The organism is Pedobacter frigiditerrae, assembly GCF_004331645.1.
GTDB lineage: Bacteria > Bacteroidota > Bacteroidia > Sphingobacteriales > Sphingobacteriaceae > Pedobacter > Pedobacter frigiditerrae.
On sequence record NZ_SJSK01000002.1, the window covers coordinates 1 to 57,534 of the forward strand.

Here is a 57,534-nt window from a genome sequence, read left to right on the forward strand (position 1 = left end):
GCAGCTCAGACATACATAGACCAAACAATAACAAAACTCAAGGACAACTGTGACATTGAAAGTTTTGACTTATTTACAAGCAGAATTGAGTATTACAAAGACTTTCAGAAAGTTGCAGGAATATTAAAACAAATCAAAGCGTTCATTTCAAAAGACACGGATACAGTTTGGGCGGGCTTTGATAATGCGGACAAGTTTTTAGACGAACTAAATCAAGACATTGAAAAAATTGAAAACTATAACTTTCAAACACTTGAAAAAGTACATGTTGAGTTTTTGCCAACTTGCACATATCAAGAGCTTTCAATGTCAAACGGTTGGAGTGACAAGTATCTTGAACTATCGACAGAATTTGATAAAATATATGAACTAATGACCGAAAGAAAAACAGCACATAACAGCACCTTGCCAAAAACGGGGCAGTTGTGGTTAAAGAAACTTTTCGGCTTCGAATAAAAATTAGTAATAGCTTGAAAGGTTAGTGATATGAAAGCCCCGCCTTCGGCAAGCCCCGAAACGTTATATGCAAGCATAATGAGACACTGCACATCAATATTGACCCTAATCATTCTGACTGCATTTTTTGCTTGTTCAGACCCTCAATTTTCGGACAAGAATATTGAAGTTAAGGCTGTAAATATTACTGAGAAGCTCGACACTTTAAGTATCAGGACATTTTACGAATGGGGTTTTGGACATCGTGGTGAAGCAGATATTTTCACCAAACACTCTAACAACCCAGACAGCGGTTTTTATAGTTACAGTTGCTTTTATTTTGACAACATTGACAGTATCAAACTTTCCATAAGTCGCTTCGAGAACTTTAAAAAAGACTTTCCTTGCGACATACAAATTGACACTTCTAAATATTACAGAGTTGACTTTACTAAATTCAAAAATGCTTCCGTCCGCATTTCGGCATTTGACAATCACGGACAAGACCAAATCATTGTTGAAGGTATTCCCTCAAAGGAATTGTTTACGACCAACGACCCATTTGAAAAATTCAAGTATCTATCCGACCTTAAAGACAGTTTAGGTATTTTAGGTAATTTCTATAGACCAGACATTGGAAACTTTATTCAGTTCTATTTGTCCTCACAACATATTCTGACTTATCTACCCGACAACTCGAATTTAAACCCGAAATTTAAAGAGATATGGCTTAAAGAATTTGCGACAGGTAAGACAATAAAAAAGAATTGGAATTTTAGAAAGCTTGACAAACCAATGGACAATGGATAGAATGCCAGCCTATAACAGCAGCAACCGTATGAAACACTCGTCTACGATGAAAACAATTATTTGGAAAGGAATTTTTTATAACTCACTTGAATATTTTCAGTTATCTGAAAACAAAGACGCAATTCTTGTAAAATCGAAAATAATTGGAACTTTTAAAGACAAAACTTACTTAGTTGAATACAGTTTGAATATTGACAAAGAATGGAAAGTTTTCAACTTTGAAATAGAATTTGAAATCAATAACAGCAAGAAAAAAATCAATGGAGTGAAAAATAATAACGAATGGAAAATAAACGGAAAAACGAACACTCAATTTACCAACTTTGACTTTATAGATACTTCTCTTTCACCATTTACGAACACGCTACCAATCAAAAATCTACGTTTAAACGACAGTCAGGAAAAAGAAATCAACGTAATCTATATTGACATTTTGGAACAAATAATAGAACCCGTAAAACAGAAATACCGAAAAAATTCTGACATTAATTATCGATATGAAAATATCCCAAATGATTTTGCAGCGGACATTGATGTGGACGAATTTGGGCTTGTAATTTTTTACCCGACTTTATTTAAGCGAATGACAACCATAGACACATAACCAAATGACAGAAAATTTATGAAACATTTAAAGGATGGACAAAACGGCTGCTGCTAACAAGGGTTTTGCAATAGTGGGGCGAAACTGCAAAGTTCAACGGTATTTCTTCGATTGAACATTTGTGCAAAATTGAAGATTTGTACTTCGATTGCCCCACCATCGCAAAGCCCCGAAACGTTAGGCGTCATTCTGCGTGCATACCTAGAAATTGTATTGTTAAGTCTTAGACCCCCCACTGACACCTTTATGTCGACAATAGTTTAATTATGATAATAGAACCATTTGGAGAACTACATTTTATTGAAAGAGACAAAGTATGGTTTGGAATGGCAGACAATATTTCGCCCGAAAACAAAGTCGAACTTTCAATAGCAGCAGACAGTAAGGAAGAGGATATTTCATTCAAAATAAAATCTATTGAAGAATTTGCTTTGGACTATCCAAATATTCTTGATAAGCTATATAACATATTATTCTTAACTGAAAGCAAATTGGACTCTCCAAAAAGCATTGAGCAGTTAAAGGAAATGTATTTTTTTACAGCCGTTTCTTTAAAACCTGACAATAAAACTTGGTGGTTGACTTTAGAGCCCCATTTTCATGTGCCAAGCATCTATAATCATTTTATTCGCTATACAATGTTTGACAGAAAAATCATCTGGAGTAATCTCAATATTCACAAAGATGATTAAACGTCGCCTAACAGCGCCTTGGCAAAAGTGGCGGAAAATTCTTCTCCAACCTTGGCTAATCTTTTAGTAATTTCACTTAACCGCCACCATTCGCCAAGCCGCGGAACGTTATAGGCAATTTTAGAACGACACTTAGAATGATTGTAAAATGTAAAAATTGTTTACCAAAAGAAGGAATTGATATTCCAGATTTTGCTATTGCAGAAAAGAGCAAGTTAATGGCGTTGACAGTTCAATCACCTCTTCATTCGACAAAATACATTATTGATAATTTTAAACTTAGCCACAGGGACGCAAAATATATTGTAACTCACATTAACAAAATTTACGGGCAATGTAACCGTTGTAAATTTGACCACCTTGACGAAGAATATATGAGTTGTCCAGAATGTGGAGCATTAAATTTTAATTGGAAAACAGACAATGGAGGAGAAATTTAAATTGTGGTTAGAATTTGAAGAAGTTGACCCTAAAAATTGGAACATTGAAAACGAGTATTGTAATATTCACGTTGACTTGGAAGACGGAAGGCATTATGGAATTAACGTTTGGACATACAAGTTTTTACAAACCGCTATTGACCAAGACAAGAAAACAGGACAAAATTTAAATGGACTTTATCAAAAACCGCCTGACTTGTTTGTAAAAGAATTAACGAGAGAATGCATTGAACAAACTATTCAAGACTTGCTTGAAATTGACGACCTTGAGAAAGTTTTGAACCCAAGTATTTATGACAGCGGGAACAACAAATAGAAAAACTGGCTATAACAGGCGTTTGGCAAAAGTGTCGGTTCAGTGATCCGCAGACACAGTTGTGGTTAATCAAAGTTTGGTTCTCCGCATCAAAATTTGTGGTGAAAAGCGCCACCTTCACCAAGCGCCAAAACGTTAGGCGTAATACTGGGTGCACACCTATCCCATTGCTAAACCAAATCCTAAATAACCGAACTAAAAGTTTTAAGATTACATAAAAAAAATAACCAATGGGACTATTTACGACGGTTTTACATGTATATAAAACTGACCAACAAGATATTATTAATGCATTGACAAAGGAATTAAGTTCAAGAGGGCTTTCAAAATTCAACCAAATAGGAGAAATTAGCGATGCTATTTCCAATAATGAAAGTGGGGTTTATTATCTCATCACTGATAAACATGGAGACTGGATTACGATTATTGAATTGAATGTAAAAATTGACAATCCATTTTATCTTTATGACCTTACAAACAAGCTAAGTTCTTCTCTTAAAACATCTGCATTGTCATTTCATTTCCATGACGATGATGCATTGATTTACAATCTAGAAAATATGGGAAATTCGATAGATGGCTATAATAGTAATTATCAATATTTTCTTAATCAGCCAGCTTCTAGACAAGAAATTATTTCCCAACGACACGAACCAAAATCATTTTCATCAATACTTCCATATGGCAAAAATTCAGACTCATTAGACTCAATTTTAAATGAGGGTTATTGGGATGCATTTGACAATAATGATTTGGATGAAGAAGGTGTCCCAAACGATGATAAATATTTTATTGATGAATTGGATAGATTTGAACGAGTTGGCAAGTATTTAGAAATCTATTCATTAAATGACTATCCATTTGCAGATTGGCAAAGCAATATTAATAAACTTAAAACCAATGAATATTATATACTTCATGCAGCGATAGATAGAAAAATAAGCAAACCTTGGTGGAAGTTTTAGTAGACATAAAGGTTTTAGAAACTGCCATTAACAGCGATTTGGCGAAAGTGGCGGAGAATTCTTCTCAAACCTTTCCAATCTTTTAGTAATTTTATCAAAACCGCCACAACGCCAATGCTTCAACGTTGGTAGCAAGCTTAAAAAAACACCCCTATGCTAAAAAAACTGTTTAACAAATTATTTTCTAAAAAGGAAGAACCTACGGGAAACTATATTGTAGCAACTCTCAACGACAAAGTAATGCCGATTGACAGAGGAGATATTTACGAAGACCCATTAGACGAATTTTTGAAATTAAAATATTATGGAGAAGTAACTGGCGGCGGAACAGGTTCGGAAGAAAATGGAGAAATTGCATTCTGCGATATTGAGATTTGCTTAAACAGAGATGAGGTAGATCATGAAATAGTAAAAGAAATTATAGTAAAACTTGAAGAATTGGGAGCACCAAAAGGATCAAATTTACTCATTGAAAAAACTGGCGAGAAAATTCCATTTGGAATAAATGAAGGACTTGCAATATATTTAGACGGGGTTAATTTATCAGATGAAGTCTATAAAAATTCCGACACAGAAGCATTTGCAAACGAAATTATAAAATTAGCAAATATTAAGAGTGAAGTAATTCGACATTGGCAAGGTAATACCGAGACAGGTTTGTATTTTTATGGAGAATCATTTAACGATATTAAAAACTCAATAGCAGACTTTGTTAAAACAAGTCCAGACTGTGAAAATTGCAGAATTGTGCAAGTTGCTTAGAAAGAAAGTCTGCTACGAGCATAAGTTTGGCAAAAGTGTCGGAAAACTCTTCTACAACCTTGCTAATCTTTTAGTAATTTCACTTAACCGCCACCATTCGCCAAGCCGCGGAACGTTAGCGTCAATTTTATGACAACAGAAACTTCAAATACTGACAATAGATTTAAAGACGAAAATTATACGCTTAACAATTTTCAAAATGAAATATTTGTGGAGTGTCCAAAATGTAGTAAAAGAGCTGTTGTAAAAAAAGAAACGCCCTATTCATACTGGTCTGAAAGAGTTTTATCTTGCCCCAGTTGTCATTTTTCACAGAGAGGACGGAAAGAGACTTATCGAGTTGAACTGAAATGCAATTGTTCAAATTGTGCGGTTGAAATTAATTTGACAATTCCGAATGTGAACGAGAAAAAAGAGAAAATAGCTGTTAAATGTAAAAATTGTGGAATAACGCAAGATTATGAACCCAGAAACATTTCCCAAGAATGGTTGTTTTCAAGCAGAGGCAAAGAAACTGAAAGTTATTTTGGGCTTCCACTTTGGATAAGTTCAAATTTCAAAAATTATACTTTTTGGGCATTTAATTATGAACATTTAGAATATCTAAAATCATACATATTTGCTGAATTACGAGAAAGAAATAGTCGAACTCATTGGACAATGGTTGAAAAGCTTCCAGTTTGGATGACTTCAAGTAAAAACAGAGACAAACTTATAAAAGTAATTAAAGAACTGGAAATCAAATAAAAACTGCCTATAACAAGGGTTTTGCAATAGTGGGGCGAAACTGCAAATTTCAACAGTAGTTCTTCGGTTCAACTTTTGTACAAAATTGAAGATTTGTGCTTCGATTGCCCCACCATCGCAAAGCCCCGAAACGTTAGGTGCAATACATGGCGGTTAACGAAAATTGCCCGAACGTACCATAACCAATACTCACCTGCTAAAGTTTTTTATGGATTAAGTTTATAATCTTCATCCTGTGTTTATGAAAATGTATATTTCAATAATTTTAATTAGCATATCTTCATTAGCGATTGCACAAGAAGAAAATAATGAAAAACTTGTTTCAAAAAAATTGAAATCCCTAGTGGCGAGACAAAAGGCACTTGGAACTGATACAATTATTACCTACCAATTAAAAAGTAATGGTTCTTTTGGCGTTGTCATTCCAGAAAATGCAGATAAGAAAACTATTGATTCCTTATCCTGCGACTACAAAACTCCGACTTTCGTATTATCATTATTAAATGGAAATATAACTATCAACAAGTTAAACCCATGTTTAAATTTCAAGCCATTAAATTGACGCCATCGATTCGACCCAAATGTACGGAGAACGAACACAGATGGAAGTGGCTGAAATCCGAATGTTATAATTTGGCGGTTGAGGCAATCATTAATCGAAGCAATTTCTGAATCCTCAATAGCTGCTGTATAATTTTTAGAAGGTTGTTAAATCAATAGGCTTTCATGGTCTTCAAAGCTGCCGGTTTTCCGAACCGAGATGACAAATAATCAAGTATACTGCCAACGAGTAGCGTGGCCGCACCAATCTCAAAAAGCAGTGCATAGGAATGTTTAATGGAAAAAAGAAATGACAATAGGTATGCCGCACCCGCGTGCGTAATGGAAAATACAATCGTCATAGTGCTCCAAACCTGTTTTTGGTGCTGAGGCCCCGCTAATTCAGCGGTCCGGCCAGCAGCCAGCGAGCTGATGCCCAGCGCCAGACTACCAACGAATACGCTAGATAACGCTAAACTCCACGTTGCGGTGGATACCAGTGGCAAAATTACACCGACCGCTTTAACCAACAGACTAATGCGAATGCTTTTTGCGAATCCGATCTTATCTGCAACTATGCCAGTCAACACCGGTCCACAGGCTGCAGCTAGACCCAACAGTACCCAAAAACGTGTACCCTGCTCAATTCCCCGGTGAAGTCCCCGGCTAACAAAATCTACCCAGAAAACAGTATGAGGAACAAATCCAACCGCATTACAGGCATAGGAAAGAAGGAGAAAGATGATAGCCCCTGACCATAGCATTCCCCTGTTGGAACTTTGACGATGCGAGGGTATATGTAGGTGTTTTTCATTACTCCCCTCGGGCCAGCCTTTCCAGACCAATAAAGTTAAGATAAACGCTATAGCAGCGAAAACAAACCAGGTCATTTCCAATCCCTGACTAACTAAAAAAGGTATAAGCGTGCCGGCAAGTGCAATACCGATACCTACACCGGAAAATATAATGCCGCCTACCAAACCTTTTCGCTCGGGAGCCGTATGTTTAAATATCGTGGGCGCGGCAATGACCATGATCACACCACCTCCAAAGCCGGCCAGTAAGCGGATCATGAAATACAACGGATAGGCGAGCGGAAAGGCACAGGTGATAAAAGACACTGCAACCAGCAATAACATGGTACGGATGAGCGTAACAGACCTTACATACCTGTTAAGGAAAGTTCCCGCCATAGAGCCGATGATATATCCCGTAAGATTTCCGGCGCCAAGATAGTCTGCCTGGGCAACTGTAAACCATTTCTCATTAACCAACGTTGGGATAAGTGGCGGATATCCAAATCGTCCGATGCCATTGCTGATAAGCAAAGTGACAAAGCCTGTCAGTGCAGGTATTGCGAAACTTCTTCGCGATTTTTTTTTGATTGCTAATTCCATAATCAAAGGTAATTCCCTTAATTAAACATTAAAAACAATTAATAATGATACATTTGTATCACTATTAATGATTAATTATGCAGATAAATGACTTGTTGATTTTCAAGGCAGTCGCCGAACATGGCAGCTTCAGTAAAGCTGCGGAGGCAACACACACTGTGCAGTCCAACGTTACCGCTAGGATTAAGATGCTGGAGACGGAGTTTAATGCCACACTTTTCGCACGCACATCCCGTTCGATTCAAATGACAGATGCCGGTGCGGAATTATTAAAAACGGCCAAACAGATCTTATTGATGATCGAACAGACAAAGACTGCGATCAATGGTGGCGAACAGTTGGTCAAAGGCGTGGTTAGGATAGGCTGTATCCATACCACAGCTGCATTACGGGTTCCTGGGATATTACAGCATTTCGGTGAAACCTATCCCGATGTGGAATTCAAGTTGAAGACAGGTACCTCGGCTGCCCTGGTCAAACAAGTATTATCATGCCAATTGGACGGCGCTTTTGTAGCGGGCGATATCACCGACCCCCGCCTTTCTTCGCAGCCGATCTTAACAGAGCAACTTGGCATCGTTGCCTCCTCACTAATCACCTCTTACGAAAAACTTCAACAAAGCGGCCGGAAACTGAAGCTGATCGTTTTTAGCGATGGTTGTTCATATCGCAGACTTGCCGAGCGAATTACAAAAGACTGGCCAGTAAGTAAGATCTCTCTGATCGAGATGGATACACTGGAAGGCATATTGAACGCAGTTGAAAAGAACCTGGGCGTGACCCTACTGCCTGTTGCCCTGATCGAAAGACTTTATCAATATAAGAGCCTTAAAGTATTTAGCCTTCCCCAACATGTTTCGCAAATGGCCACCGTATTCGTAAAAAGAAACGACGTTGGGATGAGCAGTGCCTATACCAAGTTCTACGGGTCTATCACCGACGGCTACAAGGCCTGACGATAAGCCCTGCGAAAGGCAGGCTTGTTGCCTACCCTAGCGTCTCTATGATGAATAACCAATTGCTCAAATTTGCGCCATAAATCATAAGCGATAAAGCTGAAGCCCCCATTTGCCGCAAATCTTAAGCGCAGCGTGAATGTGCATTGTGAAAATCCAGTAAATAGTTGAGACTAAAAAATCATTTATATGAAATTGGCCGTTTTCATTTACAATTATTCCTTCATTTTTGCATTCAATATGGATAATCAATATCTTCAGCTGTGTTATCAATAACATAAAAATTATGCAATCTAAAGCGCTCTACGTAATTCGCTGGATATTGGTTATTCCCGTTTGTCTGGGGATAGCCATACTGCTGGAGTGGTTTTCTACAACTGTGCTCAAAACACAGTTAGACGGCGCTCTTGTAACTGGTATAAAGCGGACATTAGTAATTCTAACATCTACAATTTGCACCATACTAGCTGCTGGTTTAATCGCTCCTAGCCACAAAATTAAAGCTTCGTGTGGGATAGCTATTTTATGGATAGCGATTTTATTAATGGCGCTAGGGATTGCATTGTTTGGGGACACAGCGTATGAGATATTAGATGGCGGGGTTAGCATTACATCACTCTTCATCGGATTGGTTATAGGGGTTATCATATCTTGGCGAGTTTACTCGCAAGAGGAAGAATATTAACTAAGCTATTGTTTTATGGTCATCATATTCAAAGACTGGTCTTTAACTGTAGACCGCGAAGCTACCTTAACAACATATGCATCTGTTGCAAATGGTAGTGCAGAAGACTGTGATTGCTCAGATTGTAAAAACTACTTGGCGAATAGGGATATTGTGTTTCCGAGTATGGTTAAATCAGTTTTGAATCAGTTGGGTATCGATTACAGGAAGGAAAGTGAGGTGTGGAAGATGTATAAAGATGAGGATGGTTTGCACCTGTACAATGGGATATTCCACTATAAGGGAAGCTTTGAAGGTAAAAATTGTGAGGTATATTAAGTTTGGACTTCTTGTAAGTATTTAAACATTACTACTAACAATGTTTTTAATACCAATATTATAACTATATTAGATTATCTAAATATTAACACTATCGCAACTCATACTCAAAATAACTGGTCGAACTTCATTTCTAGTGTCTTGATAAACGTAGCTTTACCTTTGACTCCGTTTATGTTCGAATATTTTTATTCGCAGCCATGCTGTCAACTTTTTGATAGATCTATTGTTATTGCTTTTAGCGTTTATTCATTTAGTATTGCATTTGGGACAAAGTTCCGAGTCGTATCGATCATTTGTATTATGTTTGGATTCTTAGCTGGGGGAATGTATGGTTCAGTTGACAAGAACAATATAGCAGGTCCGTGGGATATTCCAGCTATATTGATGTATATTTTAATACTAGGCTCGATTATTGAACGTTATCAAAGACACATTAACGAAAATGAAGAATGTTGGTTTTATACAATTTTTACTATAAGGGGGAATATAAATGTTCAATGAAATACTCATTTATGTGTTTGCTGCTACATTAGCAGTAATCCAATTAGTTTATGTGGTCTATAATATAGTTAGACAACGTCAAGTTGAAAAAAAGTTAGAAACTATACTGATGAAAAACCAGGAACAGCTTTATAATAAGCTCAATCATCTACCTGAGTTAACAAAAGCATGGAAACCCGAAAATGCACATTCCCTTGAATCTTATGAGGAAGCTTACCTACTATATTTTCTAAAGAATAAAATCGAAACGCTTGAGAAAGACGAAAGGAGAATGATGACGAAAATATTTGAGAGAAAAAGCAATAGTGATCAAATGAGATATGCTTTTAAATTATTCTCTGAAGCTGGTCTTGCTAATTTGTTTGACAATTATAAGAATAGAAAACTCGTAGCAAAATAATTTGCTTATGGTTTAGAGTACCCACTGATTTATTTAGCGCCCGTCTGGCGAAATTATTGAGCGTAGCTTGACTTTTTCATTCAAATGCCTAAATCGAGTAGTCAAATTCTCATCAATCAGAAATATAAAGTTTTAGGAGATGCCTGTTGGTTTAAAAAATTCTCCTTGTTCTCAAAGATTCAGATAGATATCGAGACTGGGGACCTCTACTCCATCGAGGTGTGAGCAAAAAAACTATAGAATCAAAAAAGCCAATATCTCTATTGGCTTTTCTTTGTATTTGACAATCCTCCTTCGACAAGCTCAGGATGACAGACTAGTATTTGTACACGCAGTAGTATCTAGTTCGAACCAATTATTGGAAGATTTGAGGCTTGTCGCAGCATTTGAGGAGTTTAATTAGGACCCAATTGTATAGTTTTCGACCCAAATAATTTATCTTTATTAAAACAATGAAAAACTGAGGTAATAAAATGATCAAAATAGAACTCAAGCCCTTAAAAGGAATATCAATTGAGAATATTGGAGAAATAATTTTTGGGCAATCAAAATCATCGGTTGATAATATTCTAGGAAAGCCGTCTCAATATTCAGATATCAGTCGATCATTTTATGATAGTTATGAGCTTAGGATTGACTTCGATGAAATAGGTGTCAATTTTATTGAATTTATCTATGGACCATATCCCGAAAAAACAGAGCTTTCATTATACGGCATTAATCCTTTTCAAATTGGAGCAGAGAATCTCGTAGAATTGCTATCAACAAAAAACGATGGAGAAATAGATGATGAAGGTGGTTTTGGTCATTCCTGTGCATTTGTGAATCTATCAGTAGGTGTCTATAGAGATTTTACGGATGCTGAAGTTGAAGAAAGTATTAATCAAGTTAAAGCTGAAGGAAAAAATTTAGGACAATTAGATCAACTTCTGGAAGACTTGGCATTTTCCAAAAACTTCATGACAATTGGGATTGGAACAGAAAACTATTATGGTAACTAAAAAAGTCATTCAGAATTGAATGACTTTTGAATTTTTTGACAATGCCGGTAGATACTTGTCAACAATATTTGTACACCCAATAGGATTCGAACCTATGACCTACGGTTTAGAAAACCGGTGCTCTATCCAGCTGAGCTATGGATGCATAATTAAACAAAACAATAAATTACTCCGTTTAATGGTGCAAAGATATAATTTCTGAAGGATAATTATAAAATATTTTTAAAATTATCAGCCATTTAACTAGCCTAAAAAGCTATTGATATTGATTTATAGCCAATTAGGGAAGAAATTTAGCATAACTAGCGGCATAAGCGGCATTGCTTGGTGCCAGTTGGGTAGCTTGTTTATAATAATAGGCAGCATCCGTTAACAAATGGTTTTCCTCTAGCATGAATGCTTTTAAATAGGCAGTTTCTGCAGGTGTGGTGCTTATCACATTAGCCAAAACCTTGTTACGTAATTTTTGATAAGTCACAGCATTTAAAAAGATAAATACCTTTTTATTTGCACTTTGCTCACCTTTCAAGTCCCAGTAATATTTGCCTGTTTTTTTTAGTTTTAAGGCAATAGAATCGAGCTTGGCGTATTTGGCTGCCTTGCTTTTAAAAATCACATCGCCATCTTGTGCTGAGTTATAAACCTCAACTTCGGCAATTCTGCCTTGTTTCCAATAGAGTTTTAAAGGACCATTGTTATAGTAAATGGTATCTACATATAATTTCGAATAACTATTACCCCTACTTACCGCTCCATAAGTTTTCATGTAAGCCCTTGGGTCTTTATCTGGTGTGACGTGTTTATGCGCAAAAGAGTTCCAGATGTATTTAAAATAAGCCGAAGAAGCAGAGGTACTTTGTTTGGTACAAGAAGGCAGATCGTTTACTGATTTACTCATTTTGGTTTTTAACTGCACCACAGAAAAGTTAGCGCAAACCAAGGCCAATTGTGTTTGATCTGGAATAGAGATTTGATCGGTTTTATAAAGCTGGTCGCCCTTTTTAAGGATAACTGCTTTACCTAAAACTATTTTAGCTGCCTTGCCACTGTTGTAGAAAACAACATAAGCTGGGTCATCTGCAAATGAAGCCAAGCTGAAACAAAGTAAGAAGATGGGCAGGAGCTTAAAAATTTTACTAATCATGTTTGTGCGTAAAAATGGTTTGATATCCTTTTTTCTTGTGTAACCAGGTTGCAAATGCCTCGTAGAAGTACAATACATCAACCGCCAAGATAATGGCCGCCAAGGTTGCCGTCATGTTCATCTGCGTATCAAATTGATGGAAGAACAATAATCCAATATACACAAAAAACACGGCCGATATGATTTGCGCTATCTTAGCCAACAAGTGGAACCAAATGTGGTTATCTAAATAATCTTTAATGAACAGCGACATGTGTAACCAGCACAGCAAAAAAGCAATGCTCCACATTAACCAAGCTGGCATCCTGTGGATATAGTCATGATCTTGCGCCATACTGATGATATTAGCGTGTATAAAGACACCATTCATGTCTGGCAATGCTCTACCCGTATATTTCTCGTTCATCGGCGTAAAGTGTTTATCTTCCACGTCGTTTACACCATTTGAAACATAACCCAACAAAACAATCTTATTGGCAAATACACTTGGAACTGCTTTGCCTGCAATTAGATCCATTCCATCAATAATTAAGTATTTATCCGCCTTGCGTTTGTAGTTAATGATTTCTGTGGTCTGCTTACGTTTTAATAGTTCATCATAACTTTTAGCATCGGCAACTTTTAATACGGCTACAGCAAAAGCCGGCACTTGTTCTTTCTTTTCAATTGGTGTAAAGTGCCTAATTACGCCTTCCTCCTGCCCTACAAAATTGGCAAAACCTTTATTTGCACTTTGTTTGTAAAAATAGCCTCTTCCACCGGGTGCATTGATATTATAAGCGCCTATTAGTTTTTTATTGGTACTGAACTGGTTTGATAACAAACTATCTCCTACTGCATCTTTTTTGTCGTTAAACAAGATATCTACCCCTATCGCCTTTGGGCGCTGTGCATCAACCGCTGCGATCATGGCTGCAATGTCTTGCCTATTACCTTGACCCACATTAACGATTACGATATTGGTATCTGTTGGGGTGTTTTCATTTTTATGCATTTTGGCATAGGCCAAGTCATTATAATCAAAATCGCTCAGTGCCAAATGAATAGGATCTAAGAAATGGGTATTGATTGGGATAAAAGAGAAAAAGCCCATCACTATAAATACGGCAATGGTGGCAAATAAGGTGTCTCTTTTAAAAAGGTATTTAAACATGTTGTTTTAATTTGAAGGCTATTAAAATAGATTGTGCCGTAAGATAGGGTTTTAAGCTTTTATGGGTAAATTTTAAAGCTAAAATACTTAATAATAAGCCTGCAAAAATACCTAGAAGTGGGTATTTTTTTTGGGGGAAATAGGCTGTAGTTTTAGCTAAACTTTAAAGAAACAAAAAAATGAAAACAAAAAACTTATTTGTATGCGCAATGATCGCATTTATGGCCGTAGCATTCTCATCAACCAGTGCGTTTGCTCAAAAAACAGTAGAAGTTAAGTCTACTGCAGCTGTTAAATCTAGAGGTGCAAACCCTAAAATTAAAGTAGATGCGCAAGCTTCTGATGCTAAACCAGTAGTTAAATCTCGTGGTGCTGCTTGTTCAGTTAAGTTTGACAACTACACTGGACTTTACGTAAAAGTTTATGTTGATGGTTATTACAAAGGTACTGTAAGTCCTTGGAGTGCAGGAACAGTTACTGTTGGTGATGGTTATACTACTATTTACTGCGTAAGTGCGGGTGGTACTAGAGAGTGGAATGCGAGTGGAGATTGTAGAACATCATATGTTTACACGTTGAAATAAACGAGTTCGCTCTCAAATAAAGAAGTCTCATCCTAATGGTTGGGACTTTTTTATGCCTAATTAATTGCCTAAATATCATCTTTAAAAATGCACGATCATGAAAAATAACTTACGAATTGCACTAATTGTTATAATGCTGTTTGTAACAGGTAATGTTTTTGCTCAGCAAACAAAAAAAGTTGAACTTAAATCTGTAGCAGCAGTAAAAACTAGGGGAGCAAATCCAAAAATTAAAGTGGAGATGCCTACCGCTGATGTGCTCGCAACAAAAGCCAGGGGTGGCTGTAAAATCATATTTGATAATTATACCGGTCTCTACATTAAGGTTTATGTTGATGGCTACTATAAAGGCACAATTAGCCCTTGGGGTAATGGTACAGTTACCACTACTGATGGGTACACCAGCGTTTATCTAGTAAGTGCTGGAGGTACCAGGGAATGGAATGCCAGTGGCGATTGTAGGACTGTTTGGAATTATACGTTGAAGTAATTTTAAAAAAACTTATTCCTTGGTGGATGGCTCACCAACCAAGGATGGAACCTATCCTAGCAAGCGCATTACTTATTCCTTGGTTGGTGGCTCACCAACCAATAACTACACTAAAGTTTAATTAAATTACTAATGGTTGGTGAGCCACCAACCAGGGATGCATTCCAGTTTGCCTAGCAAACACATTAGGATTGCCTTCCGATAGCTATCGGAACGAGCTGGCAATGACGCCGGGTTTAATCTGCGAATCTGCCGGCTAAACCTAAAGCACAGTACTTAAAGATTAGCCGATCCGACTGGATGCATTACGATTGCCAGTCAAGCTGGCAATGACGCCGGGTTTAATCTGCGAATCTGCGGGCTTATACTTTAAAGCGAAATACGTAAAGATTTGCCGATCCGGCTGGATGCATTACGATTGCCAGTCACTTGTCCCGAATTTACTTCGGGAAGCTGGCAATGACGCCAGGTTTGATCTGCGAATCTGCGGGCCAAAAATAACTTTCCTGCAAGCCAGACCCTGAAATTAATTCAGGGTGACGGAACGTATTACAAAGAATTCCTCAGGTTCAAATAGAACGGAACTTCTATCTTATCGGTCTTATTCTCTAGTATTAAGTTTGCAGCTTGTTCGCCTAATTGCTTAAAATCGGTTGAAATGGTGGTTACTCCATCTAATATGATGCGTTTTAAAGGTGTTTCATTGTAAGAAATCACTCCTACATCCTTCCCTATCTTTAATTGCAATGCAATTAACCTTTCTATTAAAATAACCAAATCATCCTCCATTAGGTTAATGTAAACCTCGCCCACATTAATTTCTTCTTCCTTAATGTTATGTATCACCTTGTGGTTAAAGGCATATTGCTGGCAAAACCTATAAAAACCTGTTAAGATTTCTTTAGGGAAATAACTGTCTTTAGGGAAGATGATTTTTAAGGTATGATAATTTGATAATTTACTTAAAGCTTGTTCTAAGGCTGCATAAATGTCTTGAGAGAAGTTTTCATATACTGCACCATATTCTCCAGTTACCCCAGGTAATAACTTATCAAGGATAATTAATTTTTCTTTTGGGATGGTATTAATGATATCTGGCGCATTCTCGCCCCCCTCGTTAAAGTGAGGGATAATCACAAAATGAGAATAGTCGTTCTTTTTACTAATCAGCAGCTTTTTAAACAGGGCGAAGTCGTTATTGTAGATGTAAAAATCGATCACAGCTTGGTCGCCAATCGCTTTTACAAATGAATCGTATATGATTTTTTTGTGTGTAGAAAGCTTATTGAACAACAAACAAATCTTTAGTGTTCTGGCAAAATCTGTATTGATGATAAAATACCCCTTGCCTGGAACAGATTCTACCACACCTAACTTACGCAAGTGCCTATAGCCTTTTTCTGCCGTATCCCTAGAAATTTCTAATTGGAAACTTAGCTCGTTGATAGAAGGTAAAAGACTGTTTTTCTTTAACTTTCCACTCGCTATGGCAGATAAGATGGCGTTGGTTAACTGCTTATATTTAGGTGTCGATGAATACTCATCGACACTGATATGTGCTATTAAATCTTCTGGTTTCAAAGTATTTTATATTTTCCCTAAGGTAAGGAAATTTAAATTGTTGAACCACAAAAGGGACAAAAGTTAACAAAAGCAGCTTTTGTTCCTTTTGTAGTTTATTCTTTTAACTATTCGGCTATTAAAACTGATTACAAGGTTCTTTGTATGGCCGAATAGTATTTCAATTGAATGATATCTGTTGGCACTGGGTTGGTATTCCAAACATCGTTAATGGCTAATGCCGTACCAATTGCCGTAGCTTGCGAAACAGATGATGCATAAACTTCTATATGAGGGAACGCAATTGACAATAAGTGCATATAAATTGCATTTTTACCAAAACCACCATCTACAAAAATCCTTTTCACCCCTTCATTTAGAATTAACTTTAAGGAATAGGTTTGCTGTTTTACCAAGTCGAAAATCAATTGGTGATAAGCTTCTTCTGCTGTTTTAAATAGACTTAGATCTCTACTTGCAAATGCAGAAACTGCCATGAATTCTGTTTGTGGGTTGGCATTTTCAAGCACCTTGGTACTTAACTTCAAGAACAAGCCTGGGTTAAATTTCAGGTGCTTGAAAAGATAAGCGGCCCTATCATAATGCTCAGCAATTCTTTTTAGCTGTTGTTCATGCTCGTTTCCAGCAAAAATCCTTGATGCTTTTACAGCCTTACCTTTAAAGTGCATGTAACACAAACAATCTTTTTTCAATTGTTCGGCAGTTAATGGCTCTTGATTAAAAGGATTTAAAGCGATGCACCAGGTTCCGGTAGAAAGCAATACAAATGGCGTATTAAAATTAGCTAAATAAGGGATTAAGGCTGCAGAACTATCATGAAGCCCTACACCTACATTAAACTTCTCCCCTTTGTATTCGCTTACCGAACTTGAATCACCAGGCGTAAATTCTCCAAACTTTTCTACCAAACCTTCATCAATTACCCATTGGTGATATTGGTTTTTGGTGAAATCCCACAAATGAGTGTGGCAACCAATACTGGTAATATCAGCCACTGCTTTATTGGTAATTAAATAACTTAAATACTGTGGTAGGTGAAGAGCGTATTTTATCTTACTGTATAATTCTGGTCTTTCTTTCTTTATTCTATATAACTGTAATCCAGAATTTAAACTACCCAAAACTGGGGAAGCGGTTTCTAGGGAAACCTTTTCTTCGCCACCATATTTAGCATAAAATTCTTTCTGCAAATCTTCTGGATAGGCTTTTAAGTAATTGTAAAGTGGCGTTAATGGTTCTCCATTTTCATCTAAGTAAACAAAACTTGCACCATAAGTAGAGAAATTAATCGCCTTAATTTCAAACTCATTCATTTGCATCACTTGGGCCAAAGAATCGTGAACAGAGGAGATGAGGCTATCCAAGTTTTCACAAGGTTCTCCATCTTCATCTTCTGTTTCTATAAAACGAGCCGCTCTTTCGAAAACAATGTTATACTCTTCATCAATCAGGAATAACTTTTTATTGGTTTTTCCTACGTCGAATATTGCTATTACGGGTTTAGACATGTTATTTCTCTTATAAACCAGTAGCTACGGTGTTTTGTCCGCGTTGCTGGATTAACGTTTTTCTACAAGCTAAACTACGATATAAATTTAATGGAGACAAGGCAGCGCCTGCTCTTAATCTTGCTTCAGCCACTAATGCTCTTAAATCACTACGGAAAGTATGTTGTAAAATCTCCTGGCAAGCTACTACATCATTGTTTTGTTGTGCAGCTACCAATGCTTTTCTATCTACCAATAAAGCTTGTGCATAAGCAATCATGATGGCCTCAATTGATTGTAATAAATCTTCTAAAGGGTCTTTCACATTGTGAGATGCATCTATCATCCAGCCTAAGCCAGTTGCGTGATCCATACCTTTTGCATCCATACCTTCAACCAATTCGTTAAATATCAAGAACAATTGATAAGGTTTGATACTTCCAGTGGTTAAATCGTCATCACCATATTTAGAATCGTTAAAGTGGAAACCACCTAACTTACCTTCCATTAATAATAAAGAAACAATTTGCTCGATGTTTGCATTTGGCAAGTGGTGACCTAAATCTACCAAGGTATAAGCTTTATCGCCTAGTTTGTTAGCGTATAATAACGACTGACCCCAATCTCCAACAGTTGTTGAATAGAAATTAGGCTCATAGGCTTTATATTCTACAAACATTTTCCAATCTGATGGTAATGCTGCATAAATCTCTTGCAAGCTGCTTAAAGTATTTTCAAAAGCTTGTCTGAAGTTTAATTGACCAGGAAAACAAGAACCATCTGCTAACCAAACGGTTAAAGATTCTGATCCTAGGGCTACGCCTTGTTTAATTACTTCGATATTATGTTCGATAGCTTGCTTGCGAACCGCTTTATCTACGTGTTGCAAAGAGCCAAATTTATAACTTACTGGAGAACCTGGTTGGTCTTGAAATGTATTTGAGTTTACGGCATCGAACTTTAATCCGTAACCAGCTGCCAGACTTTTAATCTGATCAGGGTTTTGAGGAATATCCCATGGGATGTGCAAAGAAATAGCACCACTTGAGTTATTTAAAGCGTGTAATAAACCTACATCTTCAATCTTCTGCTCCAAGTTTGTTGGTTCGCCACCACCTGTTGCAAAACGTCCGAAACGTGTACCTCCAGTTCCTAAAGCCCAACTTGGGATAGCAATTTGGAAATCCACTAGTTTTTTAATGATGGCTTCAATATCAATATGTGACCACTCGCTCTTTAAGTTGTTAAATCTCTGTTGGTGAGTGCTTGAAAGAGAGTCGTTGTGTTGTGCTATTTGATTTTTCTCAATATTCATGAGTACGGTTTGGTTAAAATTAAAAATACGTCATGCTGAATTTATTTCAGCATCTTCTTTGCAGGGAAGACCCTGAAATAAATTCAGGGTGACGAAATTAGAGTATTATCTAGCGAATGCCATGGCTACGCCACCATCAACATTTAGCATGTTTCCGGTAGATTTGCTTAGCAAGCCACCTACAAATGCAAAACAAGCATTTGCAATATCTTCTGGTAATATAATTTGGTTTAACAAGGTACGTTTTGCATAATAAGCAGGCAATTCTGCAACGGTAATTCCGTATGCTTTTGCTCTACCTTCTGCCCAGCCACCTGCCCAAATATTACTATCGCTAATTACAGCATCAGGGTTTACCACATTTACACGGATATTATCTGCACCTAATTCTGCTGCATTTAATCTGCTTAAATGTAACTGAGCCGCTTTTGCACTGCCATAACCTGCATTATTTGGTCCACTTACCAAAGCATTTTTACTGACGATGTTAATGATGTCTCCACCAATATCTTGTTTTTTCATTGTTGCAGTAGCCGCTTGAGTAACAAAGAACTGCCCTTTTACCAATACATCATACAATAAATCCCAATCTTTTTCGCCGTGATCTGCAATTGATTTAGAGATTGATAAGCCTGCGTTATTGATTACAATGTCAATTCCACCGAAAGCTAAAGCTGCCGAATCAAAAGCGGTATGGATATCATCAGCACTAGTTACGTTTAAAACTGCTGTGCTGTAAGCATCTTTACCATATAATTTTAAGAACTCTGCTCCTGCTTCTTCCAATCGCTCTGCGTTCATGTCATTTAAAATAACAACACCACCTTCTGCAACGAATTTTTTAGCAATTGCTTTTCCAATTCCACCTGCACTACCCGTAATCAAGGCAATTTTACCTGTTAACGGTTTTGGCTTAGGCATACGTTGTAATTTCGCTTCTTCTAACAACCAGTATTCGATGTTAAATGCTTCTTGGTGTGGCAATGAGGTGTATTCTGAAATGGCTTCAGCACCCTTCATTACGTTAATGGCATTGGTATAGAATTCTGCCGCTACCCTTGCGGTTTGTTTATCTTTAGAGAAAGTAAACATACCAATACCGGGATATAAAATTACAACTGGGTTGGTATCGCGAATTGCAGGACTATTTGGGTGTTTACAAGTCTCGTAATAATCGGTATACATTTGTCTGTATGCCTCAAAAGCTGGTGTTAAACTTGCTTTTAAAGCAGCAACATCAGATAAATCAGCATCGCTAGCTAAATCTAAAACCAAGGGACTTATCTTAGTACGCAAGAAGTGATCTGGGCAACTGGTACCCATTGGTGCTAAGCGACTTAAATCATTTGAGTTAATAAATTCCAACACTCTAGCATCATCAGTAAAATGACCAATCATGTGTTGTTTTGAAGAACATAAACCACGTAAAACTGGCGCTAAAGCAGCTGCTTGTTTTTTACGTAAATCTTCAGTAGCACTTTCTATTTTTTGTCCGCCGAAAACTGGACCTTTTTTACCGTAATTTTCATTTAGGTATTCAGAGCAAATCTCAATTACATCTAAAGTATTGATGTAACTTTCATAAGCTGTATCGCCCCAAGTGAACAAACCATGAGAACCTAGCATGATACCTCTAATGCCTGGGTTTTCATCTAAACATTTCTTAAGCGATAAACCTAATTCAAATCCTGGTTTTTTCCATTCAACCCAACCAATTGTTCCGTTGAAAAGCTTTTCTGTAATTGCCTTGCCGTCTTTAGCAGCTGCAATTGCAATAGCAGCATCTGGATGTAAATGGTCTATATGCGCAAAAGGTAAAAACCCGTGTAGTGGTGTATCGATTGATGGTGCTTTAGAACTTAAATCGAAAATGCAGTGGTTAAATAACTCAACCATTTCATCTTCATGTTCTACACCACGATAAATATTTTTAAGACTTCTTAATCTATCAACGTAAAGTGCCGCTAAGCCACTTTTTTTCAAAGTACCTAAATCGCCACCAGAACCCTTAACCCACATTACTTCGGTTTCTAAACCTGTTAATGGGTCTTTTTCTTGCAACTTGCAAGAAGTATTACCACCACCGTAATTGGTTAAGCGTAAATCTGCACCTAATAAATTAGAACGATAAATTAATAAGGCCACCTCATCACCTGCTAGTTTTGCAGCCTCTTCATCATCCCATAAATAACTTACGTATTTATAACTCTTTGTATCGATTGACATTTTATATAATTTTTATTTTTTTAAACCTTAATTGAATTTCCGTAACCTACAATTAATACAGATAGGATAATTGTGGCTATACCTACTATAATTGTAATTAATGTACCTTTTGACACACCTTTCCATTCTTTTAAAATTAGCCCCCAAGCGTTTGCAATTAAAATGATAAAGGCCATGTGCAAAATCCAAGAACTTGCACCGTTACCCATTTTGCTTTCGCCCATGCCATAAAAGAAGAATTGTAAGAACCAAGTTGTTCCGGCTAATGCCGAAAAGATATAATTTTTTAACAGTGGAGTTTTTGCATTGGTATAATCTCCAAAAGTTTTATTTCTAGCATTTAAAATCATACACCAAATAAAGTTGGTAGTTAAACCACCCCAAAGGATAACGATATAAGTAACATTATTCGAATAAAGGAAATTAGTAGTTTCAGTAGGATTAGCCGCTTTCCATACTGTATTTACTGCATCAGAAATTGGCTTGCCAGCTTCGATACCAAAATTGAAACAAGCACTTAATACGCCTGAAACAATACCTACAAATAAACCTAATCCGAATTTGTATTCTGTTTTAACCTCTAAGCCATGAGGATCGGTAACAGCGGTCTTTAACTGTTTTTCTTTCATCATTCCGGCCTTACCGCAAATGATAATTCCTATTACACAAACTAAAAGCCCTAACAAAACCATCTGCCCCCAATCTGTGGTTAAAAACATGGTAAACGTGTCTTTACCTTCCTTTGGGAAAACATCAAAATAAATGGATGGCAATATTGAGCCCAACACCATACAAAGTCCTAAAATAATAGAACTACCTAATGAAACCCCTAAATAACGAACACCCAATCCATAGGTTAATCCTCCAATACCCCACAAAACACCAAAGAAATAAGTTAACAAAAGCACGCTTCCAGTTGTACTACTTAAAAAGTCTGTAAAATTTGGAACAGTTAAATAAGCAGCCAATGGCGGCACAATTAACCATGAAAAGATACCACCTACTATCCAGTAACTTTCCCACGACCAGCCTTTAACTTTTTTGTACGGAATGTAAAAACTACCAGAGGCAAAGCCACCGATAAAATGAAAGAAAACACCTAAAATTGCTTGCATATATTATTTATATTTGGTTTGTCTAATGTAGAAATTGATTGAAATTTAACTGTTATGTACTGTTATGTCGGTATTGTATATAAATGATTACTTTAATAGTGAATATTCGATATGATAAGTCCCCGAACCCACGCTTAAGGTCTTTTCGCCAGTATTAAGCCCCATTATTTTGATGTAATTCAACTTTTCTATCTCTTGTCCATTATCGGTAACCTTGGCATTTGCCGATGAAGGTAAAATAATATTTGCCGAAGTATTTGTTGGAATAATTACATCTAAAGTAAATTTATTATCGGCTAATTTCCAAGCAGACATCACCTCTCCATAAAGTGTTTCTAGTTTAGCCGAAGCGTTTGTGAAATTGCCACCAGGCTTAGGGGCAATAGTTATTTTTTTATAACCAGGTTCGGCTGAATTGTAATTGATACCTGCAACAGTTTTGTACATCCAATCGCCTATGGCTCCATAAGCATAGTGATTAAACGAATTCATTGAAATGGCTTGGAAACTCCCATCTGTCTTAATACCATCCCATCTTTCCCAAATTGTTGTTGCGCCCATTTTTACAGGATATAACCATGATGGATAAGTTTCTTGTAAAAGCAATTTATAGGCTACATCTGTATAACCAAAACGACTTAATACATGGCATAAATAAGGTGTACCCAAAAAGCCTGTAGTTAAGTGATTGTTATATTGTTTAATGTTTTCTACTAATCGGCCAGCTGCTTGTGCCCTCATATTCTCTGGTAACATGTCAAAGTTTAGGGCCAGCACATAAGCTGTTTGGGAATTTGAAGTTAATTTACCTGATGGCGTAACATATTCTTTCATGAATGCAGCTTTAATGATAGCAAGCAAGGCTTCATAATTAGCTACATCTTCGTCATTCTGTAAAACTTTAGCGGCATTAATTACATTTTGAGTTGATGCTGCATAAAATATCTGAGCGATCAAATATTTTTCAGTCAAGGCAGATTTCCCATCTTTATCATCATTTACGCTGTAAAAAAGCCAATCGCCGTAATGTGGTCCAGAATTCCATAGGTTATCTTTACTAATACTCTTCACATAATCAACAAAGGCTTTCATGCTCGAGTATTGTCTGGCTAGCAAATCTTTATCGCCGTATGCTAAATAGTAATTCCAAGGAATAATGGTAGAAACGTCTGCCCAACCTGCAGAACCAGCATTTACTGGTTTTCTTACATCGGGTATTACAACAGGAATGTTTCCATTTGCATGCTGGTCTACTTTTAAGTCTGCCAACCATTTAGAGAAAAAGCCTGATACATCCATGTTAAATGCCGCAGTGCTGAAGAAAACTTGCGCATCACCAGTCCAGCCTAAACGCTCATCACGTTGTGGACAATCCGTTGGCACATCTAAGAAATTACCTCTTTGCCCCCATTGTATGTTATGTTGCAACTGGTTAACTAAAGTATTTGAAGAGGTAAATTCTCCAGTTGGTTTCATGTCAGAATAAATGGCAATGGCCGATAAATTACTCTTATCTAAGGTGCCTTTATAACCAGTTATCTTTACATACCTAAATCCTTGAAAAGTAAAATGAGGTTCTAAAACATCATCCTTTCCTGTTAAGATGTATTTATTCTCTTGTTTCGCATTGCGAAGATTTTCAATGTAAAAATTACCTGCTTTATCTAACACTTCAGCATGATTTAAGGTAATGGTATCTCCGTTATTGCCTTTTAACGAGAGTTTAACCCAGCCCACCAAGTTTTGTCCAAAATCTATAACTGTCTCTCCCTTTGGAGTTTTGATGATATTTAAGGGAACAAAAGTCTCGTGCTTAACAACAGCAGGCCCTAAGGGTACAACTAAGTTTCCTTTATCGTAATCAACTGCTTTTACCAATTTCCAATCCGCAGCATTTAGATTGATTGTTGAAGGTATTAATCTGGCATCAAAAGTTTCGCCATTATAGATGTCTGATTTTTTGATAGCCCCCTCCATTGATGACTTCCAAGTTCCATCTGAATTAACCACTATTTTAGAGCCGTTTGTCAAACTGATTTCTAATTGATATAAAAGGGCAACTTCTTTTCCGTAGAGGTTCCTCTTATTGTTAAATTCTAAATTGCCTCTATACCATCCATCACCTAGGGTAACCAACGTAGCATTTGTTCCTTTTTTTAAGAGCGAGCTTACATCATAGGTTTGATATTGTAAACGTTTATTGTAGCTGGTCCACCCCGGTGTAAATAGTTCATTACCTACTCTTTTACCATTTAGCGTAGCTTCATATAAACCGTGAGCAGTAATATATAAACGAGCTGATTTAATTTCACCATTTAAATCAAATTGTTTGGCAAACATAGGTGCCGAACCTACTTTTCCATCTGTTGGAATAGCTGTTTCTATCCAACTGGCGGTCCAGTCTGTTTTATTAAGCATGCTAATTTCAAAGAAATTTACCTCGCTCCAAGCGGAAGTATTTTTATAATTATCAGTAACTCGAACTTGCCAATAATAACGTGTTTTTGCTTTTAAAGTGGCCCCAGCGTAATGAACATTTACAGATTGGTCACTTTCTACCTTATTCTGCCAAACTACCGCTTTGTCGCCAGTATAAACTTTGACTTCGTAACTCTTTTGTACGGTCTGTTTAGTAGCTGATTTTAATTTCCAACTAAATCTTATTAATGTGGTATCAATACCTATTGGATTGATTTTATAATTAATTTTTAAATCTGCTACACTAATTTTTTGTGCAAGCGCAAGATTGGATATCAATGCCGCTATAAAAAGGAGGATGATTTTTTTACCCATGAGAATTTAATAATTGGTTAACTAAAATAACATTAATCTAATAAAATCAACTAGTTATCTTTAATGATACTGGCCCTAGCAATCCAGAAGCGAGTAATTTATCGGTCTTCTTAAATACGATATTAGTATTGGTTAATCTTTTTTCAACTGGCAAGGCTACATCTCCAATTAAACGATTAGGCCATTGGTTAATCACTTCTATTTCTAACAAATTAGCCGTTGGTTTAACCTCGTTAGTAATCTCAAGCATCCAAGGTGTTGTCCAAACGGTGCCTAAATCTTTACCATTTAATTTAACCGCAGCAATGTCTTTAACTGTACCTAAATCTATAAATAGCTTTTGTCCTTTTTGAATAGGTTTAATTAAATCGAATGTTTTAGTGTACAAAGCTTTACCAGAATAATACTTGATGCGTTCATCGGCGCTTAAGCTCCAATCTTGCAGCGTATCAAATGTCACTTTTTCTGGCCCACCCCACTTGGTATCGAAATTAACTTGCCAAGCTCCGTTAAGCTCCTGCAAGGCTGATAAACTTGATTTGTTTTGAAACAATAAGCCATCGCCTGTTTTTGCCAAAGCCGATGCATCTTTTGGAAACACTACAAAAACAGATTGAAAGGCATCAAAATCCAAGAATAAGGAAACCCCATCATTATGGCTTTCATATTTTGGAGCTTTCATGATGGCACCAGATACAGCATCCCACAGTTGTGGCTTACGACCTTTAATTCTAAAAGTAACCTCTGTTTTAGCATTGTTGTTATGCCTATTGGTTAAGAAATATACCTCTGCATCTTTTGTAGTGCGATGAATGAAATCTATAAAATTTGAACTACCTGTAAATCTGAAATCTGGCGTTACACCATCCTTCAATAAGATGTTCCTTGTAGCAACTCCAGTGAAAACCCTTCCACTTCCATAATGATTTACTCTATTCTTGTCGTCTATTTTACCCCAGAGCTCATTAGCAATTTGTCTAATTTCTTGGTCGCACAGTGGATAGTTTCTCAAACCAGTATCCATGATTGGCTTAATGCCCGAAATAGTAGCTCCGCCCCTTACCAGTTCTTTTAACTTTTTTAGAACTGCCAAAGGCATTCTTTTAGTGTCTGGTAAAACTAAAATGCGATAAGACATTCCATCAGGTAAAATCAGGCGACCGTTTTTAACGCTTAATCTAGTTAAAAGCACTTCTTCATTACAAACATCATAATCATACCCACTGCCTAAATCTGGGTTGATTTTTTTTACATCAACCAAGTTTGGCGCCCAATCTCCATTATAATAAAGTACATCAGCCACAAATTTGCCTGAGCGCAATAAATATTGGCAACGAGCAACATATTTAAAAAAGGCACCCGATTTTTCCCACCAAGTTACGTTTGGATTAAAATGTGTTCCTGCTCCATATTCATAGCCAGGTTTACCATCACTAGGTTTTGACGCTGTTGAGGTATGTAAGGCAATTCTATTAATTCCTTCACAAAAAGCCCTGTCTAATGCTTGTTTTAATGTTCCGGGTGCATCTAGCCAATGCCTATAACTTGTAAAAGCTTCTGCAGATGCAGTTGCCTTACCATAAATATGTGAAGCAGTTGCCACCATTTTAGTGGTTAAATTCTGTCCGTCGGCACCACCAACAATTCTGGTTGCACCAAAAGAAAGGTCTTCGCTTAGTCCGCCTTCTTTATCATGGTTAATACCTAACCAAAACTCTCCCATCGGGAAATCACTTCTACCTAAGTTTTTTAACCCATCTATACTTACAGTTGAAGAACGGCTTGGTCCGGCAGATTCATTTTGCATTAAAATTCCTTGCTCATGGCATAAATCTGCAAAACGTTTATAATGTTCATCTGCCATACAATCGGCTAATGTTTTTCTATAGTCGTGTAAAAAACGGTCAGAGACTTCGGCACTGCCAATGTTATAACCTAATAAAGCTGGCATATATGGAACTGGGTCGTAACCTCTATATTTCTTAAAAAAGGCTACAATATTCGCTGTCCAATTTGGGAAACCATCTTCAAAACTATCATCGCAAAAATATTTTGGTTTTGCACCAACCTTTGCTGCTTCTTCAATAAATACCTTTCCTAAATTCTCAAACTGTATCTCAACCGATTTATGATCAAACCAATCAATAGACAAACCATCGCCTTCTGGCTGGGCAACCATCACTTTAGAACCCGTCATCCTATGTCCAGTTCTAACAATTACCCATTTTCCTGGGGGAACATCCCAATTTAAGGTTCCATCTTTTGAAAATTGAGTAGTCAAATCAATTACTTGCGAAACAGGAATAGGCTTGTCCGCTGGATGATTTTGCCAAGGATATAAGCTGGGTCCGATTGAATCTGATGCCCTCGACCAGCTTGTAGCGTCGCGATGGTTATTTTTCGCAGGCAATACAAAAGAACGCTCACCTGTAATATGATTGTTTATTTCGTCTGTTACTGGAAAAGCAACAACAGCCGTATCTCTATAATCGAGTTTCTCTAAAGGCAAATCGATGTAATCTTTATAGCCCGGTGGATTAAAAACGTTGTTATACCGATCTCTAGGATTTGGCAATGGCAATTGAGCTGAAAATTTTTGTGGACCAGTAACCGTTAATTGCGATTGCAAATACCATCTGCAAGAATTTTCTGGTTTAATCCAAGGCCCACCCATAGACCAGCCAGAACATAAATTTATACCTACATCTATCCCTACTCGTTTTGCTTCTTGCATGGCAAATCGATATAATTCTTTCCATTCTTCGCCTAAGAAAGGTACACCCGCTGGATAAGGGACACCGCTTAATCCACCAGCCGAGTTAATCATCACCACTTCAGAAATTCCCTTTTCCCTAAACTCAGTTAAATCTCTGGTAATTCCTTCTTTATCTACCCTGGCATTAAACCACCACCAATAACAGGCAGACTTTGCCGCTTGTGGAGGGCTTAAAAAACCTTTCTCTAAACCAGAGATTACTGGATTCTTTTGTTTTGGCTCAATAAACAACTCAGCTTTGCTTTCTAAATTTAGCAGCGGAATGCTTGCTGCAGCCACTGAACCTATTTTGATGAATTTTCTTCTAGAGGTTTTCATTTATATTATTTTAACAGATTTTTACAGCTTCAATCCCTAAAAGATGAGCCAACTTTATTAATTTAGTACTGATGTGACCAACGCCTACCGCACAATGATGTGCAGGGCCCTGATTGTTCCAATCCTCTACAAAAGCCCTCGCACCAATAGAAAATTTATACCTACTATTTGTGTTTCCAATTTCTAAAATGGGGCCAGCAACAGATGCTCCTTCAGCAATTAAAAAGAATAATTTTCCTTTATCTTCCACTACAGAAAGTAGAGTTACAGGACCGTGTTTAACAGACATTTCTACAGACAAGCCACTACCAACTTTACCGTGGTAAACTTGTAAGGGTTTCACCTTAATTTTTCCTTCTGCTATTGCCAAATGCCCAGGACCGTCATGTCCCATTAAAACAATGTCATCTTCAAAATCTAGCGCATAATATTCTGTAAAGGAACCGCCAACACCAAAACTGTCCATTATTTTCATGGCTTGCGCATTTTTTACCTCATACTCTCCCGCTACTGGAATGCCTTTTGCAGTTAATAAAGAATTGCCCAAAATGATAGAGCTCATTGTATCAGCATTTACATTGCCAGTACCTTTATGGTAATAAGCCATTGAGCCTAAACCATATCGCGTTACTAGTTTGTCTAATGCAACGGCAGTTCTTGCCGCTCTATCTAATTCAAATGGGATGCAAGATTCATCGATTTCAAAAACCGAAGCGAATTCAGCTAGTTTATTGTCAATCTCAGTTTCAGAAACTTCATCACGCAAAGCGGAAAGTTCATCAGGTTCTATAATTTCTATATGGTTTCCAAAAATGGCACATTGAAGTGTTACATCAGTATAAATGTCTAACATGCCACTATAGTAATTACCCATTAAACCCAAGGTATTGTGGCTCATGCTATTTGCAACTTTACTTGCTTCTACCCATTCTCCAATTTCTGTCCATATTTTTTCGTCTTCTAAAACACCCGTTACTTGTTGAAACTGAATTCCAGAACGTTTAAAAACATTGGCAATTTCTGGAACAGGGCAAGCTGAGCAAAAGGCCAACCACTCGCCAGTCATTTTGGTTCTGTCGTTTTGCTGATTGAAATTCTTATAATCTATTGCTTTTTGGGGAGCAAGATTTAAAATAATAACAGGAACTTTTGCTCTTCTTACCACAGGCAACACAGTTGATGAAAGTGCATAGGTTGTTACATAAAGGAATATCACATCAACGTCGCCTTTTCTAAAATCATGGCCAGCATTAAATGCTTTCTCTGCATTATCTACTAAACCTAAGTTTAAAACTTCAGCACCAAAACTGCCCAAACGTTTTTCTACGTCATTTACATAGCCATTTAACCGGGCTTCTAACCCTTCAAATTGTGGCCAATAAGTATCTAACCCTATGCCGAATAACCCTATTTTTAAATTATGTTTAGTCATTTATCTTGTTGCTTTTGGTAAAATTTCTTTTCTGTAGTTTGATGGGGATTTGAACATCTTATTCTTAAAAATTCTTGAGAAATAATACTCAGATACAAAGCCGTTTTGATAAGCAATTTCTGATATACTTAAATCTGTTTCACTTAACATTCTGCAAGCCTTTTGTATTTTTAAATTGAGTTGATATTGCCCTGGAGATTGTCCGGTAATTTCTTTAAAGGCCTTGCGAAACCAAGCATAACTTACATTGTGGTTAGCCGCTAACTCTTCAGGAGAAATATCACTGTTTAAATTCTCGTGGATACTGTATTTAATGTTATTTATTAATTGTGTTTTACGGTTGTTAGACTGGTTTTTTAGCAAAGCCGATGCATAAACTAACCCTAAAAGCTGGATAGTTAAACAAGCTGCCAATTGATTACTACCCAAACCACCAAACTTAATGGTATCTATCAGTTGGATAAAGATGTTGATGAACTCTGCATTAAATCCCATCTGCAGCAATGGCTTTTCGGGGTTAAAGCAAGCTTGGTTCATTAAGTGGTTAGCATAATGTCCTTCAAAACCCACCCAATATTCTGTCCAACCACTGTCTAAATCTGGTTTAAACCTATGCCAAGTTCCGGGATAAAGGAAAAATAAGGTGCCTGGTTGCACTTCAACTTGTCCAATACCTTTTGCTTCAAATATGCCTTTGCCAGCGGCGATATAAACCAACTGATATTCTTTTAAAACCCTCCCCTTATTCCATTCAAAAAAGTAATCTTCTGGATGTTGCGCATCTGGATAAGATTTACCTGCCGGATGAATATAATGACCAACATCAAGCACTTTAATTCCCCAATCGGGTTGTGGCTCAACAGACTGAACATCAGCTTTTATATACTTTCTAAAAGTTTCCATATTTGGTTATAATGATAAGTAAATCTATTAAACACCATTGATATCTTTAGTCTTATATGCTAAATATTAGCAAAAAGTGCATTCAAAATAACATAATGTACTTATTAGTAAATTAATTCCTTTTAAATTAATAAATCATTTATTTTAGATGATGATTTACGCTAATAAAAAAGTAAGCCTAAAAGGAAATTTAGCCCAACAGACCGCACAAATTATTGCTAACGTTACTGCGTTAGAAAGTAAAAATGTAATTAGGCTAGAAAGTGATACTGTTTTTCTATATCCTCAGATATGGAAAGATAAAATTGCAGCCATCAATTGGATCAATTGTTTACATCATTACTATTTTCTCAAAAAGCAGCTTAAAGGTTCGGCCCCCCTATATTTCAAAAACATAGAAACTGAAGAACTCATTGGCTCTATGATAAATAAAAAACCTAAAGTTTTAATCTTTAATTCATTATCGTAATTTTAAGTAAATAAATCGCTCCCTTTATGACAAATGAAAAAAAACGCATCCTATCTATTGATATTTTAAGAGGATTGGTAATGGTGATCATGGCCTTAGACCACACTCGTGATTTTTTTCATGCCAGTGGGATGAGCGATCCAATGAATCCAGAAGGAACCACCATACCATTATTTTTCACTAGGCTGATTACTCATTATTGCGCACCAACTTTTGTATTCCTTTCAGGCATTTCGGCTTATCTTTCTTCTCAAAATAAAGACCCAAAACAAGCAAGCTTATTTTTAATTAAAAGGGGCTTTTGGTTGTTATTTGTTGAAATTGCCATTATCACCCTTGGTTTAACCTTTAACCCTTTTTATAACTTCATTATCCTGCAAGTAATATGGTCTATAGGTTGGAGTATGATTTTACTAGGTATTTTAAGTAGAATCTCTTACCGGTTGGTAGCTGTTGTTGGATTGATTTTGTTTTTTGGTCATAATATTTTGAATTACATCACAATTGATAACAAAACCTTTATAGGTGGCTTAATTGAATTTACATTGACAACCCGAGCTCGGTTTATCCCTATAGGAGATCAGCACGTAATAGGCGTGTTGTACACCATTTTACCTTGGACAGGTATAATGTTTGTAGGTTTTGCAATTGGAAAATGGTATAGCGCTGCTTTTGATGAAGTTAAAAGAAAACGTTATTTATTCTATTCTGGCTTAGGGCTTTTTGTTTCGTTTCTTGTATTGAGATATTTTAGTTTATATGGTAATCCAGAACCCAGAAAAGAATATGGAGATGCTTTAAAGAACTTTTTCGACTTCTTAAACGTAAGCAAATACCCACCATCTTTACAATATCTTGGAATAACTTTAGGGCCTGCGTTAATGTTATTGTCAGGCATTGAAAATGTAAAAAACAGATTTGCTAGGATCATGATGGTTTATGGCAAAGTTCCCTTCTTTTATTATGTGTTACATTTTTATGTTATTCACACAATAGTGGTAATTTGCTTCTATGCAAGTGGTTACGGAGCCAAGGATATTGTAGACCCTAACATTCCATTTTTATTCCGCCCAGCTACTTTTGGATACATTTTACCAATCGTATATTTAATTTGGTTGGGCATTGTAGCTATATTATATAGTCCTTGTGTTTGGTTTCAAAAATATAAATCGACACATACACAATGGTGGCTTAACTATCTATAAAAACTTTAATCAACATTATTCAGGTTTGTGGATAATTAAGGATAGAAGTTATTACACAATTATTACGGCTAGAGTAACTTTTTCGTGGTATTTTTCTTTTCTTTGGTAAATTCAAAAATCCAGCGCATATGCCAGTAAAAACTAAGGTTCCACAGGGCGATATTTTATCAATAGACATTGGTGGTACCAATATAAAATCTTGCTTATTAAGTCCAAAAGGAAAATTATTAACAGATTTTAAAAAAACACCCACGCCAAAAAACTCTACTCCAGAAGAAGTTTTAAAAGCAATTAAAAAACTCTGTGCAGATTTTAAATCTTTTGAGAAGGTTTCTATCGGGTTTCCAGGCTATGTAAAATTGGGTATTGTGCAAACCGCCCCTAACCTTGCCGAAAACAAGTGGGCTAATGTAAACCTAGCGCTGCAGGTAGCCAATTTATTTGGCAAACCTGTTCGTTTAATTAATGATGCCGACCAACAGGGCTTAGGCATTGTGAGTGGCAAAGGATTTGAGATTGTGTTTACATTAGGTACTGGTTTTGGCACCTCACTTTTATTTGATGGAGAATTATTACCTCACTTAGAGCTATCTCACTTGCCGGTTAGCGAAACCGAAGACTATGATGATTTTATAGGAGATAGAGGTTTCCACAAAGTAGGCAAAAAGAAATGGAATAAAAGGTTACAATACCTTATTGAGATATATAAAACTGTTTTCAATTATGATAAATTGTATATTGGCGGCGGAAATTCAAATGAAATCAATTTTGAGCTAGAAAAAAACATTAAGTTGGTTTCTAACAAAGATGGCATAAAAGGTGGCGCAAAATTATGGGCTGCAAAAGAAAAGTATCATATCCATACCACTTACCCTAACAAGAAATAATGACAAACATTAAATTACTCTTCTTAGATATTGGGGGCGTTCTTTTAAGTGATGGCTGGAATCATAAATCGAGAATGCTGGCCATTGAAAAATTCGACCTAGAACCTATCCAATTTCAGAAAGACCATTCAGTTGCTTTTACGTTATTCGAAAACGGAAAATTAACTTTAGACCAATACCTCGATTGCGTTGTATTTAACGCAGAACGCTCGTTCACAAAGGAAGATTTTAAACAATTCATGTTCTCTAGGACTACAGAACTTCCAGATTTTTTACCTTGGTTAGCTGAGTGGAAAAAAAGAACGGGAATTAAAATCTTTTCTATCAATAATGAGGGAAAAGAGTTTAATGATTATCGAATTAAGAAATTCAATCTGCATCAAGTATTCGATGCGTTTATTTCATCATGTGAAGTAGGATTTTCAAAACCAGACCCTTCAATTTTTAAGCTTGCATTGGGCATTGCACAAGAAGAAGCCAAGCACTGTATGTATTTTGACGATAGAGCCATCCACGTTTCAATTGCCAAACAATTAGGTTTCAACGCATTCGTACACAAGGGATTTGAAGAGAGTAAAACAATTTTAGAAAGTATAAATAAATCATAAAATGAGTAACGATAACAAAGCAAAGTTCGCTTTCGGAATGGTTGGTTTAGGAACCATGGGGCGCAACTTGCTATTAAACATGGCCGATAATGGCTTTGCCGTAACTGGGTATGACAAGAGCGAAAAAATGCTCCAGATATTTGAAGAAGAAGGCAAACCCCACAACCTAAAAGGATTTTCAGACATAGAAGAATTTGTAGATAGCTTACAAAGTCCTCGTACCATTATTCTTTTAGTACCTGCAGGAGCCATTGTTGACAGTGTAATTTCAGAATTACTACCCTTATTAGCCAAAGGCGATATCATCATCGACAGTGGAAACTCTTATTTTACTGATACGAGCAGAAGGTCTATTGAATTAGCTGAAAAAGGAATTCATTTCTTCGGAATGGGTATTTCTGGAGGTGAAGAAGGCGCTAGATTTGGTCCGAGTATGATGCCTGGAGGAGATAAACAAGCTTATGCAGTAGTTAAAGATATGTTAGAAGCTGTTTCTGCAAAAGCAAACGGCGACCCTTGCGTAACTTATATTGGTCCAGGTGCTTCTGGTCACTTTGTTAAAATGACACATAATGGTATCGAATATGCCATTATGCAGTTATTAGCAGAGGCTTATGAAATACTTAAAAATGGTTTAGATTATGATAACGATCAAATTCAACAAGTATTCGAAAACTGGAACAATGGTAGGTTGAAATCATTTTTAATGGAAATTACCAAAGATGTATTCTTATTTAAGGATGTTAAAACTGGTAATTTATTGGTTGATGAAATTAAAGATGAAGCAAAATCTAAAGGAACTGGAAAATGGACTTCGCAAGTAGCGATGGATATTGAAACGCCAATTCCAAGTATAGATGCAGCTGTTTCTACAAGAAACTTATCGAAACTTAAAAAATTAAGAGTAGAGCTTGAAAAAGCTTATGGTGCTTCAGAAAAAATTAAAGCTAGTGCTGATTTCATTGATGATTTAGAAGAAGCATTCTATTTTGCAATGGCAAATGCTTATGCACAGGGAATGCACTTATTGTGGAAAGCATCTATTGAATATAAATACGAATTAAACTTAGCTGAAATTGCCAAAATCTGGCGTGGTGGTTGTATCATTAGGGCAGAGTTTTTAGAAGATATTTATCAAGCTTACAAAAAGCAACCAGATTTAGAGCATTTATTTGCTGATGCCGGTGTTCAAGAGAAGATTAAGAAAAGCTTAAAGGGTACAAGAAATGTGGTTTCATCTGCAATTAATGCCGGCATTGCCACCCCTTGTTTTACTTCTGCCCTAACCTATTTTGATACACTAAAAACAGGCAGAATGCCTTCTAATTTAACACAAGCCCAAAGAGATTTCTTTGGCGCACATACTTTTGAAAGAATTGATAGCGAGGGCATTTTCCACGCAGACTGGAATCAAAAGAACTCATAATCCCTATTAAAATGAAGAAAAAAAGCAGTCTTAATCCCACCATATTTGTAATTTTTGGTGGAACTGGCGATTTAAACAAAAGAAAACTTGCACCTGCGTTATATAATTTATTTACAGAAGGTTATATGCCAGAAAAGTTCTCTATAATTGGAACTGGTAGAACAAAATTTACAGACACAAAGTACCAAGAGGTAATTCTAGAAAACATTAACGAATTCTCTAGAAATGGAAAAGTTAATAAAGAAACTTGGAGCTCTTTTGAGTCTAACATTAAATATTGTCCAACAGACATTACCACTCCAGAAACTTTTCAGAATTTAAAAGAAACAGTAGAAAAATTACAGGCAGAATTTGGCAAGGAAACCCAAATCATTTACTATTTGGCTGTCGCACCAAATTTCTTCCCTTTAATAGCTGAATGCTTGTGTAAATACAAATTAACACAAGACGAAGATAACAGTAGAATTGTGATTGAAAAACCATTTGGTCACGATTTAGAAAGTGCAAAAGAACTAAACTTGTTATTAAGCAAAATCTTTACTGAAAAACAAATTTATCGTATTGACCATTATTTGGGTAAAGAAACTGTTCAAAACATGATGGCTTTCCGCTTTGCGAACTCTTTGTTTGAACCATTGTGGAATAGAAATTACATAGAACATATTCAAATTTCTGTAACTGAGCAATTAGGTGTTGGCGACCGTGGTGGTTATTATGAAGGTGCGGGTGCATTGAGAGATATGATTCAAAATCACTTGTTGCAATTGCTTTGTTTGGTTGGAATGGAGGCGCCAATTTCTTTTGATGCAGACGAAATTAGAGATAGAAAGGTTGAAGTTTTAAGAGCAATGCGTCCCTTTAAACCTGAAGAAATTAGCTCAAATGCAGTTCGTGGTCAATACAGTAAAGGTTGGGTAGAAGGAAAAGAAGTACCAGGATACAGACACGAGACAGGTGTTGACCCTCATTCAAATACGGAAACCTTTGCAGCCGTTAAATTTTTTATAGATAACTGGCGTTGGCAAGGCATTCCTTTTTACTTGCGTACAGGTAAAAGGATGAACCAAACTTCTTCAATTATTACCATTCAATTTAAGGATGTTCCACATCATATCTTTTCATCAAGGGCTACTGAAACTTGGCAGCAAAATCGCTTAATTATTAGCATACAGCCAGAAATGAGTATCCGTTTACAAGTTCAAGCCAAAAGACCAGGGGTTAAAATGGTTTTAAACCCTGTTGATATGGTTTTTGATTATAAAGGAACTTATGATACAGATACACCAGAAGCTTATGAAACCCTACTTTTAGATGCCATGAATGGAGACCAAACTTTATTTATGCGTGGAGATCAGGTAGAAGCAGCATGGGAATTGGTTATGCCAATCATAAATACTTGGGAAAGCAAAAAATCACTAAATTTCCCTAACTACCAAGCAGATAGCTGGGGACCAGAAGATGCAGAAGCATTAATTGCTAAGGATGGCTTCCACTGGTTTACCTTGCCTTTAAAGGATAAATAATATTATTACCGCAAAGAACACAAAGGGTTACGCAAGGAAGAAAAGCTTATTTTCTTCGCGAAAGTCTTAGCGTTCTTTGCGTTTACCTTTTTTTAAGAATAATGAACTTACACATCTTTAAATCAATAGCCGAGCTTAATGAGAACTTGATTAGATACGTAATCGAAATAGCCAATGAATCTATTGCAACAAAAGGCAGATTTGATTTTGTTTTAACTGGCGGAAACTCTCCTAAAGAACTTTATAAAGAAATATCAACTACGTTTAAAGGCCAAATAGATTGGACCAAGGTATATTTCTTCTTTGGTGATGAAAGATATGTTTTGCCAGACCATAAAGATTATAATGGATTAATGGCGAAGGAAACTTTGTTTAACAACCTACAAACCCCAGAAAATCATATTTTTTATTTCGATACCACTTTACCTCCAACAGATGCTGCAAAAGCTTACAAAACAGCTTTAGACAAACATTTTAATGGTGATGAAATTCTATTCGACCTAATTCTTTTAGGAATGGGCGATGATGCACATACAGCTTCTATTTTCCCAAATACTGAACTCGTAAAAAGCATTCATCCCACTGTAGAATCTGTTTGGGTTGAAAAATTAGACACCTATCGCATCAGTTTAACTGCACCATTAATCAATAAAGCTAAAAACATTGCCTTCATCACTTTTGGTGATAACAAAGCAAATGCTTTAAAACATGTAATTGGAGATGAACAAAAAGACTATTTTATTTATCCAGCACAGCTGATTAAACCTGTAAATGGTAATTTAGATTGGTTTGTAGATGATAAAGCGACAAGCTTTTTAGACTTGTAATTAATTAAGGATAGCAAGTATCGGGTTTTGTAGCAGCTAATCGCCCCCTACTTTTGTATGTATCAAAACGAATCACATGAACACACAAGAGCAGTTAAATTACCATCGCATTGCGGAAGCCATTAGCTATTTACAAGAGAACTTTAAGGCCCAACCAGATTTAGATTTAATAGCAGAAAAAGTAAATTTAAGTCCGTTTCATTTTCAAAGATTATTTACAGAATGGGCAGGTGTTAGTCCGAAAAAATTCTTGCAATACCTCAGTTTATCTTATGCTAAAGATATGCTCAAAAACGAGCAAGCAACCCTGTTTGATGTAGCTTTTGAAACAGGTTTATCTGGAACTGGACGATTACATGACCTGTTCGTAAACATTGAAGGGATGACGCCCGGAGAATTTAAAAATGGTGGAGAAAATCTAATCATTAATTACAACTACCATCACACACCTTTTGGCAATTTATTAATAGCAGCTACAACTAAGGGCATTTGTTACATGGCATTTGCCGATGATGATATTTTAGCATTTGAAGAGCTTCATCAACAATTTCCAAAAGCAAATTTCAATAAGCTAACTGATAAAAATCAAGAAGATGCCTTACAGATTTTCAGCAGCAATTGGAATGAGACAAAAAGGCTAAAACTCCACTTAAAGGGTACACCTTTTCAGTTAAAAGTTTGGGAAACGCTTTTAAAAATCCCAAAAGGAAGCTTTACAACCTATGGGTCAATTGCCCAAACAATTGGAAATGCAAATGCATCAAGGGCCGTTGGCTCGGCAATTGGCAGCAATCCTATCGCATTTTTAATCCCTTGCCATCGTGTTATTCAATCGTCTGGCAATTTTGGTCAGTACCACTGGGGAAGTGTGCGTAAAACAGCAATGTTGGGCTGGGAAGCAGCTCAAATTAATTTAGCACAGCTATAAATTATGGATGCTTTATTTGATGTAAGAAGCATTGATAGTGATCCTTTAGCAGAAGAGATGAATCAAAATGGTTATGCAATCATTAATAATATCTTAACCAATGAGCAATGCAATGAGCTCATTAAAAACTATAATCAATCTGATTTATATAGAAAAACTGTGGTGATGGAACGTTATCGTTTTGGTTTGGGCGAATACAAATATTTCAATTACCCCTTACCAGATATCATTACGAGCTTAAGGCAAAACATATACCCATTACTTGCTCCTATTGCAAATAACTGGATGAAGGCATTAAACATACCTATTAGTTATCCGATAGATCATGATGATTTTTTAAAGCGCTGTCATGATAAAGGACAAACAAAAGCAACTCCGCTAATTCTAAAGTATGGTAAAGGCGGTTTCAATACGCTTCATCAAGATTTATATGGCGACATTTATTTTCCCATACAAATGGTTTTATTTTTAAACGATGCAGCTGTTGATTATACTGGAGGAGAATTTGTGTTGATACAGCAAAACGTAAGGGCACAATCAAAAGCTATTGTTTTAAAACCTAAAAAGGGTGATATTTTAATCTTCACAACAAACTTTAGGCCCGTTAAAGGTTCAAAGGGATATTACAGCGCAACGATGAAACATGGAGTAAGTGAGTTGCATAGCGGCGAACGTTATACTTTGGGCATTATATTTCATGATGCTTTGTCTTAAAATGAGCAAGCCATTCTTAAAAAAGAAACTGAAGGTGTAAATTTGGATTACAAAACCTATGGATTTATTCAATTCCCAACCTTCTCAAAACATTAATCTTTTACCACAAGGTGGAACAGTAAATTATTATGGCAAGATCATGTCAAATGAACAAGCTAATCATTATTACAATTGCTTGCTAACAACCATTGAGTGGAAAAACGATGAAGCTGTAATTTTTGGAAAACATATCCTCACCAAAAGAAAAGTGGCATGGTATGGCGATTATCCCTTTGAGTATACTTACTCTAATGTAACCAAACAGGCTTTAATATGGACAAAAGAATTGCTAGAATTAAAGGCTATGGCCGAAGAAAAATCTGGTGAAACCTACAATTCATGTTTATTAAATTTATATCACAGTGGTGATGAAGGAATGGCTTGGCACAGTGATGGAGAAAAAGATTTAAAGAAAAATGGAGCTATCGGTTCCATGAGCTTTGGCGCAGAGCGGAAGTTTGCGTTTAAACATAAAGAGACTAAACAAACCATTTCTTTAATCTTAGAAAATGGAAGTTTACTGGTGATGAAGGATGAAACTCAAACCAATTGGCTGCATCGCTTACCCCCAACAAAGTTGATTAGTAAACCGAGGGTTAATTTAACTTTTAGGAGTATAGTTCGTTAACGTCACCCTGAATTTATTTCAGGGTCTTTCCTGCCTGCAAGCCAGATGCTGAAATGAATTCAGCATGACCAATCCTTACTCCAAATTCTCTTCAATCAGTAAATTAATAATCCCATCAACCATACCAACTTTAGGCACATAAATTTGTTTAATGCCTGTCCATTTCATTAGGGTTAGGTAAATCTCACAAGCTGGAACAATTACATCTGCCCTATCTTGATTTAGTTTTAACAAGGTAATACGCTCTTTTAATGAGTAGGAGTTTAATTCATTATACATCGAATTTAATTTTGCAAAATTCAATGGCATATCTTCTTTTTCGCCAGACATACGGAATAACTTATTGATGTTTCCACCTGTACCAATTCCAGCTAAGTTTTTTAATTCTTTAGTGCGAGATTTAACCCAATCTCTCATTTCATCCCACGTTTCGTCTTTATCTTGGTTATCCAAAATTCTAATGGTACCGATATTAAAAGATTTTGAAGCCAGCGGTTGTTTATTTACAAACACTGATAATTCTGTACTTCCACCGCCAACGTCTATGTACAAATAGCTTTTATTTGCATCTAAATTTTGCTCTATATGATTGGAATATATAATATTAGCCTCTCTCTGACCTTCAATAATCTCTAAGTCAATATCTGCAACTTTCTTTATTTTTTTAATGATTTCCTTACCATTTCCAGCCTCACGCATTGCGGATGTAGCACAAGCCAAATATTTAGTAACTTGATAAACATCCATCAAGTTTTTAAATGCACTCATTGTTTTCACTAAATCATCTATCTTTTTTGGGGAAATTTTCTGGTCTAAAAAAGCATCATCACCTAAACGTAAAGGCACACGAACTAATGTGTTTTTTTTAAATCCGTAGCCCTTTTCGTTATGTGTAATATCGGCAATTAATAAGCGAACGGCATTTGAACCGATATCGATAGCAGCGTATCTCATTAGCTATTGTGTTTGTTTTTGAGGTAGTTATATGTTTGTACTTGCGCCCTAACTTTAGCGGTTAATCTATTTTTGTGGTATTTGTTATTGTTTAATTTTGTGATATCTCTTGCCTTCACATTATCCTGTAACTGAAACTCAATAATATCACGAATTTCATTTTTCACTTGTTCGTCTAACACAGGAAACCCTACTTCCACCCTGTGCTCGAAATTTCTACTCATTAAATCTGCCGACGACAGGAACATTTCTTCCTTACCTCCATTACCAAAAATAAAAACCCGAGCATGTTCTAAAAATTTATCGATGATGCTGATTACAGTAATGTTTTCACTAAAACCAACAACGCCAGGAACCAAACAGCAAATACCACGAACAATTAGTTTAATTTGAACACCAGCATTGCTAGCTTCATATAATTTTTCAACGACGCCTTCATCCGCCAAGCTATTTACTTTTAAAATCAAATAGGCTGGCTTTTTAGCTTTTGCAAATTTGATTTCTCGGTTAATTAACTCATATATTCTATTTCTAGAATCTAGTGGCGAAACAATTAAACACTTAAAATCTTTAGCAATTGTTTTTTTATTAAGGGCGGTAAAAAGTTTAAGCAGATCTCCCGTAATTTCCTTTTTAGCGGTAAAAATGCTGTGGTCACAATAAATTCTAGCTGTTTTTTCGTTGAAATTTCCAGTGGCTAAATTGGCATAATACACTGGTCTACCTTTTTCAATCCGTTTGACCAAACAAATTTTAGAGTGCACTTTATAATCAGTTAAGCCATAATTTACATTCACCCCTTCTTCCATCAATCTATTTGTCCAAAAGATGTTGGCACTTTCATCAAACCTAGCTTTTAACTCAACAACACAGTTAACCTTTTTACCGTTTTTAGCTGCGTTAATTAGTGTATTTATAACTTTTGAGTTTTCTGCAAGGCGATAAAGGGTAATATTAATCTCTGTTACCTTCGGGTCAATTGCAGCTTCACGGAGAAATAAAATGATATAATCATAAGATTGGTAAGGTAAATTAACCAGATAATCTCTTTCGGACAGTTTATTGAAAATACTTTCGGTTCTATGCAAACCCTTAACTTTCAATGGTTCAACTGGCGGATACTCCAACTCCTTAGACCCCACGTTTGGAAAAGCAATAAAATCTTTGAACCTATGATAGCGATTACCAGGAATTAATCCTTCAGCTTCAATTTTTAATTTTGAAACCAAAACGCTTAACATATCAAATGGCATTTCGGTATCATACAACAAACGCATTGGTTTACCTTTTTTACGTTTATCTAGGCTTGTTTTCAATTCTTCAATAAATTTATCACTGACGTTTTTATCAATATCAAGCTCTGCATCTCTCGTCATCTGAATGGAAAATGCCTCAATGACATCGTAATTAAAAACATAGAAAATATCATCCAAGCAATATTTAACAATATCTTCTGCCAAGATGATGAACTTTAGTCCATTGGTTTCTGGTAAAACTAAAAATCGAGGTAAATTATTTGGTAGCTCAATTAAGGCATATTTCTCTCCTTTTTTTGAGCCCTTCTTAGTTAATCGAACAAAGAAATATAAACGTCTATCTTTTAGCTCTGGAAAAGAAACTTCCAAATCAATCATAATAGGAACCAAATTCGATAGAATTTTATCTCTAAAATGATTGCGTACAAACTCTCCTCTAGCCACGTTCAGCTGAGTATCATTTAGAATAAATATGCGATTTTGCGCTAATTCATTTATGAGTGTAGCTTGAAATAAATTTTCGAACCTGCGCTCGTGCTTAACTACAATGTTTTTAATCTCGTTTAAAACCTTTTTAGGATTAAAACCAAGCAATGCCTTTGCCTTATCGTTAAGGTTAACCAATCGACTTAAAGTAGCCACACGCACACGATAGAATTCTTCAAGGTTAGAAGAGAAAATGGAAAGGAACTTTATCCGTTCAATTAAGGGAACGGTTTCATCTGCAGCTTCCTGCAAAACACGTTCATTAAAATAAAGCCAGCTTATTTCTCTATTTAAAAACGGTAGCTTCTTTTTGGCCATGGATAAAAATCAAAAAAATCTCCTGACCTTATCAGAAGATTTTCAAATCTGCAAATTTTAGTGTTAAGTTAGTGTTAATTATTAGCTAATTCAACATCATAAATTTACTTTTTAGTAGTAGTGCTTGCTGTGTTTTTCTTAGTTGGAATTGCTTTTGCTGAAACTTTTTTAACAGGGTTGTTCGCAACTGCTTTTACAACTGCTTTTTTTGTACTACTTGCTGCTGTTGTTGTTTTATTTGCCATGGCTTTAGTTTTAGTTGCTACCTTTCTTACTGGTTTTTTTAAAGCTGCTTCTGCTTTTTCTTCAGATTCAATAGTTGCAACTTTTACACTAGAAGCAATTGGTTTAGCTTTAGCAACTGCCTTTTTAACTACCCTAGTTACAGACTTATCAACCTTTTTCATCAGCTTAGATGCATCCTTTTTAGCTAGTTTAATTTTTTTAGGGGCTGCTTTTTTTGCAGCAGAAACATCTTCAATTTTATGTGCTACAGCAGATTTAACTTCTTGAAATGTTTTTGCTAATTTCTTAGCTGCTACTTTGCTTAGTTTTGCCACATCTTCTGCAATTAACTCGGCATTATGTCCCAGTCCTTTAACTGCTTCTAGAAATCTTTCTGTTAAAGTATGTTCTATTTGTTTTTTAACCGCCTTTTTGGTTGGTTTTTTCGGAGATTTAGATTTATTGGTTTTCATATATTTTTTAGCGTTTTTTGTATGATGATTTATATTTAATTAAATCTATTATTTTTTATCAAATAAACTATAACTATGCCCACTTTCGATATTGTAAGCAAGGTAGATGCGCAAACATTAGATAACGCTATCAACAATGCAAAAAAAGAGATTTTAAACCGTTATGATTTCAATGGTTCTAACAGTACAGTAGAGCTGGATAAAAAAACGAATACCATTACTATTGTAACTGAAGACGACATGCGTTTAAAGGCAATCACCGATTCCATCATCTCTCGTATGATGAAACAAAATTTAGACCCAAAAAGTTTGGATTTCGGAAAAGATCATACCGCTTCTGGCAATATGATTAGATTAGAGCTTAAAATTAAAGAAGGAATTGAGAAAGAAGCTGCAAAAAAAATCGTTGCTAAAATCAAAGACTCTAAATTAAAAGTTCAAGCTTCTATGATGGACGACCAGGTCCGTGTACAAAGCAAAAACATTGATGATTTACAAAAAGTAATTTCACTTTGTAGAGGTGAAGATTTTGGTCAGCCCTTGCAGTTTATTAACATGAGGAACTAGGTAAATTATGCTCAAATAACTATTAAAACAACTTGAACCTATATAAAATGAAAAATATTTGTTATTTGATGTTGCTGACTATCTTTTTAGCTGCTTGCAAAAAAGTTAATAGCACAGCCGGTGTAACTTTATCCTTAACCAATAACAGTAAAGAAAACTTTAAATCGCTAACGGTAAATATAAGAGGTCAAATATTTGAATTTAACAATTTAGCGCCAAGCAAAACTGAAACCATATCAGTAAAGGATACCTACAGATATTTCTACGCAAAAGTGGTTACCGCAACTGATGAAATTGTAGCACAACCGATTGACTTTGTGGGTGAGCAGTTGATAAAAAGTGGCAAAGTGGATGTAAATCTCGAGATTAAAACTATTAATGGTACGAGATATTTGGATATCATCGCACAATAAATCACAGATGGAAATTACTGAAAAAGGTTTTATTTTTTCTGACGATCGCAATTTAGTAGATGTAAATGCTGTTCACAATTATTTAAGCACTCAATCTTATTGGGCTAAGGAAATTCCATTTGAACTTGTTCAAAAATCAATAGCTAATTCTCTTTGTTTTGGAGTTTATAAAGATGGAAAACAAGCTGGCTTTGCACGTTGGGTAACAGATAAAGCTACCTTTGCATACCTATGTGATGTGTATATCGAGGAAAATTTTCGTGGGTTAGGTTTATCTAAAAAACTGATGTCATTAATGATGTTTCACCCAGATTTGCAAGGCTTGAGAACATATTGTTTAGCAACCTTAGATGCACACGGCTTATATGCTCAATTTGGTTTTAAGCCAGTTGGTTCTCCAGAAAAATTAATGGAAATTAGAATACAAGATATATATATTAATGGAAAAGGGGAAATGTAAGATGGAAAAGGAAAATTCACATCTTACATTTTCCATCCTACCTCTTACGTCTATAATTTACTTTTCTTCACGCCTTCTTTTGTAATCTTAACAGGATTAATCAATCCGTCTTTGTCAAACGTCATTAAATCTATGCAAGTTACACGATGATTGCCATCTGTTTCGCCTATTGGTCTGCGGTGATAAACAATGTACCACAAATCTTTTTTCTCATTATGCACAACAGAGTGATGACCAGCCCCTCTTGCAATTGTATGATCTTGGGTAAGTATTCTACCTATACGTTTAAATGGACCCAATGGAGAATCGCCAATAGCATAAGCCACAAAGTAATTTGGACCAGTCCAGCCACCTTCACTCCACATGAAATAATATTTACCATCTTTTATGAACATAAAAGAACCTTCGGTATATCCTTCTGGTGTGATCTCTTTAAATGTAGTTCCATCTGGATAGGGAATAAAACCCGTAAAATCTTTATTTAATTTGGCAATGTTACAATGCGACCAGCCACCATAAATTAGATAATACTGCCCGTCTTTGTCTTTAAAAACGAATTGGTCTATCGGCTGTGCCTTATTATAAAATTTATCCACTAAGGGTTTACCCAAATGATCCTTATAAGGACCTTCAGGTTTATCTGCTACAGCAACACCTATGCCGCCAACTTCTTTATCGCTCTGGATGTCATTTGCGCCAAAAAACAAGTAGTACTTTCCATCTTTTTGAGTAATAGATGGTGCCCACATTGCTTTATTAGCCCATTTAATGGATGCTGTATCTATAATTCTTTCGTGTTTTTTCCAAGTAATTAAATCTTTGGATGAAAATGCATCCATAAAAACCTGCTCTTTATATTTTGCTGAATAAGTTGGATAAATCCAGTAAGTTTTACCGAAAATTTGCGCCTCAGGATCTGCGTACCAACCAGGGAAGATAGGATTGCCTGATGTTTGAGCTTGAACAAACAAAGGAAGCAATAAAAAGAAAATGATAAATCGATTTAGTTTCATATTGCAAGATAGAAAATTGATTTGTTTTTAGCTAATTTTGTAATTCAAATCTGTTTTGTCATTCAGAACGCAGCGAAGAATCCACTTTCTCATCTCTTAAATAGATTCCTTCCCGACACATCGGGACAAGCTGTTCCTCGGAATGACAGATCTATTTTGAATAAAAAAAACCTCTACCAATTCTTAACCCAATCTTCTTGTTGCTCTTCATTTAAATAAGTCCAAGCTACAATTCTGGTAATTTTATTACCAGCACTCATTTCACTTGTTCTAATTTCCGTAACTTCTGCTCTATTTAACATCGCATAAACACCAGGCAAATTTTCACTTTTAGAAATCAAACTTGTAAACCAAAAACATTGACTTTTGAATGATTTACTTTCTTCAATCATTTTAGAGATAAAGCCAACTTCTCCGCCCTGTGTCCATAATTCACTATGCTGACCACCGAAATTTAGAACCGGTTTTGAATAGTTCTTTTGCCCAAGATTTCTACTTTTTCTTTGCGAACCAGCAAGCGCCTCTTCTGCCGATGCATGAAATGGAGGATTACAAATTGTTAAATCAAATTTCTCTTCTTTATGAATGATATGCTTAAAGATTTCTCTTTTTGAAGGTTGCAATCTTAATTCAATTGAGTTTTTTAAAGAAGGATTAATATCCACTATATTTTTCGCTGAGCGGGTAGCAACGTCATCGATATCAGAACCTACAAAATCCCACCCATATTCTTGATGCCCGATAATTGGATAAACACAATTTGCACCAACACCTACATCTAATACCTTAACCTTTTTCCCCTTTGGGATTACCTGATGATGGCAAGAAGCTAGTAAATCTGCAGCGTAGTGCATATAATCGGCTCTGCCAGGAATTGGTGGACACAAATATCCTTCGGGGATATCCCAAATTTCTATTTGATAGAAATGTTTAAGTAAAGCCTTGTTTAGGATTTTAACAGCTACTGGATTGGCAAAATCTATAGATTCATCACCATATTTATTAACCGACACAAAACTTCTCAGCTCAGCACAAGAATTTGTCAATGCTTTAAAATCGTACCTTGAACGATGTTTATTCCTTGAATGTAAAGTGCTTTTTTCAGCTCCAGACTTTTCCATTAAACAGTTTTAACATCATCTTCACTGTAATCGTTAATATCTGTAATATATCCATTAGTCAGTAAAAATTCAAATAATGGTTTTGCATCTGGTGTTACAGGCATATTGCTTGTAGAAATGACTGTATTGGTCTTTTTATCTATAAAGGGATAAGCAAAAAGTTTTACATTCTGGGTAAACATGTCACTCACATAAGCCAATAACTGACTAGAGTAATTATCGCCAAAATTTTTAGAATTAAATACAAACTTTAAATTGTTAATGTTTGTAGAAATACCCACGCTTTTGGGTTTACAACGACCTAAATATTTGGCTAATCTGTTGTGTCGTGTAAAATTAGAAACGATAACCAAGTTGCCAGTCGCACACATCTCTTCTGCTCTTTTTGCTACGGATTCCAAATCGATATCATCGGGCGTCTCTTGTTCGCTGGTTAAAACATTGGTTAACAAAACCTCAATCATAACAGCCAAATTACCTTCTTCCACTTTGTTTGTGCGTTTAAATTGATCGGTAGCCTTATTAAACAAATTAAAGTTAGGTAATGATTTCTGTCCAAATTTAGTGCGCAAAATCATGATATCTTTTTTGTACAATAAATCCTTAGCCTGACGAGGGTGGCCATCTGCATCAAAAATTGCTGCTGCAGAAAAGTCTTTCATTATCAAATAAAGATTTAACAAAGTATTATTTACTTCAGCAAAAACAGGCCCTTTTACAGAAATTAAGTCTATCTCTACAGAACCGATAGTTAAGTTATCCACTAAAGATTCAACCATCACCTTTGGTTCGTTGTGATGGTAAAAAGCAGCGTAAACCAAGTTAACACCGATAATACCCAACACACGCTGTTGCATATTTACATCAGTATCAAATAAGCGAACATGAAAAAAAACTTCGTTTGGCAAACCGCCAGGTTCTGTTTGGAAACAAATGCCTACCCAACCATGAGGTTCATTGGTACGTTTAAAATTTAGCGTGGTCACCGTATTTGCAAAAGCAAAAAAAGTACGGCTTTCATATTTTTCGCCCAGCAAACGTTCGTTTAATAAACTAAATTCGTGGTCCAACATACGTAAAAGCCTATTCTGACTTACATATCTACCAGAGGTCTCTGCTCCATAAATGGCGTCACTAAAAGTCATGTCATAAGCAGACATGGTTTTAGCAACGGTACCAGCAGCTGCACCAGCAGTGAAAAAATTACGAGCTACTTCTTGGCCTGCACCTATTTCTGCAAATGTGCCATAGATTTTCTCGTTCAAATTTATTTTTAGTGCCTTCCGCTTCGTATCAAGGATTTCTCTTTCCATCGTGCAAAAATAGTAAAAAAGGTTAAAGGTATAAGGTTTTAAGGCTTAAGGATAATCAATCTAAAAAAGAAAAGGATACATCTTTCGACATACCCTTTTCAACCTTAAACTCAAAATCAAACTTATTGTATTATGAAACTACAATTTCTTTATGCGCTTGTTTAGCATCGTCTATCTTACCAATAGTGATATATAAAATACCATTGGTGTATTCTGCGCTTATTTTATCAGCATCAACTCCTTCAGGCAATACAAATGACCTTGCAAAGGAGTTGTATTCAAATTCTTTACGTGTATAATCTTTTTGTGTATCTGCTTCTACTTTTTTCTCTGCCCAAACAGAAAGATTATCTTTTTTCAAGTCTATTTTAAAATCTTCTTTATTTAATCCAGGAGCAGCTAACTCAATTTTGTATTCATTAGCACCTTCATAAATGTTTACATTAGGCACTTTATTTACACCGTGATTTTTATTTAATGCATCACTAAACAAAGAATCGAAAACATTGTTAAAATAAGGTGCTGTGTTTCTCGTTTTGTTGTTAAATTTTACTAAAGTCATTTTTATATCCTCCGTTATTTTATTTTTTAAATTATAATTGTTCCTATTCAAACCTTATTCCAAACCAAATATCTATGTTTTTTAAGTCATTTTGGCGCAAAAAAGAAAAATCAACAGACAAAAAGTCAGTTTCAGTAGGTCACGTCGACACTTTTAAGTATAAAACCAGTATTGAAATGCGTTTCGCAGATTTAGATATGATGGGACACGTAAACAACGCCATCTACTTCACCTATATGGAAATCGGCAGAACCAAATATTGGAAACACGCCATTAATTGGGATTGGAAAACTACAGGTGTAGTGATTGGCCAAGCATCTATAGATTATATTGCACCTATTTTTTTAGAAGATAAAGTGAGCATGTACGTTCGCACTTCGCGAATTGGCAATACCAGTTTCGATTTAGAATACCTTATTGTAAAAGATGTAAACGGTAAAGAAGTAACCTGCAGCAAAGGCAAAACAGTTTGCGTAGCTTATGATTATGGCTCTAAAACCCCATCGGCCATACCAGATAAGGAAAGAAACAAAATGATAGCGTTTGAGCAATTGGAGAGTTCTTAAAAAAAATTCCGTGACTTGTCATCCTGAGTCTGCGAAGGATCTCTACTTTGATTTCACTTTAGAGATTCTTCCTTGGTCAGAATGACAAAAACACTAAGGTGTTATCTTACCAGGATTTAAAATCCCATTTGGGTCAAAAACGCTTTTTATACTGCGCATTAAGTTCAAATGGATTTCACTATATTTAATCGGCATGTAATCTTTTTGAACCAAACCAATGCCGTGCTCTCCTGATATTGTACCGCCTAATGCAGTTGTTAGTTCAAAAATTTCTATAATTCCGTCCTTTAGTTTATGCCTCCAATCATCATCGCTCATTCCGGCTTTTATGATATTAATGTGCAAGTTACCATCGCCTGCGTGACCATAACAAACACTTTCGAAACCGTATTTAGATCCAATTTCTTTAATGCCATTTACTAATTTAGGTAAAGCGGCTCGTGGCACAACAGTATCTTCTTCCTTATAAACGGAGTTTGATTTTACCGATTCAGCCATCGTTCTACGCATCCTCCACAATTCTTCCTTCTGCTGAGCAGTATCTGCAAAAAGCACTTCAGTACATCCAAATTCTTCGAGCACCATATTTACTTTTTCGCAATCTTTAAAAATCACATCTAAATCGTCTCCATCAAACTCAATCATCAAGAAAGCATTCACATCATCCTTTAAATCGAATTTTATTTCATCAAATTTAATTACCCATTCCACTCCTTTTCGCTCCATAAATTCTAGAGCAGAAGGTGTCACTCCAGCTCTAAAAATTGCAGAAACAGCACCACAGGCTTGTTCGTTTGTAGAGAAAGAACCTAACATCAATACTGTTAAGCTTGTCCTTGGAATAAGCTTAGTTACAATTTTTGTAACCACTGCCAATGTTCCTTCAGAACCAATCATCAATTGTGTTAAATTATAGCCTGATGCATATTTTAAGGTATTAGCACCTGTCCAAATCACATCTCCATTTGCTAAAACAACTTCTAGGTTAAGAATATATTCACGAATTGTTCCATATTTTACTACTCTTGGCCCGCCAGAACCGTGTGCAACATTCCCACCAATGAAACAAGACCCTTTACTACTTGGGTCAACAGGATAAAGCAAACCTTTTTCTGCTACTGCATTCATAAATTCCTCAGTAATTACACCGGGTTCTACAGTTGCTTGCAAGTTTTCTGTATCGATATCAATAATAGCTTTAAACTTCTCCATCGATAGCAAAACACCACCAAAAATAGGCAATGCCGCACCGCTTAAACCTGTACCACCGCCTCTTGGCGTAACCGGAATTTTGTAACCGTTGCAAATTTTCAATAAAGCAGAAACGCTTTCTGTATCAGTTGGCTTAACCACAACTTCGGGATAGTATTTTAAATCTTCCGTTTCATCGTGAGCATAATTAGCTAGAGATTCATCATCTACAAAGACATTTGAAGCACCAATTGCATTTTCAATTTCTGCTAAAATAGCGCTGGTTATTTTAGTGTATTCCATTTTATTTCGAAGAAGTATAACTTAATTGTACAAATGAATGCCCTATTTCTCCTGGCATCATTGGATGTATTTTTCTAATTCCAACTACTATAGTTAATAGAAAAGAGTAATTAGACAATAACTCATCTATTATATTTTTAACAACCGTTTCTAGTAGTTTTTGAGTTTCTTTCATTGCTTTGGTAATAATGGCATTTATTACTTCATAGTTTACTGTATGCAGCAAATCTTCTGTATCGCCAGATGGCGTAAAAGTTACCTCAGCATCTACCAAAAAATGGTTTCCTGTAAGCTGTTCTTCAGGATAAAACCCATGGTAAGCGTAAAATTTTACGTCTTTTAAAGCAATAGTCTGTACAAACATTAGGTTTAAATTATTTAAAGCAAGATTTAAGGGCAAAATTAAATTTTTATGCGGTTTTTACTAGTCATTACACTAAATTATTACCTTTGATTTTACCAGATTATCAATCCAAATATACTGTAAAAGATGAACCGAGAACGATTAAAATAATTGTTTTAATCGTAAAAGCTCCATCTGACCAATAAAAAATAATATAAAAAACAGATGAATAAATCAGCCAAGAAAGACCTTTACGAAGCACCAGATTATTACCAGTTAGATGAACTTTTATCTGAAGAACATTTATTAATTCGCTCAACCGTAAGAGATTGGGTAAAAAAAGAAGTTAGTCCAATAATTGAAGACTATGCGCAAAGGGCAGAGTTTCCAAAACATTTAATTAAGGGTTTAGGAGAAATTGGCGCTTTTGGCCCTACTATTCCTGTAGAATATGGGGGCGCTGGTTTAGATTATACCGCATACGGTATTATCATGCAAGAAATTGAACGTGGCGATTCTGGCATTCGTTCTACTGCTTCTGTTCAGGGTTCCTTGGTAATGTACCCTATCTACGCATATGGAACAGAAGAACAACGCAAAAAATATCTACCAAAATTAGCTACGGGCGAATTAATGGGTTGTTTCGGTTTAACTGAACCAGACCACGGCTCTAATCCAGGCGGTATGGTTACTAACATTAAAGACAAAGGCGACCACTATTTGCTAAACGGCGCTAAAATGTGGATTTCTAATGCGCCATTTGCCGATATTGCTGTAGTTTGGGCAAAAGATGAAGAAGGTAAAATAAGAGGGATGGTTGTTGAACGTGGAATGGATGGCTTTACAACTCCAGAAACCCATGGCAAATGGAGTTTAAGAGCATCTGCTACTGGAGAATTGGTTTTCGACAATGTTAAAGTCCCAAAAGAAAATATTTTCCCTGACATTAAAGGCTTAAAAGGACCATTAGGTTGTTTAAACCAAGCTCGTTATGGTATTGCCTGGGGAGCTTTAGGTGCTGCTATGGATTGTTACGACACTGCCCTTCGTTATTCGAAAGAACGTGTTCAATTTGGCAAGCCAATTGGCGGATTTCAATTACAGCAAAAGAAATTAGCCGAAATGATTACTGAAATCACAAAAGGCCAATTATTAGTGTGGCGTCTAGGCACGCTTAAAAGCGAGAACAGAGCAACGGCAGAGCAAATATCTATGGCAAAACGTAACAGCGTAGAAATCGCTTTAGACATAGCAAGAAACGCCCGTCAGATGTTAGGTGGAATGGGAATTACTGGAGAATACTCTATTATGCGCCACATGATGAACTTAGAATCGGTTGTTACTTACGAAGGAACACACGATGTTCACCTATTAATTACTGGAATGGACGTAACAGGATTAAATGCTTTTAAGTAGGGGCAAGATTGGGCAGGATTAGATTGATTTTCTGGATTACCAAGATTAAAATATAGAAATAAGTGAAGCCAAATGGAAATAGAAGACATTACTTATAAGGTAAATGGTTGCGCAATGAAAGTTAACAATACTTTAGGTAATGGTTTTCAAGAGGTGATTTATCAGCGTTGTTTAGCTATAGAACTTAACAGAGCAGGATTAATATTTGCCAGAGAAGTTGAACAAACAATATATTATGATAATATAGAAGTTGGGAAAAGAAGGGCAGATTTCATTATAGAAAACCAAGTTGTAGTTGAACTTAAAGCATTAATTAATCTTGAAAACGTACACTTGGCTCAAGCAAAAAATTATGTTGTTGCCTATCATTTTCCTATTGGTTTATTAATTAATTTTGGAGCAACAAGTCTTCAATTTAAAAAGATATATATTTCAAATAACAACTACTTGAAATAAACATTTTCCTATCCAAATAATCTTGAAAGCCCTATAAGCCTGACAAGCACTTTTTTTAACTATAATCTTGCTATTCCTGTAATCCTGATAAAACATTTTTTCTTAATATTACACCATAATCCTGATAAATCTAGATGAAGAACTATAAAAAATACATACCCCTACCTGCACCACCAGAAGAAGTTTATTTAGCGTTGACAAAACCCCAAAGCATTCAGCTGTGGACAGGTGCTGAGGTTGAATTTACGGAAGAAGCTGGCACTGAATTCTCTTTTTGGGATGGTGATATTGTTGGCAAAAACATTGAGTTTGAACCTAATAAAAAAATTGTACAACAATGGTATTTTGGGGATGACGGTGAGCCATCGATTGTAACCATCAAACTTCACGAAGATAAAAAAGGAACATCATTAGAATTTGTTCAAACTAACATTCCTGATGAAGATTATGATGATTTTACTTCGGGAATTGAAGAATATTTTTTAGGCGGACTAGCTGATTTCTTCGAAATAGAATATTAATGTTAAGCGATTTAGATAATTTCTACCTTAAACGTGAAGAGCCTACCAGAGGTTGTTTATTAGCGATGAAGGAAATTATTCTAAAACACAACAACCTAATTACACATAAGTGGAAATATAAACTGCCATTCTTTTGTTATAAGGGTAAAATGTTGTGCTATATCTGGTTTCATAAAAAATTTAAGAAACCTTATTTAGGATTTTATAATGGTGCACTAATTAACAATGATGAACTATTAGCAGAAGACAGATCAAGGATTAAGATTTTTTTATTTGATGTAGAAGAAGACTTACCGATTGAAAAGATTAATAGTATCTTAACACAAGCTATCTATATTTACGACAACAAAATTAACGCTAAATGAAAAAATTAACGCTGCCCTCTCTCCTTGTATTGATCATATTTATTAGTTCTTGCAGTACACCCTCTTATTTCGTTCCTGCTGCCACAGGAAATGATGTGTCTTATTTACCAAAACCTATGGGGTCTGATTCCATTAAGGTTAAAAATTATATAAGTGCAAGTCTTGCTGGATTAGATTTGCCCTATGGCTCTGGGTCCATTGATATGGGCTTTTTAAACTTTAGTAGAGGTCATACTTTCAAAAACATAAATATAGCTTATGGTGCTTATGGTTTTGCTGGCGAAACCAGTTATGATAGCGAATACAACAAGCAAAATGCCATCACAGAGTTAGATGGAAAAAGTGTTTTTGGTGGTGGCTTAAGAACATCTATTGGTTACTATGATAATGCTGGAAATGCAGAGTTTAGAATTCTAAGCTGGGAAAATGCGCTAAGTTTTGAAAATGGAAGTTACTCCACATTCAGAAAAAAAATGAAAGGATTAAATGACCCAAATGTTATAAGTTCAACAAAAACAACCTTATACACTACTGGTATCGCTAGCGAAATCACTTGGCATACTAAAAGCAACTATAATAATCAGTTTGCCATTAGATTGTTTTATGGATTTACACCCGGGTTAAACAAGAGTCTTCAAAATTCATCAACTATGTACACCGCTAATGGCGGTTCTTTTAGCTCCTCTTTTTATTTTAAATTAAAAAAACTTTATGGAATTATTGATATTGGTGCAAGCAAAGGTGGGACAGGAAAACTAAGCTTAGGCTATTCTTTTTAGACAAAACAAACTTTTGGCATCATTAAATGTTCTAATCCTAAATCTTAAATCATGGGAAGAACATTAGGAATCATATTAATTATACTCGGAATTGTGTTATTGGTATGGACAGGATTTACTTACACTAAAAAAGAAAAAGTAATTGATGCAGGCCCAATTCAAGTTTCTGCTGATAGAGAGAAATCTGTTAACTGGCCACCATATGTAGGCGGAATTGTATTAATTGCAGGCGTGATTGTATTTGTTGGATCGAGGAAGAAATAAATAAAGCTGTTTGTCATTCTTAGTGCAACGAAGAATCTCAATAGCGAATCCACATTTTAGATTCTTCGCAGGCTCAGAATGACAAAATTTATAAAGTTACTTTATTTCCTCACTAGAAACAATCTGAACATTTTCTCTCAAATTGTAATGCGAAGCCATTACTTCGCCATAAGCGCCAGTACTTCTAATTGCAATTAAATCATTTCTAAAAGTCTCTGGCAATTCAACTTCCTTACCGAAACAATCTGTGCTTTCACAAATTGGCCCAACTACGTCGTATTTTACAATCGCTGACTCAGGACTATTGACTTCAGACTTTGGACTGATATTTTCGATTTTATGATAAGCTTGATATAATGCTGGACGCATTAACTCGGTCATACCTGCATCTAAAATGATGAAGTTTTTCTTTTTACCATTTTTCACATACAGCACTTTGCTAATTAGAGATGCGCTTTGTCCAACCAATGCCCTACCTAATTCAAAGTGAACTTCCTGATAAGGCTTTACTTCCAAGAAGTCTGAGAATATTTTAAAGTATGATTTAAAATCGGGTATCTGTCCATTTGGATTATGATAATCAATTCCCAGTCCACCACCAACATTTAGAATGGTTACCTTAAAGCCGTGGTCTTCAAACCAGGCAGCAAATTCGTTAACACGAATGCAAAGGTTTTTATAAACATCCATATTGGTAATTTGCGAACCGATATGAAAGTGAATACCAACAAACTCTAAATTGGGTGAAATATTTAAAATAGCTGCACAGGCGGGCATATCCCATGAATTTACGCCGAATTTATTTTCATCTAAACCAGTGGTGATGTTAGCGTGGGTATGCGCATCAACATTTGGGTTAATACGAATAGCCACTTTAGCAACTTTCTGTTTTGCCTCGGCCAATTCATTAATTACCTGCAATTCCTGAACAGATTCTACGTTGAAGCAGAAAATATCATTATCCAATGCATCATTAATTTCCTTATCAGATTTCCCTACACCAGCAAAAACGACTTTATCTTTAGAAAAACCAACTTCAATAGCTTTTTTAACTTCACCTCCACTTACACAGTCGGCACCAAAACCAATCTTTTCAATTTGCTTTAAAACTATCGGATTAAAGTTTGCCTTCATTGCATAATGAACATGAAACTTGTAAACGCTTGAAGCTTCTTCACAAGCTTTTAACGTACGTTCAAGCAAATTTAAATCGTAATAGTAAAATGGAGTTTCTAAATTAGAGAAATGTGCTATATCTTTATCGGAAAACATAATCTTTGAAATTTCTATTAATATTATTCTTGGTCTTTTTGGCAATCATGTATGCCGGTAATTATTTCGATTATAGAAGAGGTAACATTACCAGAAAAGAGTTTGAAAGAAGAGTTCGACTTTCCTTTGTACTACTTTTATTATTTGTCCTAATCTACGTATATCTTAGAAAGCGATTTTAGTTATTCAAAAATCCTATCGTGTAAGCTTCTTAAGGCTTCAACCTTGTTTTCTGTTCCAACTAGAAGTGAAATGTTATAAGCACTTCCTCCATATGAAATCATTCTTACTGGAATATGTTTAATTGAATCTAAAACTTTAGCCGCATAACCATGTTTTTCTGCTCCAAAGTCACCTACAACACAAATAATCGATTGGTCTTTATCAATTTCAACACTTCCGAAAGAGTTTAGTTCTTTTACTATTTCCTCTAAGTTATCTGTAAAATCTATAGTTAATGAAACTGCAACCTCAGACGTGGTAATCATATCAATTGGAGTTTTATATCGCTCAAAAATCTCGAAAATCCTTCTTAAGAAACCATAAGCCAAAAGCATTCTACTCGATTGGATTTTGATCGCTGTAATTCCATCCTTTGCTGCAATAGATTTGATTTTACCTTTTTCACTCTCCGTACTAATTACAGTACCCAAAGCTTTAGGCTCCATTGTATTTAATAAACGAACAGGGATTTTATATTTCTGCGCTGGAAAAACTGACTGTGGATGCAGGATTTTTGCACCAAAATAAGCCA

60 protein-coding genes and 1 tRNA gene (1 of these 61 only partly in view) are annotated in these 57,534 nt (G+C 35.9%); 36 read left to right on the plus strand and 25 right to left on the minus strand.

From position 1 onward, the window contains the following. The 10 genes from EZ428_RS23955 to EZ428_RS07245 all read left to right on the plus strand — a co-directional run. Positions 1–456, plus strand: a 456-nt coding sequence (locus EZ428_RS23955; protein ID WP_165501728.1) for a hypothetical protein, incomplete at its 5' end; no start/stop codon positions are given. A gap of 78 nt (positions 457–534) precedes the next feature. Further along, the gene (locus EZ428_RS07200; protein ID WP_131552484.1) at positions 535–1,245 is read left to right on the plus strand and encodes a hypothetical protein; all 711 of its coding nucleotides are present in this window, start codon (positions 535–537) and stop codon (positions 1,243–1,245) included. Further along, positions 1,238–1,849 carry a putative glycolipid-binding domain-containing protein gene (locus EZ428_RS07205; RefSeq protein ID WP_131552485.1) on the plus strand — a complete coding sequence of 204 codons (612 nt, stop codon included), beginning with the start codon at positions 1,238–1,240 and terminating at the stop codon, positions 1,847–1,849. Before EZ428_RS07200 ends, EZ428_RS07205 begins: the two co-directional genes overlap by 8 nt. A gap of 266 nt (positions 1,850–2,115) precedes the next feature. Then, positions 2,116–2,541, plus strand: a complete 426-nt coding sequence (locus EZ428_RS07210; RefSeq protein WP_131552486.1) for a hypothetical protein — start codon at positions 2,116–2,118, stop codon at positions 2,539–2,541. Positions 2,542–2,678: 137 nt separating this feature from the next. Continuing rightward, positions 2,679–2,981 (plus strand): hypothetical protein, encoded by a 303-nt coding sequence (locus tag EZ428_RS07215; RefSeq protein WP_131552487.1) that lies wholly within the window; start codon positions 2,679–2,681, stop codon positions 2,979–2,981. After that, a complete protein-coding gene (locus tag EZ428_RS07220) occupies positions 2,965–3,297 on the plus strand; it encodes a hypothetical protein (RefSeq protein WP_131552488.1) in 333 nt (110 codons plus the stop codon). Before EZ428_RS07215 ends, EZ428_RS07220 begins: the two co-directional genes overlap by 17 nt. 230 nt (positions 3,298–3,527) lie before the next feature. Then, complete coding sequence (locus EZ428_RS07230) at positions 3,528–4,262, plus strand: hypothetical protein (RefSeq protein WP_131552489.1); 735 nt, start codon at positions 3,528–3,530, stop codon at positions 4,260–4,262. A 153-nt stretch (positions 4,263–4,415) separates the two neighbouring features. Continuing rightward, a complete protein-coding gene (locus tag EZ428_RS07235; protein ID WP_131552490.1) occupies positions 4,416–5,024 on the plus strand; it encodes a hypothetical protein in 609 nt (202 codons plus the stop codon). 129 nt (positions 5,025–5,153) lie between these two features. Next, entirely contained in the window at positions 5,154–5,771 is a 618-nt protein-coding gene (locus tag EZ428_RS07240) for a hypothetical protein (RefSeq protein WP_131552491.1), read from the plus strand. Positions 5,772–6,012: 241 nt separating this feature from the next. Then, the gene (locus EZ428_RS07245) at positions 6,013–6,333 is read left to right on the plus strand and encodes a hypothetical protein (protein WP_131552492.1); all 321 of its coding nucleotides are present in this window, start codon (positions 6,013–6,015) and stop codon (positions 6,331–6,333) included. Positions 6,334–6,484: 151 nt separating this feature from the next. On the opposite strand, the gene EZ428_RS07250 is transcribed toward EZ428_RS07245, so the two are convergent. Continuing rightward, positions 6,485–7,708: a YbfB/YjiJ family MFS transporter gene (locus EZ428_RS07250; protein ID WP_131552493.1), complete on the minus strand. Its 1,224-nt coding sequence runs from the start codon at positions 7,706–7,708 to the stop codon at positions 6,485–6,487. Positions 7,709–7,785: 77 nt separating this feature from the next. Between EZ428_RS07250 and EZ428_RS07255 the strand changes: the two genes are divergently transcribed. Further along, positions 7,786–8,664: a LysR family transcriptional regulator gene (locus EZ428_RS07255; RefSeq protein ID WP_131552494.1), complete on the plus strand. Its 879-nt coding sequence runs from the start codon at positions 7,786–7,788 to the stop codon at positions 8,662–8,664. A 303-nt stretch (positions 8,665–8,967) separates the two neighbouring features. On the opposite strand, the gene EZ428_RS07260 is transcribed toward EZ428_RS07255, so the two are convergent. Further along, the gene (locus EZ428_RS07260) at positions 8,968–9,312 is read right to left on the minus strand and encodes a hypothetical protein (RefSeq protein WP_131552495.1); all 345 of its coding nucleotides are present in this window, start codon (positions 9,310–9,312) and stop codon (positions 8,968–8,970) included. 52 nt (positions 9,313–9,364) lie between these two features. On the opposite strand from EZ428_RS07260, the gene EZ428_RS07265 reads away from it, so the two are divergent. The 3 genes from EZ428_RS07265 (at position 9,365) to EZ428_RS07275 (ending at position 11,572) form a co-directional block, all read left to right on the plus strand. After that, on the plus strand, positions 9,365–9,667 hold the full coding sequence (locus EZ428_RS07265) for a hypothetical protein (RefSeq protein WP_131552496.1): 303 nt from the start codon (positions 9,365–9,367) through the stop codon (positions 9,665–9,667). Positions 9,668–10,160: 493 nt separating this feature from the next. Beyond that, complete coding sequence (locus tag EZ428_RS07270; RefSeq protein WP_131552497.1) at positions 10,161–10,571, plus strand: hypothetical protein; 411 nt, start codon at positions 10,161–10,163, stop codon at positions 10,569–10,571. Between the two features lie 473 nt (positions 10,572–11,044). Beyond that, positions 11,045–11,572, plus strand: coding sequence for a hypothetical protein (locus tag EZ428_RS07275; protein WP_131552498.1), 528 nt, complete (start codon positions 11,045–11,047; stop codon positions 11,570–11,572). 71 nt (positions 11,573–11,643) lie between these two features. Here EZ428_RS07275 and EZ428_RS07280 read toward each other — a convergent pair. The 3 genes from EZ428_RS07280 to EZ428_RS07290 form a co-directional block, all read right to left on the minus strand. Next, positions 11,644–11,717 (minus strand) — tRNA-Arg (locus EZ428_RS07280). Positions 11,718–11,852: 135 nt separating this feature from the next. After that, the gene (locus EZ428_RS07285; protein WP_131552499.1) at positions 11,853–12,716 is read right to left on the minus strand and encodes a hypothetical protein; all 864 of its coding nucleotides are present in this window, start codon (positions 12,714–12,716) and stop codon (positions 11,853–11,855) included. Then, positions 12,709–13,869, minus strand: coding sequence for a CHASE2 domain-containing protein (locus tag EZ428_RS07290; protein WP_131552500.1), 1,161 nt, complete (start codon positions 13,867–13,869; stop codon positions 12,709–12,711). Before EZ428_RS07290 ends, EZ428_RS07285 begins: the two co-directional genes overlap by 8 nt. 179 nt (positions 13,870–14,048) lie before the next feature. On the opposite strand from EZ428_RS07290, the gene EZ428_RS07295 reads away from it, so the two are divergent. Together EZ428_RS07295 and EZ428_RS07300 are read left to right on the plus strand one after the other, a co-directional pair. Continuing rightward, positions 14,049–14,453 carry a hypothetical protein gene (locus tag EZ428_RS07295; RefSeq protein WP_131552501.1) on the plus strand — a complete coding sequence of 135 codons (405 nt, stop codon included), beginning with the start codon at positions 14,049–14,051 and terminating at the stop codon, positions 14,451–14,453. A 97-nt stretch (positions 14,454–14,550) separates the two neighbouring features. Then, the gene (locus EZ428_RS07300) at positions 14,551–14,943 is read left to right on the plus strand and encodes a hypothetical protein (RefSeq protein WP_131552502.1); all 393 of its coding nucleotides are present in this window, start codon (positions 14,551–14,553) and stop codon (positions 14,941–14,943) included. Between the two features lie 549 nt (positions 14,944–15,492). On the opposite strand, the gene EZ428_RS07305 is transcribed toward EZ428_RS07300, so the two are convergent. The 9 genes from EZ428_RS07305 to EZ428_RS07345 form a co-directional block, all read right to left on the minus strand. Then, positions 15,493–16,524, minus strand: a complete 1,032-nt coding sequence (locus EZ428_RS07305) for a GntR family transcriptional regulator (protein ID WP_131552503.1) — start codon at positions 16,522–16,524, stop codon at positions 15,493–15,495. A gap of 128 nt (positions 16,525–16,652) precedes the next feature. Next, a complete protein-coding gene (locus EZ428_RS07310) occupies positions 16,653–18,032 on the minus strand; it encodes an FGGY-family carbohydrate kinase (protein WP_131552504.1) in 1,380 nt (459 codons plus the stop codon). A gap of 10 nt (positions 18,033–18,042) precedes the next feature. Continuing rightward, on the minus strand, positions 18,043–19,326 hold the full coding sequence (locus tag EZ428_RS07315) for a sugar isomerase (protein ID WP_131552505.1): 1,284 nt from the start codon (positions 19,324–19,326) through the stop codon (positions 18,043–18,045). Positions 19,327–19,431: 105 nt separating this feature from the next. After that, positions 19,432–21,552, minus strand: a complete 2,121-nt coding sequence (locus EZ428_RS07320) for a bifunctional aldolase/short-chain dehydrogenase (RefSeq protein WP_131552506.1) — start codon at positions 21,550–21,552, stop codon at positions 19,432–19,434. A 20-nt stretch (positions 21,553–21,572) separates the two neighbouring features. Next, positions 21,573–22,667, minus strand: a complete 1,095-nt coding sequence (gene rhaT / locus EZ428_RS07325; RefSeq protein WP_131552507.1) for an L-rhamnose/proton symporter RhaT — start codon at positions 22,665–22,667, stop codon at positions 21,573–21,575. An 87-nt stretch (positions 22,668–22,754) separates the two neighbouring features. Then, positions 22,755–25,460 carry an alpha-L-rhamnosidase gene (locus EZ428_RS07330; protein ID WP_131552508.1) on the minus strand — a complete coding sequence of 902 codons (2,706 nt, stop codon included), beginning with the start codon at positions 25,458–25,460 and terminating at the stop codon, positions 22,755–22,757. 46 nt (positions 25,461–25,506) lie between these two features. Continuing rightward, complete coding sequence (locus EZ428_RS07335; RefSeq protein ID WP_131552509.1) at positions 25,507–28,554, minus strand: glycosyl hydrolase; 3,048 nt, start codon at positions 28,552–28,554, stop codon at positions 25,507–25,509. A 10-nt stretch (positions 28,555–28,564) separates the two neighbouring features. Continuing rightward, complete coding sequence (locus tag EZ428_RS07340) at positions 28,565–29,986, minus strand: arabinose isomerase (protein ID WP_131552510.1); 1,422 nt, start codon at positions 29,984–29,986, stop codon at positions 28,565–28,567. After that, on the minus strand, positions 29,987–30,889 hold the full coding sequence (locus EZ428_RS07345) for an AraC family transcriptional regulator (RefSeq protein ID WP_131552511.1): 903 nt from the start codon (positions 30,887–30,889) through the stop codon (positions 29,987–29,989). It abuts the gene before it with no gap. A 148-nt stretch (positions 30,890–31,037) separates the two neighbouring features. On the opposite strand from EZ428_RS07345, the gene EZ428_RS07350 reads away from it, so the two are divergent. The 10 genes from EZ428_RS07350 (at position 31,038) to EZ428_RS07395 (ending at position 40,143) form a co-directional block, all read left to right on the plus strand. Then, entirely contained in the window at positions 31,038–31,358 is a 321-nt protein-coding gene (locus tag EZ428_RS07350) for a hypothetical protein (protein ID WP_131552512.1), read from the plus strand. A gap of 26 nt (positions 31,359–31,384) precedes the next feature. Then, entirely contained in the window at positions 31,385–32,563 is a 1,179-nt protein-coding gene (locus EZ428_RS07355) for a DUF1624 domain-containing protein (protein ID WP_131552513.1), read from the plus strand. Positions 32,564–32,691: 128 nt separating this feature from the next. Continuing rightward, on the plus strand, positions 32,692–33,450 hold the full coding sequence (locus EZ428_RS07360; RefSeq protein WP_131552514.1) for an ROK family protein: 759 nt from the start codon (positions 32,692–32,694) through the stop codon (positions 33,448–33,450). Then, positions 33,450–34,058 carry an HAD-IA family hydrolase gene (locus EZ428_RS07365; RefSeq protein ID WP_131552515.1) on the plus strand — a complete coding sequence of 203 codons (609 nt, stop codon included), beginning with the start codon at positions 33,450–33,452 and terminating at the stop codon, positions 34,056–34,058. The genes EZ428_RS07360 and EZ428_RS07365 overlap by 1 nt, the downstream gene beginning before the upstream one ends. A 1-nt stretch (position 34,059) precedes the next feature. After that, positions 34,060–35,484 carry an NADP-dependent phosphogluconate dehydrogenase gene (gene gndA / locus EZ428_RS07370; protein WP_131552516.1) on the plus strand — a complete coding sequence of 475 codons (1,425 nt, stop codon included), beginning with the start codon at positions 34,060–34,062 and terminating at the stop codon, positions 35,482–35,484. An 11-nt stretch (positions 35,485–35,495) separates the two neighbouring features. After that, positions 35,496–37,007: a glucose-6-phosphate dehydrogenase gene (zwf, locus tag EZ428_RS07375; RefSeq protein ID WP_131552517.1), complete on the plus strand. Its 1,512-nt coding sequence runs from the start codon at positions 35,496–35,498 to the stop codon at positions 37,005–37,007. 101 nt (positions 37,008–37,108) lie between these two features. After that, entirely contained in the window at positions 37,109–37,834 is a 726-nt protein-coding gene (pgl, locus tag EZ428_RS07380) for a 6-phosphogluconolactonase (protein ID WP_131552518.1), read from the plus strand. Between the two features lie 76 nt (positions 37,835–37,910). Then, entirely contained in the window at positions 37,911–38,762 is an 852-nt protein-coding gene (locus tag EZ428_RS07385) for a bifunctional helix-turn-helix domain-containing protein/methylated-DNA--[protein]-cysteine S-methyltransferase (protein WP_131552519.1), read from the plus strand. Between the two features lie 3 nt (positions 38,763–38,765). Continuing rightward, the gene (locus EZ428_RS07390) at positions 38,766–39,476 is read left to right on the plus strand and encodes a 2OG-Fe(II) oxygenase (RefSeq protein ID WP_131552520.1); all 711 of its coding nucleotides are present in this window, start codon (positions 38,766–38,768) and stop codon (positions 39,474–39,476) included. 58 nt (positions 39,477–39,534) lie between these two features. Beyond that, a complete protein-coding gene (locus EZ428_RS07395; protein WP_131552521.1) occupies positions 39,535–40,143 on the plus strand; it encodes an alpha-ketoglutarate-dependent dioxygenase AlkB family protein in 609 nt (202 codons plus the stop codon). 75 nt (positions 40,144–40,218) lie between these two features. Here EZ428_RS07395 and EZ428_RS07400 read toward each other — a convergent pair whose 3' ends face one another. The 3 genes from EZ428_RS07400 to EZ428_RS07410 form a co-directional block, all read right to left on the minus strand. Continuing rightward, complete coding sequence (locus tag EZ428_RS07400; protein WP_131552522.1) at positions 40,219–41,097, minus strand: Ppx/GppA phosphatase family protein; 879 nt, start codon at positions 41,095–41,097, stop codon at positions 40,219–40,221. Further along, positions 41,097–43,157: a polyphosphate kinase 1 gene (ppk1, locus tag EZ428_RS07405; RefSeq protein WP_131552523.1), complete on the minus strand. Its 2,061-nt coding sequence runs from the start codon at positions 43,155–43,157 to the stop codon at positions 41,097–41,099. The genes EZ428_RS07400 and ppk1 overlap by 1 nt, the downstream gene beginning before the upstream one ends. A gap of 104 nt (positions 43,158–43,261) precedes the next feature. Next, entirely contained in the window at positions 43,262–43,855 is a 594-nt protein-coding gene (locus tag EZ428_RS07410; protein ID WP_131552524.1) for a hypothetical protein, read from the minus strand. Between the two features lie 75 nt (positions 43,856–43,930). On the opposite strand from EZ428_RS07410, the gene EZ428_RS07415 reads away from it, so the two are divergent. Genes EZ428_RS07415 through EZ428_RS07425 form a run of 3 tightly spaced genes read left to right on the plus strand, consistent with a single transcriptional unit; the run spans position 43,931 to position 45,295 of the window. Then, positions 43,931–44,422: a YajQ family cyclic di-GMP-binding protein gene (locus EZ428_RS07415; RefSeq protein ID WP_131552525.1), complete on the plus strand. Its 492-nt coding sequence runs from the start codon at positions 43,931–43,933 to the stop codon at positions 44,420–44,422. A gap of 47 nt (positions 44,423–44,469) precedes the next feature. Further along, entirely contained in the window at positions 44,470–44,835 is a 366-nt protein-coding gene (locus tag EZ428_RS07420; protein ID WP_131552526.1) for a hypothetical protein, read from the plus strand. 7 nt (positions 44,836–44,842) lie between these two features. Then, the gene (locus EZ428_RS07425) at positions 44,843–45,295 is read left to right on the plus strand and encodes a GNAT family N-acetyltransferase (RefSeq protein ID WP_131552527.1); all 453 of its coding nucleotides are present in this window, start codon (positions 44,843–44,845) and stop codon (positions 45,293–45,295) included. Positions 45,296–45,345: 50 nt separating this feature from the next. Here the strand turns inward: EZ428_RS07425 and EZ428_RS07430 are convergent, their stop codons facing one another. The 4 genes from EZ428_RS07430 to EZ428_RS07445 form a co-directional block, all read right to left on the minus strand. Further along, entirely contained in the window at positions 45,346–46,308 is a 963-nt protein-coding gene (locus tag EZ428_RS07430) for a glycoside hydrolase family 43 protein (protein WP_131552528.1), read from the minus strand. A gap of 173 nt (positions 46,309–46,481) precedes the next feature. Further along, on the minus strand, positions 46,482–47,429 hold the full coding sequence (gene rlmF, locus EZ428_RS07435; protein WP_131552529.1) for a 23S rRNA (adenine(1618)-N(6))-methyltransferase RlmF: 948 nt from the start codon (positions 47,427–47,429) through the stop codon (positions 46,482–46,484). Then, positions 47,429–48,742, minus strand: a complete 1,314-nt coding sequence (locus tag EZ428_RS07440) for a nicotinamide mononucleotide adenylyltransferase (protein ID WP_131552530.1) — start codon at positions 48,740–48,742, stop codon at positions 47,429–47,431. The genes rlmF and EZ428_RS07440 overlap by 1 nt, the downstream gene beginning before the upstream one ends. 130 nt (positions 48,743–48,872) lie before the next feature. Next, the gene (locus EZ428_RS07445) at positions 48,873–49,304 is read right to left on the minus strand and encodes an Hsp20/alpha crystallin family protein (RefSeq protein WP_131552531.1); all 432 of its coding nucleotides are present in this window, start codon (positions 49,302–49,304) and stop codon (positions 48,873–48,875) included. Positions 49,305–49,378: 74 nt separating this feature from the next. On the opposite strand from EZ428_RS07445, the gene EZ428_RS07450 reads away from it, so the two are divergent. After that, a complete protein-coding gene (locus EZ428_RS07450; protein WP_131552532.1) occupies positions 49,379–49,870 on the plus strand; it encodes an acyl-CoA thioesterase in 492 nt (163 codons plus the stop codon). A gap of 93 nt (positions 49,871–49,963) precedes the next feature. Here the strand turns inward: EZ428_RS07450 and EZ428_RS07455 are convergent, their stop codons facing one another. Together EZ428_RS07455 and EZ428_RS07460 are read right to left on the minus strand one after the other, a co-directional pair. Further along, on the minus strand, positions 49,964–51,364 hold the full coding sequence (locus EZ428_RS07455; protein ID WP_131552533.1) for an FAD-binding oxidoreductase: 1,401 nt from the start codon (positions 51,362–51,364) through the stop codon (positions 49,964–49,966). Between the two features lies 1 nt (position 51,365). Further along, positions 51,366–51,728: a dihydroneopterin aldolase gene (locus EZ428_RS07460; RefSeq protein WP_131552534.1), complete on the minus strand. Its 363-nt coding sequence runs from the start codon at positions 51,726–51,728 to the stop codon at positions 51,366–51,368. 204 nt (positions 51,729–51,932) lie between these two features. Between EZ428_RS07460 and EZ428_RS07465 the strand changes: the two genes are divergently transcribed. From EZ428_RS07465 to EZ428_RS07490, 6 genes are all read left to right on the plus strand, one after another. After that, the gene (locus EZ428_RS07465) at positions 51,933–53,123 is read left to right on the plus strand and encodes an acyl-CoA dehydrogenase family protein (RefSeq protein ID WP_131552535.1); all 1,191 of its coding nucleotides are present in this window, start codon (positions 51,933–51,935) and stop codon (positions 53,121–53,123) included. 72 nt (positions 53,124–53,195) lie between these two features. Continuing rightward, on the plus strand, positions 53,196–53,579 hold the full coding sequence (locus EZ428_RS07470) for a GxxExxY protein (RefSeq protein ID WP_131552536.1): 384 nt from the start codon (positions 53,196–53,198) through the stop codon (positions 53,577–53,579). Between the two features lie 134 nt (positions 53,580–53,713). Then, a complete protein-coding gene (locus EZ428_RS07475; RefSeq protein ID WP_131552537.1) occupies positions 53,714–54,100 on the plus strand; it encodes an SRPBCC domain-containing protein in 387 nt (128 codons plus the stop codon). Continuing rightward, on the plus strand, positions 54,100–54,465 hold the full coding sequence (locus tag EZ428_RS07480; protein ID WP_131552538.1) for a DUF1801 domain-containing protein: 366 nt from the start codon (positions 54,100–54,102) through the stop codon (positions 54,463–54,465). The genes EZ428_RS07475 and EZ428_RS07480 overlap by 1 nt, the downstream gene beginning before the upstream one ends. Then, positions 54,462–55,244, plus strand: a complete 783-nt coding sequence (locus EZ428_RS07485; protein WP_131552539.1) for a hypothetical protein — start codon at positions 54,462–54,464, stop codon at positions 55,242–55,244. Before EZ428_RS07480 ends, EZ428_RS07485 begins: the two co-directional genes overlap by 4 nt. Before the next feature lie 51 nt (positions 55,245–55,295). Further along, positions 55,296–55,508, plus strand: a complete 213-nt coding sequence (locus EZ428_RS07490) for a DUF3185 family protein (protein ID WP_131552540.1) — start codon at positions 55,296–55,298, stop codon at positions 55,506–55,508. 96 nt (positions 55,509–55,604) lie between these two features. Here the strand turns inward: EZ428_RS07490 and lysA are convergent, their stop codons facing one another. Together lysA and EZ428_RS07500 are read right to left on the minus strand one after the other, a co-directional pair. Beyond that, positions 55,605–56,780 carry a diaminopimelate decarboxylase gene (lysA, locus tag EZ428_RS07495; RefSeq protein ID WP_131552541.1) on the minus strand — a complete coding sequence of 392 codons (1,176 nt, stop codon included), beginning with the start codon at positions 56,778–56,780 and terminating at the stop codon, positions 55,605–55,607. A 182-nt stretch (positions 56,781–56,962) separates the two neighbouring features. Further along, positions 56,963–57,534 carry the end of an aspartate kinase gene (locus EZ428_RS07500; protein ID WP_131552542.1) on the minus strand. It continues 742 nt past the right edge of the window, so the window shows 572 of its 1,314 coding nt (coding positions 743–1,314); its start codon lies beyond the right edge, outside the window; the stop codon is at positions 56,963–56,965.

What these genes read in the sequence shown, in the direction of transcription:
- EZ428_RS07440 (WP_131552530.1), bottom strand. Translation starts at nt 48,742, where the DNA reads ATGGAAAGAGAAATCCTTGATACGAAGCGGAAGGCACTAAAAATAAAT.
- EZ428_RS07270 (WP_131552497.1), top strand. Translation starts at nt 10,161, where the DNA reads ATGTTCAATGAAATACTCATTTATGTGTTTGCTGCTACATTAGCAGTA.
- rhaT (WP_131552507.1), bottom strand. Translation starts at nt 22,667, where the DNA reads ATGCAAGCAATTTTAGGTGTTTTCTTTCATTTTATCGGTGGCTTTGCC.
- EZ428_RS07485 (WP_131552539.1), top strand. Translation starts at nt 54,462, where the DNA reads ATGAAAAAATTAACGCTGCCCTCTCTCCTTGTATTGATCATATTTATT.
- ppk1 (WP_131552523.1), bottom strand. Translation starts at nt 43,157, where the DNA reads ATGGCCAAAAAGAAGCTACCGTTTTTAAATAGAGAAATAAGCTGGCTT.
- EZ428_RS07345 (WP_131552511.1), bottom strand. Translation starts at nt 30,889, where the DNA reads ATGGAAACTTTTAGAAAGTATATAAAAGCTGATGTTCAGTCTGTTGAG.
- EZ428_RS07470 (WP_131552536.1), top strand. Translation starts at nt 53,196, where the DNA reads ATGGAAATAGAAGACATTACTTATAAGGTAAATGGTTGCGCAATGAAA.
- EZ428_RS07390 (WP_131552520.1), top strand. Translation starts at nt 38,766, where the DNA reads ATGGATGCTTTATTTGATGTAAGAAGCATTGATAGTGATCCTTTAGCA.
- EZ428_RS07335 (WP_131552509.1), bottom strand. Translation starts at nt 28,554, where the DNA reads ATGAAAACCTCTAGAAGAAAATTCATCAAAATAGGTTCAGTGGCTGCA.
- EZ428_RS07240 (WP_131552491.1), top strand. Translation starts at nt 5,154, where the DNA reads ATGACAACAGAAACTTCAAATACTGACAATAGATTTAAAGACGAAAAT.
- EZ428_RS07365 (WP_131552515.1), top strand. Translation starts at nt 33,450, where the DNA reads ATGACAAACATTAAATTACTCTTCTTAGATATTGGGGGCGTTCTTTTA.
- EZ428_RS07445 (WP_131552531.1), bottom strand. Translation starts at nt 49,304, where the DNA reads ATGACTTTAGTAAAATTTAACAACAAAACGAGAAACACAGCACCTTAT.
- EZ428_RS07295 (WP_131552501.1), top strand. Translation starts at nt 14,049, where the DNA reads ATGAAAACAAAAAACTTATTTGTATGCGCAATGATCGCATTTATGGCC.
- EZ428_RS07395 (WP_131552521.1), top strand. Translation starts at nt 39,535, where the DNA reads ATGGATTTATTCAATTCCCAACCTTCTCAAAACATTAATCTTTTACCA.
- EZ428_RS07480 (WP_131552538.1), top strand. Translation starts at nt 54,100, where the DNA reads ATGTTAAGCGATTTAGATAATTTCTACCTTAAACGTGAAGAGCCTACC.
- EZ428_RS07475 (WP_131552537.1), top strand. Translation starts at nt 53,714, where the DNA reads ATGAAGAACTATAAAAAATACATACCCCTACCTGCACCACCAGAAGAA.
- EZ428_RS07430 (WP_131552528.1), bottom strand. Translation starts at nt 46,308, where the DNA reads ATGAAACTAAATCGATTTATCATTTTCTTTTTATTGCTTCCTTTGTTT.
- EZ428_RS07355 (WP_131552513.1), top strand. Translation starts at nt 31,385, where the DNA reads ATGACAAATGAAAAAAAACGCATCCTATCTATTGATATTTTAAGAGGA.
- EZ428_RS07385 (WP_131552519.1), top strand. Translation starts at nt 37,911, where the DNA reads ATGAACACACAAGAGCAGTTAAATTACCATCGCATTGCGGAAGCCATT.
- EZ428_RS07275 (WP_131552498.1), top strand. Translation starts at nt 11,045, where the DNA reads ATGATCAAAATAGAACTCAAGCCCTTAAAAGGAATATCAATTGAGAAT.
- EZ428_RS07320 (WP_131552506.1), bottom strand. Translation starts at nt 21,552, where the DNA reads ATGTCAATCGATACAAAGAGTTATAAATACGTAAGTTATTTATGGGAT.
- EZ428_RS07220 (WP_131552488.1), top strand. Translation starts at nt 2,965, where the DNA reads ATGGAGGAGAAATTTAAATTGTGGTTAGAATTTGAAGAAGTTGACCCT.
- EZ428_RS07255 (WP_131552494.1), top strand. Translation starts at nt 7,786, where the DNA reads ATGCAGATAAATGACTTGTTGATTTTCAAGGCAGTCGCCGAACATGGC.
- EZ428_RS07410 (WP_131552524.1), bottom strand. Translation starts at nt 43,855, where the DNA reads ATGAAAACCAATAAATCTAAATCTCCGAAAAAACCAACCAAAAAGGCG.
- EZ428_RS07455 (WP_131552533.1), bottom strand. Translation starts at nt 51,364, where the DNA reads ATGGAATACACTAAAATAACCAGCGCTATTTTAGCAGAAATTGAAAAT.
- EZ428_RS07300 (WP_131552502.1), top strand. Translation starts at nt 14,551, where the DNA reads ATGAAAAATAACTTACGAATTGCACTAATTGTTATAATGCTGTTTGTA.
- zwf (WP_131552517.1), top strand. Translation starts at nt 35,496, where the DNA reads ATGAAGAAAAAAAGCAGTCTTAATCCCACCATATTTGTAATTTTTGGT.
- EZ428_RS07230 (WP_131552489.1), top strand. Translation starts at nt 3,528, where the DNA reads ATGGGACTATTTACGACGGTTTTACATGTATATAAAACTGACCAACAA.
- EZ428_RS07245 (WP_131552492.1), top strand. Translation starts at nt 6,013, where the DNA reads ATGAAAATGTATATTTCAATAATTTTAATTAGCATATCTTCATTAGCG.
- EZ428_RS07415 (WP_131552525.1), top strand. Translation starts at nt 43,931, where the DNA reads ATGCCCACTTTCGATATTGTAAGCAAGGTAGATGCGCAAACATTAGAT.
- EZ428_RS07315 (WP_131552505.1), bottom strand. Translation starts at nt 19,326, where the DNA reads ATGAATATTGAGAAAAATCAAATAGCACAACACAACGACTCTCTTTCA.
- EZ428_RS07360 (WP_131552514.1), top strand. Translation starts at nt 32,692, where the DNA reads ATGCCAGTAAAAACTAAGGTTCCACAGGGCGATATTTTATCAATAGAC.
- EZ428_RS07250 (WP_131552493.1), bottom strand. Translation starts at nt 7,708, where the DNA reads ATGGAATTAGCAATCAAAAAAAAATCGCGAAGAAGTTTCGCAATACCT.
- EZ428_RS07465 (WP_131552535.1), top strand. Translation starts at nt 51,933, where the DNA reads ATGAATAAATCAGCCAAGAAAGACCTTTACGAAGCACCAGATTATTAC.
- pgl (WP_131552518.1), top strand. Translation starts at nt 37,109, where the DNA reads ATGAACTTACACATCTTTAAATCAATAGCCGAGCTTAATGAGAACTTG.
- EZ428_RS07210 (WP_131552486.1), top strand. Translation starts at nt 2,116, where the DNA reads ATGATAATAGAACCATTTGGAGAACTACATTTTATTGAAAGAGACAAA.
- EZ428_RS07460 (WP_131552534.1), bottom strand. Translation starts at nt 51,728, where the DNA reads ATGTTTGTACAGACTATTGCTTTAAAAGACGTAAAATTTTACGCTTAC.
- lysA (WP_131552541.1), bottom strand. Translation starts at nt 56,780, where the DNA reads ATGTTTTCCGATAAAGATATAGCACATTTCTCTAATTTAGAAACTCCA.
- EZ428_RS07420 (WP_131552526.1), top strand. Translation starts at nt 44,470, where the DNA reads ATGAAAAATATTTGTTATTTGATGTTGCTGACTATCTTTTTAGCTGCT.
- gndA (WP_131552516.1), top strand. Translation starts at nt 34,060, where the DNA reads ATGAGTAACGATAACAAAGCAAAGTTCGCTTTCGGAATGGTTGGTTTA.
- EZ428_RS07340 (WP_131552510.1), bottom strand. Translation starts at nt 29,986, where the DNA reads ATGACTAAACATAATTTAAAAATAGGGTTATTCGGCATAGGGTTAGAT.
- EZ428_RS07350 (WP_131552512.1), top strand. Translation starts at nt 31,038, where the DNA reads ATGATGATTTACGCTAATAAAAAAGTAAGCCTAAAAGGAAATTTAGCC.
- EZ428_RS07215 (WP_131552487.1), top strand. Translation starts at nt 2,679, where the DNA reads ATGATTGTAAAATGTAAAAATTGTTTACCAAAAGAAGGAATTGATATT.
- EZ428_RS07285 (WP_131552499.1), bottom strand. Translation starts at nt 12,716, where the DNA reads ATGATTAGTAAAATTTTTAAGCTCCTGCCCATCTTCTTACTTTGTTTC.
- EZ428_RS07260 (WP_131552495.1), bottom strand. Translation starts at nt 9,312, where the DNA reads ATGATAACCCCTATAACCAATCCGATGAAGAGTGATGTAATGCTAACC.
- EZ428_RS07330 (WP_131552508.1), bottom strand. Translation starts at nt 25,460, where the DNA reads ATGGGTAAAAAAATCATCCTCCTTTTTATAGCGGCATTGATATCCAAT.
- rlmF (WP_131552529.1), bottom strand. Translation starts at nt 47,429, where the DNA reads ATGGAAAAGTCTGGAGCTGAAAAAAGCACTTTACATTCAAGGAATAAA.
- EZ428_RS07235 (WP_131552490.1), top strand. Translation starts at nt 4,416, where the DNA reads ATGCTAAAAAAACTGTTTAACAAATTATTTTCTAAAAAGGAAGAACCT.
- EZ428_RS07310 (WP_131552504.1), bottom strand. Translation starts at nt 18,032, where the DNA reads ATGTCTAAACCCGTAATAGCAATATTCGACGTAGGAAAAACCAATAAA.
- EZ428_RS07425 (WP_131552527.1), top strand. Translation starts at nt 44,843, where the DNA reads ATGGAAATTACTGAAAAAGGTTTTATTTTTTCTGACGATCGCAATTTA.
- EZ428_RS07490 (WP_131552540.1), top strand. Translation starts at nt 55,296, where the DNA reads ATGGGAAGAACATTAGGAATCATATTAATTATACTCGGAATTGTGTTA.
- EZ428_RS07200 (WP_131552484.1), top strand. Translation starts at nt 535, where the DNA reads ATGAGACACTGCACATCAATATTGACCCTAATCATTCTGACTGCATTT.
- EZ428_RS07400 (WP_131552522.1), bottom strand. Translation starts at nt 41,097, where the DNA reads ATGAGATACGCTGCTATCGATATCGGTTCAAATGCCGTTCGCTTATTA.
- EZ428_RS07290 (WP_131552500.1), bottom strand. Translation starts at nt 13,869, where the DNA reads ATGTTTAAATACCTTTTTAAAAGAGACACCTTATTTGCCACCATTGCC.
- EZ428_RS07265 (WP_131552496.1), top strand. Translation starts at nt 9,365, where the DNA reads ATGGTCATCATATTCAAAGACTGGTCTTTAACTGTAGACCGCGAAGCT.
- EZ428_RS07205 (WP_131552485.1), top strand. Translation starts at nt 1,238, where the DNA reads ATGGATAGAATGCCAGCCTATAACAGCAGCAACCGTATGAAACACTCG.
- EZ428_RS07450 (WP_131552532.1), top strand. Translation starts at nt 49,379, where the DNA reads ATGTTTTTTAAGTCATTTTGGCGCAAAAAAGAAAAATCAACAGACAAA.